Raw genomic sequence first — 57,671 nt, 5'->3', positions numbered from 1 at the left:
TGTACATATAAATCAACTCAAGCCCGTTTTCTTCGAGCAATTCTTTGATTTTTTCTTTCGGAATGGCACTGTAATAAAACTCCTCTCCCATCATCGGGTTGGTGTGTTCATCGTCAACATCGCCATGCGTAAAGAGCAAATAGCCACCCGAATGGAGCATTTGAGCTACTTTTGGGTAAATCAACTCTTGACTTTTTTTGGGAAAATGAAAGAACGAATCCCAAGCTAAAATGCCATCGAAGGTTTCTTGTGGCTGGAAATCAAAAAAATCGGAAACAACAAACCGAGCATTCGGAATTTGGTGCGAAAGAGCGATTTCTATCATTTTTTCGGCCACATCAATTCCCGTAACAAGAAGTTCTTTTTCGGCTAAAAAACGTGCTACTGGTACGCCAGTTCCACAACCTACATCCAAAACTTTTGCTTGTGGATGTAGCTTTTCGGCAAAATCAATAATGAGCTGACTAACAAACGATTCGTTGCGGTAGTCTGCCCAAATATTGGCTATTTTATTGTAGGAATCTCTATTCACTTTTCAGACTTTTTACGGGGTTCATCAAGGCCGCTTTTACAGCTTGATAACTCACTGTCAATAAGGCAATTATCACAGCTACGCAACCCGCCAGTGCGAAGATTTGCCAACCAATATCAATGCGATACTCAAAATCTGTAAGCCATTTATCCATTGCGTAATAGGCTATTGGTGAGGCGATTACGATAGCGATTGCCACCAAAATCAAAAACTCTTTTGATAGCAACATCACCAGACTCGGAATACTCGCACCCAACACTTTACGGATACCAATTTCTTTGGTACGTCGGGAAATCATCATGATAGCAATCGCAAATAAGCCCATGCACGAAAGTACAATTGCCAATACTGCCGCACTCATAATTATTTGCGAAAAACGCTCTTCTTTTTTATACTGATTGTTGGTATTTTCGTCTAAAAATGAGCCTTGAAACTCAGATTTTGGAGCAATTTCTTTGAAAGTTTTCGCCAATAAATCCATTGTTTCTTTTGGTGCAGCATTGGGTGCTATTTTTACGAATACATAATTATATCCAAAATCGTTTTGCAAGAAGAAGGTCATTGACTTGATTTTATTTTTAAGCGACTCGAAGTGATAATCTTTCACAACCCCCACGATTGTTCGACCTAAACTATCACCCAGTGGAATATTTTTGCCGATGGCAGCGGCTACCGTAGGCTTATTGAAACCCAACTCTTTGGCCATTGTTTCGTTAATGACTATACTGCGTGATTTATCAGAAGGAAATTCACGGGCAAAATCTCGACCAGTTTCCAAAGTCAAACCCAGCGTTTTTATATAATCATAATCAACATTTAAGCCATTCGTATGGTAGGTTTTTCCTTCCAATTCAAAACCATAACCCGACTGCGACATCGAATTATCTTTTCCTCTACCTACATTAATATCTGCCCCAGTTATACTGATAATTTGTGGTTGATTAGCCAATTTATTACGCATGAAATCAAGCACTTTGGTGCCTTGATTTCCATGCCCAACAGGAATACTTATCACTTGTGTTTCGTCGAAGCCCAAAGGTTTATTTCGCAAGAAATCTATCTGATTCCAGATAATTATCGTGCTGCTAATCAGCATAATAGCTATGCTAAACTGTACGATAATGAGTGTATTCCGTAGGCCGCCCGATTTGGTGTTTACTTTCAGTTTACCCTTCAAAACTTCAATGATATTAAACTTCGATACCACTAAAGCAGGATAACCACCCGCAATGAGCGTAATGCCCAGAAAACTGGTAATCAATACGAGAGCCGTAGCTGGATTTAATAAACTTTGCAATGAAATAGTGCTGCGGAAAAGGCTATTATAAGTCGGCATCGTAAGTGTTGCCAACAAGCTACCAATAACAAATCCGATGATACAAAGAATGAAGGCTTCACCCCAAAACTGCCCCAAAATCTGGTTTTTGACAGCTCCGAGTGCCTTACGCATCCCCACTTCCTTCGCTCTTTCAAGCGAACGGGCAATGGACAAATTAATGAAATTGATGCAGGCAATTAACACAACCAAAATACTGATAATCAACAACATATATGGATACATTTTATCCATCACCAACAAGCCTCCTGTGTGTTTCATAAAGTGTTCATCAAGTAAAGGCATAGTTCTGATACTATAAACCTCGGCACGCTCATCGGGTTTGCCACCTTCTTTTTTGATTTGGTCAATTGTACTTTTGTAGTATTTTTGTGTAAAAGGCTTTAGTTTTTTCTCGAAAGTTTCTTGGCTGATATTTTCGGCCAACTGAATATACAAATGATGATTTTGATTGTTCCATTCTTCTTTATTTTCTTGGTAAGAAGGATTGTTCTCAAAACGAATCATCATTTCACTTTCGATTGTCGAATTTTCGGGGGCATTTGCAATTACCCCTGCCACTATAAAAGCTTCTATTTTCTCACCAAAATTCAGATTTATTGTTTGTCCAAGCGGCTCACTGCTACCGAATAACTTTTCGGCAGTTGATTGATTGATTACGATACTTCGCAAATCGTTTAAAGCCGAATTTGGATTTCCTTTGAGCATTTCAAACGAAAACATTCTCAGAAAATCAGCATCAACATAATTGAGGGATTGGTCTAAGGTTTTATCGCCCTGCACCACCTGCACACCACTATCCATGATGCGAGAAATATGCTTGATTTCTGGCTTAAAATCGGCTTTCAAAGCTGGGGTCAATGGTGCGGGCATTGATGTACCCATGCGTGTGCCATCGGCCAGATTCAGTTTAAAAAATACCTTATAAAGATGCTCTTTGTTGGCTTGAAAATCATCGAACGAAAGTTCAAATCGGGCAGTCAGAAATAGCAACATCGCACTTCCAAATGCGACAGAAAGCCCCACGATATTAATGAGAGCGTAAGCCTTGTTTTTCCAGAGATTGCGGAATGCGATTTTGAAGTAATTTCTTAGCATAGCTTTTTCATAATTTTAATAATAATTCACTAATCTTATGCCAAATTTTTAAATAGCTAATAATCAAATAATTACAATTGATTAAATGCAGAAGACTGTCCGAAAATGGACATTTTTTGTACGACTTTGGACAAGTGCTGCATTAGATTTACATTCATTATATATGAGTTTTAGCGGTCAATTTTCAGATAATATCTCTATTTATTTAGGAGTTACGCAAATTTTTTGAAAGAAGGTCATGGCTGAAGCCAATTAAGGTATTTAATTTTCCAACCCCAGACTTAAGTCTGGGGTTAAGCCATAAAAAGTAACTTAGGCTTCAGCCTTGACGTACGTTTAATCATAAAAAGATATTAAAAGAATAATATTTTTAAACGTGTCAAAAATACACTATATTTGAATTTTCAACTTTTAATTATATTTTATGTCAATAAAATTCAAAAAAACGAATAAAGCATTTTATATGCTTTGCCTTATGCTATTTTCAACGGTTGTGATAGCTCAAGATGGCACTATTTACCCATTAGAAACACCCAAAGAACCCAACGCAATTCCGCTCGGAACTGGCGGCGTTGAAAATCAACCAGCCTCTGAAACTTGGTTTAAGCAATGGGGAGACCCTATGGCACGTAACATTACTAAGGCTACACTTACACCATTTTTACCAGCACCTGGCAAGGCTAATGGTGCGGCAGTAATAGTAGCTCCTGGTGGTGGATTTAGTTGGTTATCTTTGGGAAATGAAGGCTGGGAAGTAGCCGAAGCACTTGCAAAGCAAGGGTTTGCAGCTTTTGTTTTGAAATACAGACTAAACCCAACACCAGAAAAACTGGAAGATTTTACGGCATGGATGAATCGTCCTCGTACACCAGCTCCTGCTGCTGACGCAAAACCTGCTGCTACTCCACCAGCACCGCAGCGTAACCTAAACAACCAATTGGAAGATGCTGAAGCGGCTTATGCCATGATTCTTAAAAGAGCTGACGAATGGGGAGTTGATACCAAAAGAATTGGTATGATTGGTTTTTCTGCGGGTGCAGGATTAACCATGCACGCTACGCTGAATTCTAAAACTATGAAATTGGCATTTATTGGACCAATTTATGGTGGAATGGGGCCAGTGGAAGTACCCAAAAATGCACCACCGATGTTTAATGTGATAGCTTCCGACGATTTTCTTTTCAGAGGTCAGTTTGGCGTTATTGACTCATGGTTCAAAGCGGGTATTCCCGTAGAATTTCACCTTTATCAAAATGGTGGACATGGTTTTGGTCTCGGTAATCCAAATCGTACCAGCAATAAGTGGTTCGATGCATTTATCCATTGGTTAGACGTGAACAAATTCATGGTGAAGCAATAACACTAAACAGTTAAAATTTGGTAGGATTCAGAACAGATTCTACCAAATTTTAATTGTTGATGTTGCAGGTATCCAACATTAATTACATCACTCCGTCTTCAAACTCTTGATAGGATTCATGGATGCTGCCTTAATGGCCTGATAACTTACCGAAACGACCGTGATGATAACTGCTAAAAGCCCCACAACCACAAAATACCACCATTGAATATCAATTCGGAATTTGAAATCTTGCAACCATTGGCTCATCAGATAATAGGCCGTCGGGAAAGCAATGAGCATCGAAAATAAGACCAATTTGATAAAATCTTTCGATAATAAACCTGTAATATTGGCCATTGTCGCTCCTAAAACTTTACGGATTCCGATTTCTTTGATACGTTGCTCGGCCACAAATGTTGCCAGTCCGAAAATTCCCAGACACGAAATAAAAATAGCCAGTATTGACGAAATACGATAAAGCAAACCCAACTGTTGTTCGGCTTTGTAGAAATCTTTGAGTTTATCTTCGTAGAATGTTCCGCCAAAAACTACTTCTGGAAAAACTTCATTATACACTTTCTCGATTTTCTGCACACTTGCCGATAAATTTCCTGACGATAGTTTTACGCCTCCTCGCCAATAGAATTTCGGCCCGATGGTTGTCAATAATGGAGCGATTTCATCTCGGGCAGAGCCAACCTGAAAATCTCGTACCACAGCCACGATTGGGTAAGGGTCCCAACCTCCAACTCGAATATTTTTCCCGATAGCTTCTTCGGGGTTTTTCACGCCCAATTTGCGGAGAAGCGTTTCATTGACTACTATTTTGCGGAGTGTATCGGTACTGCTATATGGCTGACCAGCAATGACTTTTATACCATAAGTATTGAAATAGTCACCATCGGCAAATTTCAAGTTTACATTAAAATCGGCATCTTTTGGCGAATTATCATAAGAAAAATTTGACTGCCAGTTATTATCAGACGAAGGTTCGTCATTCGATAAACTTACCGATTGTACTTCGGGAATCTGCTTGAGTTTTTCTTTGAAAGTCTGAAAACGGTTTTTGTATTCGGTATCAGTGCCAAACGTAAAAACGCCCTCTTTTTTATAACCAGTTTCCATTTTATCAATGAATCGCATCTGCTCGAAGTTGACTAACGTACCCAGCATCATGATGATTGCGATAGAAAACTGAAAAACAATTAGCCCCTGACGAAGCGAAAGCCCTTTTGTCCAGCCCACTTTTACTTTTTGTCTGAAAGCATCTAAAGGCGTAAATGACGAAAGCACCAATGATGGATAAATACCCGAAAGCACATTGATAGCAACAAAAATGGCAAACACAAATACCCAAAGCATCGGCTCAGAAAATGGCTGGGCAGCCAATGGATACTCGAACATGGTATTTAGTAACGGCAAAGACAAACGAGCAATCAATAAACCAATGCTTATAGCAATACCCACCAAAACCATCGTTTCGGTCATGAATTGCTTGATTAGCTGACCATTGGCCGAACCAAGTGTTTTTCGTACGCCAACTTCTTTGGCTCGTTTGCTTGCAATGGCCGTGCTGATATTAATGAAATTGATACAGGCCATGAAGATTATCAGTAGGCCTATCAGAGCAATACCTAAGATTTTCTTTTTCGATACGATTCGGTCGCTGTAATTACTGTATCGTTCATCGTAGTGCATATTCGAAATGGCACTGAGCGTATGCGTCTTTTTATCATTATCTTTTCTTGCTTCCCAGTGTTTCTTCGTAAAAACCTCCAGTTGCTGATTGGCTTGTTGTTCGGTGTAGTTTTCGGGTAAAACCACAAACAAATTATCCATGCTGCTTGTACTTCCCCAATCATCGAATCTTCCGAAACCAAAATTGGCCGAGTTGCTTCGCTTACTTGCGTACGAAAATACCAAATTGGCAGGCAAGTCAGTATTGAGCGGAATATCTTCCAATACGCCTACTACTTTTACTACTGTATTATTATTGTACTTTAAATATTGCCCAACGGCATCTTCGTATCTATTGAAATACTTTTCGGCGTATTTTCTTGAAAGAACCACTACGTTTGGTTCGGTCAGTACCTTGGGCGAGCCAACGAGCCATTTAAAATCAAAAACCTCGAAAAACTCAGGCCCAGCACAAATCCCTTGGTTGTCTTCGGTGTATTTGGTGCTGTTGGTATTGTTGTTAGGGTCTTTGCCGAGTACCGTAATTTGTGGTTCAAGCGTACCACAAACAGGTACGATTTTCTCAAACTGCGGAATCTCTTGTTTGATGGCATCTATCATGGCCAATGATATACCAGAAGTATAATCAACGTTGCCATCATTCATTGTTACTTGTCGCACCACACGGTAAGTTCGCTTGGCTTTTGCATGAAAACCATCAAAACTTAGTTCGTAGTGAATCAGTGTAAACAACAAAACGGCAGCAGCAACGCCCATAGCCAAACCAATAATATTGATTCCGCTATAAATTTTGTTTTTGAGAAGATTTCGGAGGGCAATTTTAAAATAATTTCTTAGCATAGCTTTTTCATAATTTATTATTGATTATCTAATGCTGTGCCAAAATTGTAAAATATTGACTATAAACTAATTACAAACGATTTAGAAAGTAAAAATGTCCGAAAACGGACATTTGCAGTACGTGTTCGGACATCAGAAATAATCACTATCAAAAAAGATTTTCAGGAAATGATTTGTGTTTTAGAATATTTTTATTCTACATTTGTAGAATAAAATACACAAACATAGAATATGCAATTATCAAAGTCAGAAGAACAACTCATGGAATATATATGGCAGCACGAAGAAATTTTCATGAAAGACCTGCTGGAAATGCTCCCCGAGCCTAAGCCTGCCCAAACCACCGTTGCCACGCTGCTGAAAAGAATGCAAGAAAAAGGATTTGTGGGTTATAAAACCTTTGGCAATTCTCGGCAGTACTACCCAATCATCAAAAAAGATGATTATTTTTCAAAACACGTCAATGGAATGATTCAAAATTTTTTTGGCAATTCTGCCTTACAGTTTGCTTCTTTTTTTACGGCAAATACCAATTTGTCGGCCACCGAGTTGGAAGATTTAAAGAAAATGATTGATGAACAAATCAAACAACAACAACAATGACAACTTACTTAATCAAAACGGTACTTTGTTCGGGTATCTTTTTGGCACTCTATGTATGGCTATTCGAGAACGAAAAAATGCACCAATTCAAGCGATTTTATTTACTTGGAAGTTTGGTGGTTTCGTTTTTGATTCCATTGATTGAAGTCGAAACACAACGCAGTATTTTGCCCACACAAATCATTGAAAATACCCTACAAATACCTGCTATTCAACAAGTTGAAAGTAACTCAACAAACATACAACCAATTCAACCCGCTACTAACTACTTTACAAAAGAAAACATTTTTTTGGCTATCTATGTACTTATTTCGGCAGTAATGGCAATTCGTTTTTTTAGAAATTTGCTACTCATATTTTTCAGAAAAAACAACCGTCAATTCATTGAATATCAAGGCATTAGAATAGCTTTAACAAACGATATTCAAACACCACACAGCTTTTTTTCTACTATTTTTCTGAATAAAAACGCCTATGAAAACGGCGAAGTTGCAAGCGAAATAATTGAACACGAATTGGCTCATATTCGGCAAAAACATTCGCTTGATATTTTGTTTTTTGAATTGCTGTTTTCCTTATTTTGGTTTAATCCATTTCTATTTTTTTACGGAAAACTCATTCGGCTGAATCATGAATTTTTGGCCGATGAAGCAGTTCTGAATAAGTATCAAAACCGAACAAAGTACCAATATTTGCTGCTAAATACCATCGGTTTAAATCTATCTACGCCACTCACAAGTCAATTTAATTATTCATACACAAAAAAACGTTTCAAGATGATGAACATGCAACCAAACAAGAAAAAAGCTATTGTGCTACAAGTAGCTATTCTGCCATTTTTAGTGATTATGTCGTTGATGTTTGGCAAAATCAGTTTTGCTCAACAAGCCAAAATCGGGCCGAAGGCAACTATTCATAGCCCAACTGATGCTTCACAAGCTATTGTGAGTGAATATGAGAAACTTGTGAATAAATATGTGAAAATTACTGAAAAAGGCTTTTTTCGGATAGACCAACCCAGCGAAACAGATAGAGCAAGATTAGAGACTCTTTTCTTGAGTATGAGCAAAGAACAACAAGAAAAACAAAAGTATATAATGATGCCCCCACTGCCACCATTTGAAAAAAATTCACCTACGGAAGCAGAATTTGAAGCTTATAAAAATGCAAAAATCTATGGAGTTTGGTTGAATGATAAGAAAATCAAAAATTCAGAATTGGACAAATACCAAGCATATCAAATTTTTCATGTTTTTGTCAGTAAACTTTACCCCAATGCTCAAAAAACCATTGGTTATAAGTATAAATATCAAGTTGATATGATGACCGAAAAGCATTATGAAGCATATAGAAAAGAACGACTGGCTGATAAAAAATATATGCTGATGCCGAATGGAATTGCAATTAAAAAGAAGTGATACAGGAAATATTGAGTATAGATATTTTCTTACAATATCTATACTCAAACGGCTCAGTCTTCAAGAATTTCACAGGATTTATCTATGCACCTTTTGTTAACTAATTCTTGGTTTCTGATGCTTAGAAACTTACTATATTCTGAAAACACCTTTAAAATTATTCTTTTGAATCTTTGATTAATACCCAATAATCATTGGCTTTTTTGATGCGGCTTGGAATATCTTTTGTCCATAATTCCTTGACTTTAGGGCTATAATTCAAATAAAGTTTTTCATCTACGATTGTCCAAGCACTGGGGTCGGTTGGTGATTTATGATTTTCGCTGACACCATAAGCACAAAAACCTCCATACTGCGGTGCATACTTTTCTGGATTTGCCTTAAACAAAGCCAAATTTGTGTCAGAGCTAAACTGCCATTTCGCATCTTTCCAATCGAAACTAAGTGTTTCTTTTCCTTTTACTGGCATATTATCCGTAAAATAAGCTACGGGGTCATAGCCATTGATGGCGACACCATTTTTTTGAAAAATTGTTTTTTCTTGAGCAAAAATACTTCCCGAAATAAAAACAAAGAGAATAACAAACTGACTGATTTTATTTTTCATGTTGAAGAATTAAAAATGTTTTACATGCCACAAAGTTGAGGTTTCTGGATAAATCGAATTGTCGGCTTTATGACACTTTACTAATCATTTATCAAAAACATTTCAACAAAGGCATGAAGCAACCATCTTCATAATGAAAGAATAAAAAGTAAGTTTGGAATATGAGAAAGAAAACAGAGCAAATACTATTTCATGAGAATACATTTGCGACAGCCTTCTTATAATTTGTATTTATTCTGTTTTTAATGATTTCACAGGGTTCATCAAAGCAGCTTTTATTGACTGATAACTCACTGTTAGTAAGGCAATTGTAACAATAAAGATACCTGATAACACAAAAATCCACCATTCGATTTCGACTTTGAATGCAAAACTATTGAGCCATTGGTTCATAAAATAGTAGGCAATCGGCGAGGAAATAATGATTGCTACGAATACCAACTTTAGAAAATCCTTCGAGAGTAAAAATGTGATGCTCGAAACGCTTGCCCCAAGTACTTTTCGGATACCGATTTCTTTGGTTCGCTGCGAAACCGTCAAGTTTACCAAACCCATTAGGCCTAAACACGAAATAAAAATAGTGAGCAATGCAAACGAAATTATGATGTTTCGGGTGATTTCTTCTCGTTTGTAAAGTTTGGCCAGTTCGTCATCGTAAAATGAATATTCAAATACTTCGTTCGGATAAATTCTGCTCCAAATTTCCTTCAATTCCGCAAGAACTTCGCTCGAATACTTGTTTAATCTGATAGCGGCAAAACGGTATCTTGCTTTCAACGAAAAAATAACGGTTGGCTCAATGGGCGTGTATAAATCTGCATTGTTGAAATCTGCCACTACGCCAACAATCACGCCTGTGCCATCGGCATCGCCCACCAGTAAGCTTTTATTTAAGATTGATTCGGGTGTTTTTAAGCCTAAATCTTTGACCAATTTTCGATTGACCAAAATTTCTCTTATCGTGTCAGAAGCCACGGGTTTTCGGCCAGTTAGAAGTTTGATTTGATAGGTATCCAAATAGCTTTCATCCGCAATTTTCGACCTTGCCACAAACTTCTCCCAATCACGATTTTCAAATTTTATCGTGCCACCCGAACCACCTTTTTCGGCCGAAGGAGCTCTTCGAGCAAACGAAACACTTTCAACAAACGGTTTCTGGGTTATTTGATTTCTGAGGGTTTCAAGATTCTCAGTATTGGGTACTTGGACATGAATTATCAAATCTTTGGTACTACCGATGTCTTTGTTATGAAGAAACCGAATTTGCCAAACCACCAAAATAGCAACTGCCACCAAAACGATTGCAACACTAAACTGACTGACTACCAAGCCTTTTCGGAGCGAAAGTCCAGTTTTTGAACTTTTGGTAATTCCTTTGAGTACGTGAATGGGATTATAACCCGAAACAATCAACGAAGGGTAAAGTCCTGCAACGATTATCGTAAAAATGATAAGAATCGGCAGGAAAAACAACATTTGTGTATCAAAAAACTGTCGGAAAGTAATATTGATATTCAGCCAATTATTGACCAATGGTGTAGCCAAATAGGCGAAAATAACTGCAAAAAACACCGCCCAAAGCGTAATTAAAGATACTTCAATGATAAACTGCCAGATAATCTGAGCTTGCGAACTCCCCAGCGTTTTTCGGACTCCGATTTCTTTGAAACGTTTGAAAGATTGAGCCGTGGAAAGATTAATGAAGTTGATACATGCCACCACAAGCAATAAAATTCCGATGGCAGAAAATAGATAAATGTTTGATTTTGAGATTTTTCCACCAAAATCTAAATCAAAATGCACATCCGAAAGTTCTTGTAGCTGAAAGCGATAATATTTTGACATTTCGCCATAATATTTCTTTGAAAATGCGGGCAATTGTGCTTCAAAAGCAGCCTTTGACGTATTTTCTTTGAGTCTAATGTAAGTTTCTCTTTGCTTCATGAACCACGCCCACTCGGTAAAACTATCATCGTTTACAATGGTTTTGAGCGTGGGTAAGGAAACAAAAACTTCGGTTTTGAGGTCGGTAGTTTCGGGAATGTCTTTTAAGATGCCGGCAACTTTTACGGGCGTTGTGTTATTAATTATCAGCACTTTGTTTATTGGGTTTACCTCACCAAAATATTTCTTGGCATATTTTTCGGTCAAAATAACGGTGTTGGGGGTATTCAATGCGGCAGATTGCCCACTAAGCCATTGATAATCAAATACTTTGAAGTAATCTGCCCCAATAAAAGCAGCAACTTCTTTTTCGAGGAATTTGGTCGAAGAGCCACTATTTGATGGAATACTGAGCGTAAGTTCTTGCTGACCAAGATAGGCGACATTTTCGACACTTGAAAAATCGTTTTTTAGTGCTTCGTGTAAAATATACGGACTTCCTTTTTCGTGTTCTACACTTCCATCATCTAAGTGCAAATTCATCACCACTCGGTAGATATTTTCGGCATTATGATGGTGCGAATCGGTCAGTAAATGAAACTTTATCAACTGAAAAATAACAAGGCTACCGAAGATACCCAACGATAGACCCAACACATTGATAAAAGTATAAACCTTGTTTTTGGAAAGATTCCGAACGGCGATTTTGAAGTAATTTTTAAGCATTGGTGGTAAGATTTTAATTTCAGAACTAAAGATAATCTATAAAACCACCAATGCTTATTCACTTAACTTTATTTAACATTTATTCGGTCTTCAGACTCTTCACAGGGTTCATCAAAGCAGCTTTTATTGATTGATAACTTACTGTTAATAAAGCAATTGCAATGGCCATTATACCCGCCAGTGCAAAAAACCACCACTCGATTTCGATATGGTAGGCAAATTCTTGTAGCCATTTGTCGGTGGCCCACCATGCAATCGGGAAGGCAATGCCGTTGGCAATCAAGACCAATTTCAAGAAATCTTTTGAAAGTAGCGTTGCTAAGTTTACTACGCTTGCTCCCAGCACTTTTCTTACACCAATTTCTTTGATTCGTTGCTCGGCAGCATAGGTTGCCAAGCCAAAAAGGCCTAAACAAGCAATCAGAATTGTGGCCAAAGCCGCCCAAATGAGCATGGATTGGCGGCGGGCATCTTCGGCATAAAATAGGGCTAATTGTTGGTCGAGAAAATGGTATTCAAATAAGTTTTCGGGGTCAATTTTGGTCAGAATTTGCTCCATTTGCTTCAAGGTAGCATCTATATCTTTGGCTTCTACTCTTGACGTATAATAATCAATATTATGAATAGGGTTTTTCTGATAACCCAATACCAAAGGTGCAATTTTCTCTCTTAAAGTCTGAAAATGAAAGTCTTTTACGATTCCGATTACTCTCGCTCTGAATACTTGATTGTTGGACAGCGGTCGGAAATTTCCGCCCATTGCTCTCTCTGGAATTTCGAGCATTTGGTCAGATGGCTCACTAATATTCAGCATTTTAGCGGCAGTTTCATTAATAACAACCGAGGCCGAATCATTGATTCCTGCAAAGTTTTTGCCTTTCAACAATTCAGTTTCAAAGGTTTTTGAGAAACTTTCATCCACTCCCAAAAAGTAAGCGATTTTATGCACATCAATTCCGCCCATTGGCTTCACTTTTATGGTTGGAATATTCTTCCACTCGCCTGGCACTCGTGAGGTTGTCGATACATTTTTTACATTCGGAATTTTAGAAAATTCAGAAATAATGGCTGGGGCCGCTTGTCGGATTTTTCCACTATTGATATCAACCACCAGCAAAAGTTCTTTGTTGAAACCCAAATCTTTATTATTCACGAATCGCACTTGGAAAAACAGCACAATGGTAGCTACTATCATAACCACGGAAATCGTAAACTGAAAAATAACTAAGCCTTTTCGGAGTGAAAAATCTGATTTGTTCGGAATTTTTAGGCTTTTCAATAATAGAATCGGGCTAAAACGAGAAAGCATAAAGGCAGGATAAGTTCCTGACAATAAACCAGTTAGCAAAACCACTGAAAGAGTAGCGAGCCAAATCTGATAATTAGTAGAAAAGCCAAGTGAAAGTTCTTTATTCACAAAATCATTAAAGAAAGGCAATATCAAATTGACCAAAATGACCGATAAAACAAAAGAAATAAAGGTTACTAAAACCGATTCAGCTAAAAACTGGGTAATTAGTTGCCCTCTTACAGCTCCAACGGCTTTCTTAATGCCAATTTCTTTGCTACGATTGGAGGCTTTTGCCGTCGTGAGATTCATGTAGTTGATACACGCAATGAGCAACACAAAAAGTGCAATAATGGCAAAAATTTGGATATAAAACATCGAACCCGTACTTGCTGAGCTTGCGTTTGAATTGACGACTCGGTTGATAATATTCTCAGAATGCAAGTGCATATCTTTCAAGGCTTGTAGCGAAAATACCATCGAAGTACCTGTTTCGGGTTTAAAATTGGCTTCGAGAAGGCTCTTCATTTTAGGCGAAACACTTTCAGGATTGACGTTTTTCTTTAACATCGCAAAAACCATGTACGAATTAGACGACCAATCTCGATTAATATCGTTGACGTAGCTTGAATCAGACAAATAAGTGCTTTCAGAATTAAGCGAAGTAAAACTAAAACTCGAATTTCGAGGATGATTTTTAATAACCGCCTTTACCGTAAATGGCTGCTCCATGCCATCCCATTTGATGGTTTTTCCCGCAACTTTTGTACTTCCAAACAGCCGCATCGCTAAATCTTCCACAATAACCATCGAGCGAGGTTCTTTCAAAGCTGTTTTTGGGTTTCCATCAATGGCTTCAAAATCAAACATTTCCATCAACTCATTATTGACAACCGTTATATCCTCCAGAAACTTCTTCTGACCTGTCATGTTTCCGAGGTTATCTCGTCCAAATTGAGTTATTCGAGCCATTTTTTCGATTTCAGCAATGTTTTTTGGCGATTCTTCCGATAATTTATAGCTGATTGCGGCAGTGCTTCTATTTTCGGCAGGAGTTTTTCGGTGTTCGATTACCCGAAAAATACGGTCAGCGTTGTTGTGTTGCTGGTCGAAAGTAAGTTCATCGAACAAATAAAGTCCAATCAACAAAAAACAACTTAGTCCGAATGTCAAGCCCAAAACATTGAGCGTCGTATAAAGTTTGTTTCGCAGTAGATTGCGAAAAGCGATTTTAAAGTAATTGCGTATCATAATTTTGTGATTTGTGATTAGTTACTGGAAACTCGTGTTTTAATCCAATTTCCAGCAAAAATCTACTAATAACTATTTTCTATTCTGTTTTCAAAGATTTCACAGGATTCATCAATGCCGCTTTTATTGACTGATAACTCACTGTTAGTAAAGTAATTAGCAAAGCTCCAGCACCCGAAATTACAAAAATCCACCACGAAATTTCGGTTCGGTATGTATATTTTTGTAGCCAATTATTCATGAAATAGTAGGCGATTGGTGCAGCAACTAAGCAAGAAATGATAATCAAAACCACGAAATCTTTTGATAATAATTGCCACAAATTGGCTACCGAAGCTCCCAAAACTTTCCGAATGCCGATTTCTTTGGTGCGTTGTTCGGCTACGAAACTGGCAAGTCCGAAAAGACCGAGACAAGAGATAAAAATGGCGAGAATAGCAAAAAGGCTTATCAGGCTCGACATTCTTTTTTCTCTAAAAAACTTTTTATTGAAGTCTCTGTCGGCAAAAAGATAGTTAAAATTGCCAGCTGGGTCGTAGGTTTTCAAGACCTTTTCCATCTTGGCGATAGATTCAGCGGCACTTAGTTCGGGTTTTAGTTTGATGGTGATGAAAGGAGCATTGGCTTTTATCATTTCAAAAACGGTAGGGCGAACGGGGTCGAAAGGAGAATCCATGACGATATTTTTTACCACGCCCACAACTGTGAGCGGTTTTCCATCTTTTCTGATTACTTGATTGATTGGGTTTTTCAGCCCCATGAGTTTTACGGCTGCTTCATTCAAAATCACTGAACTGGTATCGCTCGAAAAAGCTCTTGAAAAATCTCGCCCCGCCATTACTTTCCAGTCGATAGTTTTTCCAAATTCGGGCGTTACTCTCAGCGTAACCAAATCTTCGGCGGTAGCGGTTTTGGTTGGCCATGTGTAATGGCTCGAATAATGCCAAGTTTCCGACATTGGGCTGTTGGTTTCGGCCATTTCTACGACCGCTCCCGAGTTGAGCAAATCTTGTCGCATGGCATAAAAATGCCCTCTTAATTCTTCATTATTCTTGCGTATTTGCACCAAACCTTTGGTATCGTAGCCCAATGGACGGCTTTTGGTAAACTGAATTTGTTTGTAGATAACGGTCGTTGAAATTATCAAAACGATAGAAATACTAAACTGAAAAATAACGAGTCCTTTTCTCGAAAATAACTCAAACGAGCTACTTTGCATTTTTCCTTTTAGTACTTTAATCGGCTGAAAAGAAGAAAGATATAATGCAGGGTAACTGCCCGCAAAAAGTATCAGAAGCCCTGAAAACAGCGTAATTGCCAACCAAAAAGCAGGATTTTTCCATGGAAAATCAATTTGTTTTTCGGCCAATTCGTTGAAAAACGGCAAGGCTATTTGAGCCAAAACCATTGCGAGCAAAGCACTTAAAAGTATCGTAAGCAGAGTTTCGGCATAAAATTGTCCGATAATCTGACCTCTGCCAGAACCAATGGCTTTTCTGACTCCGATTTCTTTGGCACGCTTTTCAGACCGTGCCGTACTCAGATTCATGAAATTGATGGCCGCCAAAAGTATCGTCAGAATGCCAATTAAGCCGAAAATCAAGATATTGTCTTTTCCAGTTGCAACAGGCAAGCCATTCTTGTATTCGGGATATAAATGCCAACTATCCATCGGATACAAAAACAAAGCGGGCTTTGATGGGTCTTGGGTAGCTTTATAGATTTCATCTTTTATCAAGGTCGATGCTTGCTCGGCCGACACATTTTTTGCCAATTTTACATATATCGGAAAAGAGTTTTCGTCCCAAAGTTTTTTGGCATCTAACCAGTCTTCTTTTTGTAAGTACGAATCCATCGACGAGTAAAACGATGTGCTGCGATACGTGGCATTTTGTGGTAAAGATTTGAACACACCCACAATTTTAAACGGTGTATTTTTATCCAAATGAACGGTCTGATTTATGGCATTTTTATTCTCAAAAAGAGCCTCTTTTGTTTTATCCGAAATCAATATTTCAAAAGGAGCTAAAGGAAATTTTGGTGAGCCTTCGAGAATTTTTAAATCCAGAATTTTTTCGCCGCCTGTTTCCATAAACAAGCCTCTTTTTGTGATGGTTTTATCGTTGACGGTCAGACTTTTTTCACCACCATAACTTGATGCTACGACTTCTTCAAAATAGTTCCCGTAAGATTCTCGCAATTTAGCAGCCAACGGAATTGACATGGATTGCTCGGTAATAATATTGCCATTGAAACTGCGGTTTTTCTGCAATAATGCTATTCGCTCATGTTCGGAATGGTATTTATCAAAACTTAGTTCGTCATAAATCCACAAACCGATGAGCATCGCCACGGTAATTCCTACGGCCAAACCACCGATGTTGATGAATGAATAAACTTTGTTTTTTACAAGATTTCGGAAGGCGATTTTGATGTAGTTTCGTATCATAAATTTGTGATTTGTGACTGGTTATTGGAAACTGGTGTTTTAAACCAATTTCCAATAAAAATTAACCAATAACTATTTTCTACTCCGTTTTCAAAGAGTTTACTGGATTCATCAATGCTGCTTTGATTGCTTGATAACTCACTGTTAATAAGCCAACTACGAGTAATCCGCCAACGGTTATCAAAAACATATCGACGCCCTGCGTAATGCGGTACGGGTAGTTTGATAAAAGCTGCTCGGCTACATAATAGGCTATCGGAGCTGCGATTACAAAAGCTATCAGAATCAGTTTCAGAAAGTCGAAAGAAAGTAAACCTACGATATTATTAACGCTCGCTCCCAAAACTTTTCTGACGCCAATTTCCTTAAAGCGTTTCTCGGTAGCCAGTGCCGAAAGTCCGAACAGACCAATACACGAAATAAAAATGGTTATCCACGCCGACCAGCCAATTATTTGCTTCATTTTTACTTCTTTTTCATAGTTTTTGGCATTGGTTTCGCTCAAAAACTCATATTCATAAGGTTTCGTTGGCATTGATTCTTTGAATTTTGCTTTGATATATGCCATCGTTTGTGGAATATTTTGCCCTGTTAGTCGAAGGTAAAAAGCTCCGTAGCCCCCTTGACTTGGGTCGGCCAAAAGCACTTGTGGACGCACTTTTTCGTAGAGTGAAGAATAATGATAATCTTTAACCACTCCCACAACTTGATAATTTTTCTTGTTATGGAAAGCCAGCGTTTGCCCTATCGGAGTTTTCCAACCTGCTTCTTTCACAAAAGCCTCATTCACAATAATAGCCGAAGCGGTATCGGACGGAAATTCCGATGAAAAATTTCGGCCTTGTGCCATTTTTAGTCCCATCAGGTCAATAAATCTTCCATCAACCAAATCCATAGCATGATTCATTTGTTTATCGCCGTTTACCGTCGATAGCGTAAACCAAAAACCTTGTTGGCGTGGAGCGGTCTTTACGATATTCGGATTTTTGAGGAGTTCGCTCATAAAAACATTGGCTTTCGAGTGGTCAGAGCCTCCTACGTTAATTATCATGATATTTTTATCGTCATAGCCCAAACTCTGATTCATGAAAAGATTTACTTGCTTAAATTGCACGATTGTCAGTAAAATGAAAAATGTAGCCAAGCCAAATTGCAGCACAGTGAGTGATTTTTGAAGGATATTTTTACCGCCAAATCGGAATCTTCCGTAGAGTGTCTCGACGGGCTTGAAACCCGATAATACCAATGCAGGGTAAAAACCCGTCATGAAAGCCGTACCGATAAATATACCGATGTAGAGTAAGATGAGTTTTATATCAAGCAAGTAACTGAAAGACAGTGCTTTATCAGATAGGGCATTGAACGTTGGTAAAGCCAAAACTACCAAAATAAGAGCCACCACAAATGCCAATAAACTCAAAAGAGCCGACTCGGTCAGGAACTGAATAATGAGTTGCTTGCGTTGGCTTCCCATTACTTTTCTTACACCAATTTCTTTGGCTCGTTTCATTGAGCGAGAGATGGCAATATTGACAAAATTGATACAAGCAATGAGCAAAATAAACAAAGCAATACCCGATAAAAAATACGAAAACAGTTTATTTCCTGAGTTCTTGATGCCATTTTGAGCTTGATAATCTTTACTCAAGTGCATGTCAAGAAATGGCTGTAATTTCCAGACAAGTTGGCTTTTGTAATTCCATTCTTTTGCTGCTTGTGCAATTTGTTCTTTGGCATCAGCGGCGTAGATTTTAGCAAATTTTTGTTCGATAGCCGCAAGATTCGCACCCGGCTTTATCGTGAAAAATGTATTCATGTAGAAATTAATCCACTGGTCATCTTGCTGTTTGTCGTGATGCAGCGGCATTAATAATTCAATCTGAATAGTTGAATTAATAGGCATTTTTTTGGTAACACCCGTAACTGTAAAATTTTGGAATCGGTTGTCGTAATCAATCGCCAAGGTTTTTCCGAGAGCTTTCTTTTTTCCAAAAAAACGCTCGGCAACCTCTTCTGAAATTACGATAGATTGAGGGTCGGATAATGCCTTGAATGGTGTACCTTCCACAAATTCGGCATCGAAAACACTAAAAAAACTACTATCTACTTTCGAGGCTTCTTGCGTAAAAATTTCATTATTGTGCTTGATATTGAAGCGTTCGCCTTGAATGCGTACTAAGTTTTCGATTTCGGGAACTTGACGTTTAAAAGTTGCCCCTTGCACCATGCCCGAAATACCCATTTTGTGTATTTCGCCCGATGGTGAAATTTCATCCGAAACCAAACGATAGATTTCGTGCTTTCGGCTTTGAAATTGGTCATAACTCAGCTCATCTTTTACATAAAGCGTTATGAGCAAGCACACCGCCAAGCCAAGACTCAGCCCCAGTATGTTGATAACTGAATAGAGTTTATTGCCAACTAAACTCCTAAATGCGATTTTGAAATAGTTTCGTATCATAATTTTTGTGTTTGTGATTGGTTACTGGGAAACTGGTTATTAGGAATGAGTATTTTGAACCAATTACCAATTTCCCAGTAACCAATCACTATTTTATTATTCACTTTTTAAAGACTCCACAGGATTCACTTTTGCTGCTCTCCACGACTGCGATAAAACTGTTAAGAAGCTAATTATCAACAAAGTAAAGACACTAAATAGCAATACCGCAGGACTTACAGAGACTCTTGAAACAAAGAATTCGAGCCAAAAACTATTGATAAAATAGGCCAATGGCGTAGCAATAACTACGGCAATGCCAATCAGAATAATGTAATTTTTCGATAATAACATAATTATCTGGAAAGCACCCGAACCCAAAACTTTGCGGATACCAATTTCTTTTCTGCGAGTTTCTGCCGTGTAAGTAGCCATTCCCAATAAGCCCAAACACGAAATAAAAACCGCTAAAAAAGCAATGAATCCTAAAACATTGGCAATGTTGCTAAACATTATATGAACAAGTAGTAGTTCTTGGTCGAAAAACTCATATTCAAATCTTGTCATAGGGTTTACTTTTTTCCATGACTCTTGAAGAAACTTGAGCGTTTCTCCTTGATTTTTTCCGTTGATTCTGATTGTAGCATAATTAAACTCTGCTTGACGATTGCGAAGCACCAATGGCTCAATATCTAACATGACATTCAAAAACTGAAAATCTTTTACTACGCCCACAATTTCGATGTTGCTTTTTCCTATCAAAACCTTCTGCCCAACTGCCTGTTGTGGAGTTCCGAGCTTAAAGTTTTTTACCATTTTTTCGTTAATAAGGGCATATTTTTCACCGTTTTCACTCGGAATTTCGGGGAGGTTTTTGCCCGCAACTAACTTCAAACCCCACACATCTAAACATTTGGCATCAATGTCAATAAAGGTAGTTTGCAAACTATCTTTTGGGTTATCGGCTTTCTTGATTACCGTGCCATTCTGAGTGCCAGTGGCGGGTAGATACATACACGCCGAAACCGCCGTAATGTCTTTATTCGTAGAGATTTCTTGAGCAAAACGCTTATAATTTTCTTGTTTGTATAAAGTTACGTTTACTACATTTTCTTTATTAAATCCGTAGTCAAAATTGAAAATATGGTCGGTTTGCAGATAGATAAGTGAGGTTGAAATAATAAAAATCAACGAAACCGAAAATTGTACGACCAATAAAGCCTTGCGTATGGTGAGGCGTTTGAAAATTTTCACTCCTCCGAAGTTTTTCAGAATCTGAATTGGATTAAAAGCCGAAATATAAACCGATGGTAAAACACCCGCAACAATGCCAACCACAATACTAAAACCAATGAAAAGCAGGTATAAAGAAATGTTTTGCGTGAAGGTGATATTTAGGTATTTATTGAAAGCTAAGTTTGTGAAAAGTGATTGCAAAACAAACAAGATGAAAATCGAAAACACCAACGAAACCAATGAAATCAGCACCGATTCAGCAATAAATTGTCCAAAAATTTGGCTTCGAGTAGCACCCGACACTTTTCGCACACCTACTTCTTTAGCACGAGTCAACGACCTTGCCACCGAAAGATTGGTATAATTCAAACAAGCCGACAACATGACAATCAAACACAAGATTCCCAAAACCCAAAGTACGACTTCAGGAACAGCCGTGTGAGTTTCGTTGCCGATAGGGTTGCTCGGTGTAATTTGGGTAAGAGCTTGAGCTTTAAAGGCATACTGATTGTATTCTCCTTTCGGAAAATATTTATCCGATACTTTATCTAAAATTTGTTGCAAATCGGCCTCTGTTTTTCCTTTTTGCATCAAAACGTAGGTATAATTCGACCAAACATTATTCCAATCATTGGGCGAATAATTCACGAGTGAATCTTTAGAAAGTGTGGGGAGCGTACTAAGCGAGGCCAATATTTTGAAGGGTAAATGCGTTTTACCTTCGTTTGGCTTCATCACACCAGTAATCGTAAAAAGGCCATATTCGGTTTCTCGATTTCCATTATCAACACCTGTCGGACTCAAATCTGTGTTTTTAAATTTTACAGTTTTCCCAACAGGATTTTCATTATAAAAAAGTTGAGAAGCAAGTTCTTGACTGATAACCAACGAACGAGGATTATCTAAAGCAGTCTTGGCATCGCCTTCAATGAGTTTGAAATCTAAGATTTTCAGTAAATTTCCATCGGCAAAATATCCTCCGCCCGAAGCTATCTTGTCGTTGTAGAAAATATCTCCGCCAATGTTTCTGGCCAAACTTGCCGAAGCCTCTATACCAGTATAGCTTTTCCGTAACTCTTCACCCAATGGTAAAGCCGATGAAGCCGTACCCTTAAAATCGTTGTTGTTTTTGCCCGTAGTTATAACCCGATAGATTCGGTCTTTATTTACATGAAATTGGTCGTAGCTTTTCTGGTCAGCTATGATTGATAAAATCAATAAACATACCGACATACTCACTGCCAATCCGATAACATTTATCGAACTGAATGTTTTGTTTTTGAGGAGGTTTCTCCAAGCGATTTTAAAGTAATTGCGTAACATAATTTTGTGATTTGTGACTGATTACTGGAAACTGGTATTTTAAACCAATTTCCAGTAACTAATCAATCAATTAACTATTTTCTATTCCGTTTTCAATGATTTAACAGGGTTCATCAAAGCAGCTTTTATTGCCTGGTAACTCACTGTTAATAAAGCAATTAACAAAGTAGCTATACCTGCTATCACAAAAACCCACAACGATATATCAGTCCTGAATGCAAAGTCTTTTAGCCAAGTATTCATGGCATAATACGCCAATGGTGACGCTATCACAAAGGCCAAACAAACCAATTTTAGAAAGTCTGTTGAAAGTAGTCGAACGATGCTCCAAATACTCGCTCCAAGCACTTTTCTGACACCGATTTCTTTGGTGCGTTGCTCGGCAATGTAGGTGATGAGTCCGAATAAACCCAAGCAAGCTATCAAGACCGTAAGCCCCGCAAAAATCAAAGAGATTTGACCAATCCGTTGTTCGGCTCGATACATTTCATCGAATGATTCGTTCATAAAATGGTAGTTAAAAGGCATTTCTGGAGCAAAAACCTTCCATTTCGCTTCTATTTGTTTTACAAGATTTTGTGGCTCTTCGGTATTTATTTTAAATGCCGTTGCCCACGCACTTCTGCCATAAAGGAAACACAAAGGCCCAACCGCCTCACGCATAGATGAGTAATGAAAATTCTTGACAATGCCTACAATAGTCAGAGCCCCAACATCATTCGGATTGCCATTATTGATGTATAGTTTTTTTCCGATTGGGTCGTCAAAGCCAATTAGTTTGGCTGCTTGTTCGTTCAGAATAATAGCCGAAGAGTCGGTGCTGAATGCTTTCGAGAAGTTTCTGCCTTTTGATACCTCCATATTGAGTGTCGGAATATAATCTTCGTCAATTTCCCAAGCTTGCATATTGAAGCTATTTTGGGTGTTAAAAACCGCCTCGGTCGAAAAAGTATTATCGCTTCTCGAAGAGTTGGCCACTGGTAGGAAACCAGCAAAAGTGGCATTTTTAACTCCCGCCATTTTCTTTACTTCTTCTTTAAAAACATTGTTGTTGTCTCGCAGCGACGAAGTTCCCGTTACAACCAAGATTTGGTCTTTCGAGAAACCTAAATTTTTATGTTGAATATAATTAAGTTGGCGGTAAATGATAAAAGTTGAAATAACTAAAACCAACGACGTAACAAACTGAAAGGTAACTAAGGTATTTCGGAAATTTGAACGGCGAAAATTAGCATTGAGTTTACTTTTTAAGACCTCAATCGGGCGAAATGATGATAAGAAAAAGGAAGGATAATAACCCGCTAAAACACCCACAACCAAAGGTAAAAGCACTAAAAACGGCAAATACTGCGGCTGAAAAAGCGATTGAGTAGTAAATTGTTTTCCTGCGATTTCATTAAAATACGGAATCAGCAAAATTGTAATTACTAACGATATTACAAAAGCCAAATAGCTCGTCAGCACCGACTCTGACATGAACTGCATGATAAGACTATTGCGTTGGGTTCCCATCACTTTACGAATGCCCACTTCTTTGGCACGATTGGCAGAGCGAGCCGTACTGAGATTCATGAAATTGATACACGCAATGAGCAATAAAAACAAAGCCACCACCGAAAAAATATAAACATATTGAATATCGCTGTTAGGGCTTATTTCATAAATTCGGTCAGATTTTAGGTGAATATCCAACAATGGTGTGAGTGAATATTTGAGATAATTGCCTCCTTTTCTAAAATCATCCATGTTTTTGATATCCATGAAAGTCTTCGCTTGTGGCAAAATGTATTTATCCACAACTACATCGAACTTCTTTTCAAATTGCTTATAATCAACACCTTCTCGGAGTTTGATATACGTATAAAAATTATGACTCAAGAAATTATCGAACTTATAATCGTTGATATTCTTAAACGGAAAAAACATATCAGTCTGAAAATGGGCGTTGGTGGGCATATCTTCATAAACCGCCGTGACTTTATATTCGACAGGATTTTGCAGACCTATTGTAAGCGTTTTGCCCAGAGCTGAGGCATTGCCAAAGTACTTTTGTGCGGCCGTTTGACTGATAATAAGAGTGTTAGGTTCGACTAAAACTTTCTTTGAATCTCCTTCCAGGATATTCAGTGGAAAAACATCTAAAAGCGTTGAGTCGGCATGAAGGCAATTATTTTCGACCAAAAACTCACTTCCTTTTTTGATAAATCGACGGCTATTATTGGAATAAAGACGAACGTACTGCTCGACTTCAGCATAATCTTTTTTGAGTGTAGCACCAAACGGGTCAGAACTCACGGCCATTCGTTGTTCAGCTCCACCAAACTTAATATCAGAATTTATCCGATAGATTCGTTCGGCATCTTTAAACTGTCGGTCGTAGCTGAGTTCGTCAACAACATAGAGGGTTATCAATAAAAAACAAGTAAGCCCAATAGCCAGACCAAAAATATTGATGAAGCTATACAGTTTGTTTTTGAGGAGATTTCTCCAAGCGATTTTTAAGTAATTGCGTATCATAATTTTGTGATTTATGATTAGTTAGTAGTTACTGGTTGAGTTTTTTCAGTAACCAACAACAAAATCAAACTCTTCTATTTGAGAAAGTGGCATTCGCCTACCTAAGCAAACTGCATCATTTCTTTTTGTCTGACCCAATCGTCTTTTTTCACGAAGGTGATTGGCACAAAGGTTTCGGTAGGAGAACCAATGTAATAGAGCGTCCAGTCTTGGTCGTAGTTTGAAAGCATCTGACGAATGCACTCCGCACGGTCGATGGTCGGAACTTCGCAATCGGCCCAATAAAAAAGTTCTACTTTATAATGTAGCTGTTGGCGTTCGCCATTGATGGTTACTTCAATTTCTACTTCTTGTTTGCCGTTTCCCATCGGAAGCGGAATTGCTATATGTGCCATAATTGAATAGGTTTAGATGGTTTCTTACAAATAATTATTCCGTTTTCAACGATTTCACTGGGTTCATTAAAGCCGCTTTTATGGCTTGGTAGCTCACTGTTAGTAGCGTTATGACCAGCGATAATAAGAGTACCAACAAAAACACTCCAAAGCCAATATCAATCTTATACTCTTTATAGTTTTCTAACCACTGACTCATGCCATAATAGGCTATTGGTGAGGCTATTAGGCAAGAAAAAACAACTAATTTTACAAAATCTTGTGATAATAATCCCCAAAGATTAGTAACCGATGCACCCAAGACTTTTCGGATACCTATTTCTTTGGTGCGTTGTTCGGCCATAAATGAAGCCAAGCCAAATAAGCCTAAACACGAAATAAAAATGGCGAGAATAGATACAATTAATGAGAGATTGCCGATGAGTTCTTCGTAATTAAATTTTTTAGAATATTCGGTATCGGCAAATTTATAATCGAAAGGATAACCTGGGTTATACTTATCGAAAATAGGCGTAATCTTGGCAATTGCTTCTGAAGCCGAAACGTTTGGATTGATTCGTATGCACAAAATATTGACCCAATCTTTGTCGAAAATGATTGTTAGAGGCGAAATAGCTTGAAAAGGCGACTCCATGTTGATATTTGGAATAACTCCGACGATTCTACGCTCTTGGCCATTCCATTTCACTAATTCTCCCACAGGATTTTTCAAGCCCATGCGTTTAACTGCGGCTTCATTCAAAATGACACCTATCGAATCGGTACTAAAATCTTTAGAAAAATCTCGTCCTTCTTTGAGTTTTATGCCCATCGTTTGGGTATAATCGTAAGTTGTAGCAATGGTATTAAAAATTGCTCCTTTGTCTTCGGGAGTTGAGTTTTTCCATTCCCAACCATTATTATTGCTCCATATTTGCGTAGGCGGTGAGTTTGATTTAGAAATCGAAGAAACCATTCCAGAAGCCAACAATTCATTGCGGAGCGGTTCAAAGTTTTTGGTCAAGCCTTGCGAAGCATCCACCGAAATAAGGCTTTTGCTATTAAATCCTATCGGACGATTTTTGCCATGTTGAACTTGCTGATAAATGATAATTGTACCTATCATTAGCACAATCGAAAAGGTAAATTGTATCACAACTAAGATTTTACGAGGCAAAGAAGCACTTTTGCCAACATGAACACCGCCTTTAAGAATTTTCACTGGATTGAACGAAGACAAATATAAGGCAGGGTAACTTCCTGCTAAAAGCCCTGTAAATAGCGTAAAAACAAGTATAATTCCCCAAAAAATTGGATTCCCAAATTGCAGCGTTATCAATTTTTCGGTGAGTGTATTGAACGATGGTAGTGATATAAGCACGATAATCAATGCTAAGATTAGGGCAAAAAATGCAATCAGAAGCGACTCGCTCAAAAACTGCCCGATGAGCTGCTCTCGTGCCGAACCAACAGCTTTACGAACTCCTACTTCTTTCGCTCTTTTTTCAGAACGAGCAGTGCTGAGATTCATGAAATTGATGCAAGCAATGACCAAAACGAAAATACCAAAAATCCCAAAAAGCTTTACATATTTAATGAAACCGCCTGAATTTTGTCCATTTTCAAATTCATTATACAAACGCCATTTTGCCATTGGATGAATAAAAACCTCTGGTTTTATGGTATTTTCCATCAATTTATCACCAACAAAATGACTCAGAACTATATTTTTAACTTTCGCATTGGTTTTTTCAGGCGTCACCCCCTCTTTTAGTTGTACATAAGCCTGAAAAGAGTTATTTCCCCATTCGGTTGAGGTGCGTTTGATATAGTCAGGATTTTGTTTTTCCTGCAATGCCCAAGGCAATAAATAATCGAATTGTAAAGTGGCGTTTTTAGGTTGTTTTTCAACGATGGCGGTTACTTTTAAATCCACCGAGTTCCCCATTCTGAGGGTTTTACCAATGGGGTCTTGTTTTCCAAAGATTGCTTGGGCGGTTTCATCTGTCAACACAATTGAATAAGGTTCTTTTAATGGATTTTTATCCCCACTCAATACTTTCAACGAAAACATATCAATGGCTTCTTCGCCAATATAATGTCCGTTTTTAAGAAATTTCTGATTACCCACTACCAATGAGCGGTTGCCGCCCCAATCGCACATCACAACTGACTGAAAATCAGGATATTTATTTTTCAATTCTTCACCTATCGGATAAGGCAATGCCTGTTGCGAACCACGATGTCCATCAAAAGTTTGGTTCATCCTGACTTGATAAATGGTTTCATAGTTTTTGTGGTGCTTATTGGCAGAAAATTCATCAAAAATCCACAGACCAATCAGCATAGCCACGGCCATGCCTACCGAAAGCCCGAAAATATTGATGAATGAGTAAACCTTGTTTTTTTGAAGGTTTCGGAAGGCGATTTTTAGGTAATTGCGTATCATAATTTTGTATTGGTGATTGGTGATTGGTTACTGGAAACTGGTTATTGGCACGGGGATACTATTCACCAATTACCAGTTCCCCAGTAACGAATAACTATTTTATTATTCCGATTTCAACGATTTCACGGGGTTCATCATGGCTGCTTTTATGGACTGATAACTTACTGTAAATAAGGTAATTAGCAACGTACCAACGCCCGAAGCTACGAAGACCCACCAGCTAATTTCCGTTCTGTACGTATATTTTTGTAGCCAATTATTCATGCAATAGTAAGCGATTGGTGCAGCGATAAGGCAAGAGATTATGACCAAAAGCACAAAATCTTTTGAAAGCATTTGGCAAAGGTTAGCAACAGAAGCACCCAATACTTTTCGAATACCAATTTCTTTGGTGCGTTGCTCAGCCACGAAACTTGCTAAGCCAAAAAGCCCCAAACATGAAATAAAAATGGCTAAAACCGTGAAAAGAGTTGCCAATTTTCCAATTCGTTGTTCGGCTTTGAATTTTTGTCCGTATTCTTCGCTTGTAAATTTGACCTGAAACGGAGCAGATGGCACTAATTTTTTCTGAATTGATTCGATTTTTGCCAATGCCTCATTTGCTGATAAATTTGGTTTGATTTTTATTAGCATTTGTCCTACATCATTTGGATTTTTGACATACCAATAAAACCCCATTTTTACAGGCTCAAACGGCGAGTCGGCCACTACATCTTCTACTACTCCAATTATTTGTCGGCGTTGTTTCGTGTCATCATTGGTTATATATTCGCCAATTGGATTTTTCAAACCAAGATATTTTGCGGCCGATTCATTGATAATTACGGCAGCAGTATCGGTGCTAAAATCAGTCGAATAATCTCTTCCTTGTTTGAGTTTCCATTGAATAGTCTTACCATAATCTTCGTTTATCCATGTTACCGAAAACGACGACTCCGACTCAGGTTTTTTCCCTTTCCAAGTAAATCCATTCCAATTGTCCCAAATTGCGTTTACAGGGCTACTCGAAAAAGCCACTTTGTCTGCCACCCCGTTTCTAAGAATCTCTTCTTTCATTATCAATTTGTTATTATTGAAATTGGGGTCGTCCATCGGAATTCTTATTAAACTCTCTTTATTATAGCCAATGGGGCGATTTTGTGCATGTTGAATTTGTTGATAAACGATGATTGTACCTATGACTAAAATTATTGATACCGTAAATTGCACTACTACTAATACTTTACGTGGCAACGAAGCATATTTACCCAGTCGGATTGTGCCTTTAAGCACTTTTATAGGCTCGAATGACGACAAGTAAAATGCTGGGTAAATGCCTGATAATAAAGAGGTTGCCAGTAAAAATACCAAGCAAATTAACCAAAAATAAAGGTTTGATATTGGCAATTGGATATTCTTATCGGTTAGCTCATTGAATGGTGCAATAGAAAGCAAAACCAAGACAATTGTAATGATAAAAGCAAAGAAAACAACCAAAAACGACTCGCTCAAAAATTGATTGACCAGTTGAGATTTTACAGAACCAATGGCTTTTCGGATTCCTACTTCTTTGGCTCGTTTTTCGCTACGAGCAGTGCTTAGGTTCATAAAATTGATACACGCCAACAACAATACAAATAGCCCAACAATAGCAAAAAGCCACACGAAAGTTATTCGTCCACCAGACGGGTATCCATCTTTGTACTCAGAGTAGAGATACCAGTTTTTCATTGGGTTTAAGTAAAGAATTGCTTGGTATTTTTGGGCAAGTTCTTTGAGATTATCAGGGCCATCTTTGAAATAAAAATCCTTGATAGCCGCATTTGCTTGGTCGATACTTACGTTATCGTTGGTTTGTACAAAAAGCCTTTGAGAACTGTTTTGCCAATTGGTTTCGTTGGCTTTAATGTCTGGAAAGGTTGCTTTGATATTCTCAAAATTTCCGATGAATTGTACATCGCCCAAAAATGAATTTTTGGCAATATCTTCATAGACTCCTGTAATTTTAGAGTTTATCTTATTATTTAGCTTGACTGTTTGTCCAATAGGGTCTTTTTCGCCAAAAAGTGCTTTCGAGGTCGATTCCGAAATAACGATTCCTTGTGGGTCGTTTAGGCTTTCTTTGTTTCCTTTGAGCATTTTCACCGAAAACATATCAAGCACACCATTATCGAAAAACTGTCCACTTTTCACAAAGTTGTTCTCACCAATTTTTATCGAATAATTGCCCGCCCATTGCAGCAAGATTACATGCTTGAAAATATGTCCGTATTTTTCACGCAATACCGTTGCCACTGGTTGTGGCATGGTGGTTGCATAATCAGCTTTTTTTTCTAATGGCTCAATTACGTGGTTATGTACGTGTCCAATTCGGTCATAGTTTTGGGTGTTACGGTTATAACTTACTTCATCATACACCCAAAGCCCAATGAGCATCGCCACAGCCATACCTACGGCAAGCCCACCAATATTGATAAATGAGTAAACCTTGTTTTTTTGAAGGTTTCTGAATGCGATTTTTAGGTAATTGCGTATCATAATTTTGTGATTTAATATATTTACCAAAACGCTTATTTCTTGAAGTGATTTTGTTCACAAACTGCCAGTAACTTAATGATGTTTATAATTACGTATTTAATTATCAGTTACTTTCTATAATTTCAACAATCTTGTTGATAGAATCTTTGTGTCCGTTAAATATATTTTGTTTATTAAAAACTGTCATTTTGATGTCAGGTTCAACACCAGTTACTTCATAATATTTACCATTGGGCATAATCAAACGTTGGTTAGATAAAGTACAATAAAAATTACCAATAGACTTGCCAAGCATACTTGATAAAATTCCTAAAGTATTAGTTCCAACAAGTTTTACGTTAGAATTCGCTTTCATAGTCATGGCAAAACCTTCTGCTTGGCTGCGGCTTATGTCAGTCATCAATATATAAACTGGCTTGGTAAACCTCACTTTATTGGAAGGTTGAATATATACTTTGGATTCGTTATAAAACATGCCTCCGAAGTAAACTTGACTGATATAAGCAAATAAAGGCTTTTCTGTAAAATAACTTGCCAACGTCAGACTTGATGCGTCGTAGCCTCCAAAGTTGAAACTGATATCTATAATTATGGCTTTTTTATTTTGTAAATTTTTAATTATATTTTCCATGTGATAGTTTACCGAATCAATTTGTTGCTTTCTTGAATGGCTCTTTGTTACAAAACCATCAAATGAATGAATATTGATATATCCTATGTTATTATTCAGGCTACCCCATTCTAATTTTCCGTTTGCGACCTTATGTCCTTTTCCGTGCAATAAACTATCTGAAATATTTTTATAATTTGTATTAAAAAATAAGTTGAAATAGTCATCTAACTTCTTAATATTTGATTGACTTCTAAAAACTTCCGACACTATTTCAGCAGAAGGTGTGATGCGATATTGCATAGTTTGTCCTGTAACATCAATCACTTTTGTGTGTTGGTCTTTTGTTCGTGTAACAATCTGTCCAAAAACATGAAATAATTCGCTTTCTGTCGTTTTATCTGAAATTTGGCTCTCAAATTCGGCCTTAATGCTATCCCAATTAATACCCCTCTCTTTGCTGAAGGCATAGTTTTCCGAATAGGTTTCTATAAAAAGATTAAATAATTTTTTCGGTTCTAATTTTTGCATTTGAGAAAAACTTAAATGATTGTCAGGTAAATTTTTTATGCGAACATAGTCTCGTTTTATTTGTAATACTGAAGATTTATCTCCATAATCTGTACTAAATATACTTAGCGTATCATTATTTAAGATAAATCTCGCTTTAGAATTTAGAAGACCTTCTATATAGTCGTTCTTTTCTTTATAACAGAAATTCTTGGTATAACTGTACAGCAAAATACTATCTGAGGTGGCATCTAAAATATAACCATTTCCGATAGATTTCCAGTAGCCTTTAAGAATTGGATTGACAGTCTCATTTTCCCTTAGAAAGCGGTTGCCTAATTTGTTTTGACTGGTTTGCCTCAGTCTGTTACCTGAGCAGCTATTCAAATAGACTGTAGCTATAAAAGACAATAAAAAAATGTAAACTTTCATAATAAAATATTTCATAAAATGGACGAGAAATCACTCCGTTTTCAACGATTTCACAGGGTTCATTACCGCTGCTTTGATGGCCTGAAAACTTACCGTTAGGAGGGTAACTATCAAGGCTCCGAGGCCAGTTACTGCAAATATCCACCACGAAATATCGGTGCGATAAGTGTATTTCTGAGTCCAGCTACTCATAAAGAAGTAAGCGACTGGCGAAGCAATGCAGAAAGAAACAAGCACCAAAACCACAAAATCTTTCGATAGCAATGTCCAAATATTGGTAATGGTTGCACCCAGCACTTTTCTTACACCGATTTCTTTGGTGCGTTGTTCGGCCACAAAACTTGCCAATCCAAACAATCCAAGGCACGAGATAAAAATGGCCAAAATGGCAAAAAATGTGGCGAGTTTGCCTACTCTTTCTTCGTTACCAAACTTTTTGGCGTAGTCTTCGTCCACAAATTTGTATTCAAAAGGCTGTGCAGGATTATATTTTCTGAATACTTCTTCTACTTTGCTGAGCGATTCGCTGGCAGGTCGGTCGGGGCTAAGTTTTATAATAACCACATTGCCTTCGTCTTGACCTAAATGAAACAATGAAGCACGAGATGGCTCATAAGGCGACTGCACAATCATATTTTTGATAACTCCTATGACTTTATAAGCCTTTCCGTTCCATTTTACGGTTTCGTCAATAGCTGCCATCGGATTTTTGAAACCCATGTATTTGGCAGCGGCTTCATTCAAGACAAAAGCCAAAGAATCGGAAGTATATTGTCGTGAAAAATCTCGGCCTGCCACAAATTGCCAGCCGATAGTTTTGCCGTATTCGTGCGAAACAGGGTTATTCGGAAAATCAACGGCCAAATTTGGGTCTTTGCCTTTCCAATCAAAGCCACCATTGCTATTCCAATGCTCAGTGAGTGGACTGCCCGACTCGGCAATATCTACTATCGCACCCGATTTTTGTAGTTCGTATCTTACTACATCAAAGTGTTTATGAATATCAGTCGTTTGCATTTCAATATTTATCAGACCGTCTCGGGTATAACCCACAGGACGACTTTTGGCAAACTGCACTTGTCGAAAAACTACGATTGTGCCGATGATGAGAGTTACCGAAACTGTAAACTGAACTACCACCAAAACTTTGCGAGGAATAGAGGCAAAACGCCCCACACGAAAAGTGCCTTTAAGCACCTTAACGGGTTGAAAAGAAGATAGATAAAGAGCTGGATAGCTGCCCGCAATTAAGCCTGTGAGAATACTAAAAACGACTCCGAGCAACCAAAAATACGGATTTGTCCATAAAATACTCATTTTCTTATCGGCCAACTCATTGAAAAATGGTAGGATGAGCAATACCAAGCCGATAGAAAGCACAAAAGCAAGGCTAACCACTAAAAGCGACTCGCTGAAAAACTGACTAATAAGTTGTCCACGCACCGAACCAATGGCTTTGCGAATGCCTACTTCTTTTGCACGTTTTTCGCTGCGTGCCGTACTCAAATTCATAAAATTGATACAAGCCAAAAGCAATACAAAAACCCCAATAATGCCAAAAAGCCACACAAATTCAATGCGACCGCCTGTATTTATGCCATTTTTAAATTCGCCATGCAAATGCCAATTTGCCATCGGATGCAAGAAAACTTCGGGCTTATATCTTGCTTCCTCTTTGTTCAGTTTATTAAGTTTGACATTTTTTATTTTAGCCGAAACCTTATTCATATCGGCATTGGGGGCAATCTGAGCGAAGGTTTGTGTGAAATTACTTCCCCACGGATTTTCCATTTTTTTAACCCAATCGTTGGTAATCAGATACAATTCCCACGGCATCAGATAAGACACATTTTTTAGAGTAGAGTTATAAGGAATATCTTCATAAACGCCTGTCACTTTTACATCGGTTTTGTTGTCAATTCGCATGACTTTATTCATGGGGTCGGTATCGCCAAAATAGGCTTTTGCCACCGACTCCGACAACAAAATTGAGTAGGGTTCTTTCAAACCATCACGAGTACCTTTGAGCATTTTCAACGAAAGCATTTCGGTTACTTTTGGCTCAAAATAACTGCCGTTTTTAGTGAATTTCTTCTCGCCAGCCGTCAAAATATGGCTTGAATTCCAAGAAGATTGCAACACATACGTAAAGTCACTGCCATAGGTATTCCGAATTTCTTCGGCCATCACTGCGGGATTCGACATCTGCGTTTCTTTCTTGCCATTATACAAATTATGCTGCATTACTTGGGCAATGCGGTCATAGTTTTCGTAATGTTTATCAAACGAAATTTCATCATACATCCAGAGGCCTATGAGCATGGCAACCGACATACCAGTAGCCAAACCAAAAATGTTGATAAACGAGTAAACCTTGTTCTTAACAAGGTTACGGAGGGCAACTTTGAAATAATTTTTTATCATAGCTTTTTCATAATTTTAAAGGTTTTAGGAATTAGGGCATAGGATTTGGTTACTTTTCCCTAAATCCTACCTCCTAATTCCTTATATCACTCCGTTTTCAAACTCTTCACTGGGTTCATTAATGCAGCTTTAATGGCCTGGAAACTCACTGTCAGTAAAGCAATGAGCAAAGAAACAAAACCTGCTCCAGCAAATACCCACCAGCGAATTTCGACTGTATATGCAAAATTTTGCAGCCAATTACTCATTAGAATTACGGCCATCGGAATGGCTATTACAGAAGCAATCAAGACCAATTTTATGAAATCTTTATTCAACAAAAAGAATATTGAACCAATGCTCGCTCCCAATATTTTTCTGATGCCTATTTCTTTGACTCGTTGCTGTGCAGTAAAAGCAGCCAAACCAAATAAGCCAAGACAAGCCAGTAAAACAGAAATAATGGCAAAGGATAGCGAAAGTACTCCTTGTTTTTGCTCTGATTCGTATTGTCGAGCAAAATTTTGGTCTAAGAAATTTATTTCAATTGGGTTTAATTTGTCAAATTCTCGAAAGGTCTTTTGAATGTAAGCCAATGCTTCTTTGGTTTTTGAGGTATTTATTCTCACATAAAGATTGTCTTCCATAGATGCTTGCGTAGGCATTACCAACACCATCGGTTCTACTCTATGTTGCAACGAATACGTATGAAAATCTTTGAATACACCAATGATTCGTCGTTCGGCAATCGCTCCTTCTCTATTTATTTTTACTTGAATTCTTTTTCCGATGGGGTTTGTATAAGCCAATTCTTTCATTAAAGTCTCATTGATAAGGGCCGCATCGGTCACATCGCTTGGCTTATTTTCTGAGAAATTACTGCCTAATTTCATTTGTATGTCCATCGTAGGCACAAAAGAAGGATTAACCGTAAGTTCTTGCACTACTTTTGAATTGGTAGAAATAGAACCATCTGTTTTTTCAAAAAAGTAAGGAGTTTGACCTAAATTATTATTGCCAATCGGATTTCCCGCAGCAGCTACATTCTCTATCAATGAGTTTTTCATCAATTGGTCTTTCAGAGAGCCAATATTTGAACGCAAACTTCTATCATCAATATGTATTGTTATTACTTGTTTTCGATTAAATCCAAGGTCTTTATCGGCTGAAAATTGTAATTGTTGGTAAATAATCCAGGCTCCAGCAATTAAAATAATGGTTGCGGCAAACTGAAAAACTACCAATGATTTTCTAAAAATCACACTTTGATTTAAACTTCCTGTCAGGCCTTTTAATGCCAAAATGGTTCTGAATCGAGCAAGAAAAAAAGCGGGGTAGCTCCCACTAAGAAAACCAATAAACAAGCTGAATAGAGCAAAAATGCCTATGGAAGAAAGAATACCAAATCTATTTAATTCTAAAGATTTGCCTGCAAACTGATTGAAGTACGGAAGCAAACCAGCCACTAAAAAGACTGAAATAACTGAAGCGATGATGCTAAAACTAAGCGATTCAACAATAAATAAGCCAATTAAATCGCTTTGTGTAGAGCCAATGGCCTTACGAACACCAACTTCACGAATTCTCATCCCAGCTCTGGCTGTTGCCAAATTCATGTAATTAATGATGGCAATAATCAATATCAAACCTGCCAATGCCATAAATAGATACATGCGATTGATGGTATTATTGGCACTTATCTCGTATTGCAAATCGGAATGCAAGTGAATATCTCGTAAAGGCTGTAATTCCATTTTGTAAGAAACTACCTTCATTTCTTTCAAAATCGTTTTTTGAGCAAATTGTGGAAGCTTTGCCTCAAGCACATTTTTATCTACACCATTATCAAGGAGCAAATAGGTATATAAATTTGAATCTTGCCAGCCTGCCGTAAAACCCGTAGGCAATGCACGCAAGCCTTCAAACTGTAAATGTGAATTGTTGGGAATATCCTGAATTACACCAGTAATTTTATTGGTTTCTGTTTTATCAAAATAAATGGTTTGGTTCAGGGCTTTTTGTGCATTACCAAATATTTTTTTCGCTAATGTTTCAGTAATAACAATTGTATTAGGTTCTGCAAGTGCCGTTTTTGGACTCCCTACTAAAAATGGAAATGTAAATACATCGAATACATTTTTATCTGTAAAAAATATATTTCCTGCTTTAATGGTTTTGTTTTCAAAAGTGATAACACCACCACCTTCGGGAGCAAATCTAACCGCCTCTTTTATCTCTGGAAATTCGGCTTTGAGTGCTGGTGCAAAAGCCGCCGAAGTGACGGCATGATGAGCTTGCCCTTCTGACCATTCGGCATGATGCACCAATCTTACAATATTATCCGCCTTTGTATGATAATTATCAAAACTCATTTCATCAATTACATATAATGAAATTAAGCAAAATACGGCAATACCTACGGCGAGTCCACCAATATTGATGAAAGAATAAACCTTGTTTTTGACAAGATTTCGGAAGGCGATTTTGATGTAGTTACGTAGCATTATTTTGAGGTTTTAGGTTTTTGGAAATAGGTTTTAGGGTTTGTTTTAGTATTTATCTTAAAAAAACGGCAATTAGATACTATTAAGATTGGTTATACAATCCCAAAACCTAACCCCTAAAACCTACTTCCTAAAACCTCGTAAACTATACATGAAAATTCTCAGTAACTACCTTACCATCAAATAAATTGATGATTCGGTGCGAGAAACCTGCATCGTAAGGCGAGTGCGTTACCATCACGATGGTTGTGCCTTCGTTGTTGAGTTCTTGTAAAAGTTTCATTACCTCTTCGCCATTGGTTGAGTCGAGATTTCCCGTAGGCTCATCGGCCAAAATCATTTTTGGTTTCGCTACTACCGCACGAGCAATGGCTACACGCTGCTGCTGTCCACCCGAAAGTTGTTGCGGGAAGTGATTGCGGCGGTGCATCATATTCATGCGTTCGAGGGCCAATTCTACTTTTTGTTTACGCTCGTCGGCAGGAGTTTTTAGGTAAAGTAATGGTAGTTCTACATTTTCGTAAACCGTTAGCTCGTCAATCAGATTGAAGCTCTGAAAAACAAATCCGATTGAGCCTTTACGAAGCGAAGCACGCTGACGCTCCGACATGTTTGCCACTTCATTTCCATAAAAATCGTAGCTTCCACCCGATGGATTATCGAGCAAGCCCAAGATATTAAGTAATGTAGATTTTCCACAACCCGATGGCCCCATGATAGCTACAAATTCGCCATCTTTGATTTCCATCGTAATGCCATTCAAGGCTGTTGTTTCTACTTCTTCGGTAGTGAAGATTTTCTGAAGGTTGGTTGTTTTTATCATTTTATCTTGCTGTTAGCGGTTAGCTATTAGCTTTTAGCTTTTTTGTGTAGTTTTGAAAATATCATATTTACGAACTAAATGCTAAGTGCTAATTGCAAATCATTTTTACCAATTATGTTATGAAAAATTTTAAAGAATTGAGAATATGGCAACGAAGCCATCAACTTGTTTTAGATATTTATTTGATAACTAAATCATTCCCAAAAGAGGAAGTTTATGGCCTTACAAGTCAAATTAGACGTTCTTGTGCATCAATTCCAACTAATATTGCGGAAGGATGTGGTAGAAACTCCGATGCAGAATTAAAAAGGTTTTTAACAATTGTTATGGGTTCGGCATCGGAATTAGAATACCAATTGATACTCTCTAATGACTTGGGTTATATTCAAACTGATAATTATGAAAAATTGAACAATGAACTCATTGAGATTAGAAAAATGTTAAACACTTTTATTCATAAACTGGGGAAATAGCTTTTTTGCTGTTAGTAATTAGCGTTTAGCTGTTAGCATTTATTTTTTGTGCAATATACTAACTATCAATTAATTACATAAAAATAGATAGGCAATTGATAATGAATATACTTGCCTAAAAGCTAATCGCTAACAGCTAATTGCTAAAAGCTAAGAACCTCATTATCCCCAAAATTCTCGTACGAACTTGTAATTACTTGTTCGCCTACTTGTAAGCCTTCTAAGACCTCAAAAAATTCTGGATTTTTACGGCCTAATGTTATCTTGCGTTTCGATGCTTTTTTGCCTGATTTGTCCACAACATAGACCCAATTTCCGCCCGTGTCAGAGAAAAATCCGCCTACTGGAATCAAAACTGCTTTTGTTGCTTTGCCCAATTCTAAACGAATCGGTGATGATTGTCCACGCTTGATGCCTTCGGGAACACCTTTAGCAAAAACCATATCTACTTGGAAACGACCGTTGCGTACTTCGGGATAAATCTTTGTGATTTCTAAGTCGAAATTTTTACCGTTAAACTCAAACGAACCGCCCAAGCCAGCAAAAATTCTCGAAATATAATGCTCGTCAATGTCCACTCGCATCTTGAAACCATTCAAATCATCAATTTGTCCGATGTTTTGCCCTTGATTAATGTTTGAACCAACTTCTACATCAATGCTTGAAAGCAAACCACCAACTGGAGCTTTTACCACCAAGTTTTCGAGGGTTTCACGCCATAATTGCACGTTTTTTTGCGTTCTTTCGAGCGTTCCTTCGAGTTGTTTTATCTGCATTGCAGCATTTTCTTCTTGGTATTTCGATGATTCGAGTGTGATTTCACGTTGTTTTACGAGTTTTTCATAATCACGTTTCGACTTCATAAAATCCGACTCAGCAATCACTTTATCATTATTAAGCTTTTTATTTCTATCGTATAAATCTTTGGCTTGGTCAATCTGAAAATCGAGGTCATTGAGTGTTTGGCGAATCGTAAATTTCTCCACTTTTAAACGTTGACGAGTATTTTGTAGGTCATTTACCAATCGACTCGCTTCAGTTTCTGACTGCAAGAAATTAAGTTTGAGGTTTTGGTTTTCGAGTTTCAAAATTACTTGTCCCTGTTTCACCATATTTCCACCATCGACCACTTTTTCTTTCACATATCCACCCACAATGGCATCGAGTCTGATGGTTTTTAAAGGTAAAACTACGCCTGTAACGACGATGAATTCATCAAAATCGCCTTGAGTTACGGTCGAAACCGTTAGTTTATCTTTTTCAACATTGAGTTTTGAACGTTTATCGGCAAAGGCAAATTGCCACACCAAAAAAACGGCCAATAATGCACCTCCGCCAATCATTGCAATTCGCTGTGTGTTCCAAAACTTTTTCTGTATCTGTCTGTCCATCGTACTAAATGCTATTGTCTTTTCTAATTCATTTTTCTCAAATTTATTCCAAAGCTGTGCCAAAAAGACAATTTGCTGATTATCAATAACTTACAAAAATACTAAGACTTCAATCTGTCCATTTTCGGACATTCTTTGTACGCAGTCGGACGATTTCTGAATATCTTCAAATTGCATCAAAAACTTTTAAATTATACACAAACAACTAATAATCAAACGATTACAAAAAAGCTTTGGAAGAAGAATTTGTAGCGGAATAATTTTTGTCATAGATTCGCTAAAAGAAAAAGCTAAAAGAAAATGTCGAAACTCCTGATAATTGATGATGATGTTGATGTGCTAAGTGCCGCTAAGTTATTCTTGAAACGCCATTTCACGCAAGTGGATATTGAGAAAAACCCCGAACGCATTCCGTTTTTGATTACCAATGGCGGCTACGATGTGGTTTTGCTTGATATGAATTTTACTCGTGATGTAAATACGGGCAAAGAAGGCTTCGAGTGGCTCGACCGCATTTTGGACATTGACCCACGAATTTCGGTGGTGCTTTTTACGGCTTATGGCGATGTAGAAATGGCCGTGCGAGCTATAAAAATGGGAGCAGTTGATTTTGTTTTGAAACCGTGGGAAAACACCAAGCTACTCGAAACCATGCAGTCGGCCTATGAAATGCGATTGCAAAAAACAGGTAAGGGTGAAGAAAAGAAAAAGCCAATCAGCAAAGTAGAAATCATTGGCAGTAGCCCCGCAATGCTCAAAATCTTTGAAACCATTGAGCGAGTAGCAGCCACCGACGCAAATATTTTGATTTTAGGAGAAAATGGAACTGGTAAAGACTTGATAGCGAGGTCATTACACGAAAAATCGAATCGTACTGAAATGGCCTTTGTACATTCAGATTTGGGTGCAATTTCGGAGACTTTGTTTGAAAGTGAGCTTTTCGGACACGTAAAAGGAGCATTTACCGATGCCCGTGAAGACCGAACAGGAAGATTTGAAGAAGCCAACGGCGGTACGATTTTCTTAGACGAAATCGGGAATATTCCGCTACCGTTACAAGCCAAATTATTGAACGTGTTACAAAACCGAAGTGTAACAAAAGTTGGCTCAAACAAGCCCAAAAACATTGATATTCGCTTGATTTGTGCCACCAACGAGCCAATCTACGACCGAGTTGCTCAACGCACATTCCGCCAAGATTTACTTTATAGAATCAATACCATTGAAATAAAACTTCCACCCTTGCGTGAACGCCCCGAAGATATTTTGCCACTGGCCGAGCATTTCTTGAAGATTTACCGCAAAAAATATAATCGACCTGTGAGTAGTATCAGTGCGGCTTTGGGTAAGCAATTGCAGCGTTATAATTGGGCAGGAAATGTGCGTGAACTCCAACACGCAGTTGAGCGTGCAGTGATACTTTCGCAAGGAAATGCCCTACAACCCGAAGATTTTTTCTTCGAAACAAGGCAAGAAACAGCACCTTCATTCGACCAAACTTATCAATTGGAAGAAGTAGAGAAGATGTTGATTATCAAGACATTAAAGAAGTTCAACGGCAACATCACCGATGCCGCCCGAGAAATGGGACTTACTCGACAGGCTCTTTACAGGAGAGTGGAGAAGTATGGGATTTGATGTTTGTAACTTCTTAGTACGACTATTTATTGATGAAAATCAAACTTCAGCCTATCAACAAAAAAGGGCATTTGCTTCAAAACAAATGCCCTTTACTATATATCTCATGCGAGAAATTATCTCGTAATCTCCAAAATTTCTACTTCAACAATACCTGCTGGTGCTTGAATTTCGGCAATTTCACCGAGTTTTTTACCAAATAGACCCTTCCCAAATGGCGAGTTGATTGAAATTTTACCCAATTTCAAATCAGCTTCTTCTTCAGCTACCAATGTATATGACATCATAGCTCCATTTTTTTTGTTTTTGATTTTTACTTTTGATAACAACGAAACCTTCGATGTATCAATCGTTGATTCATCCAAAATACGTGCATTTGCCACAATCTCTTCAAGCTTCGAGATTTCCATTTCCATCAAACCTTGTGCATCTTTGGCAGCATCGTATTCGGCATTTTCCGACAAATCTCCTTTGTCACGAGCTTCCGCAATTTGGGCAGCAATCGCCGAGCGACCTTTAAATTTTAGTTCGTGAAGTTTATTTTTTAGGTTATTAAAACCTTCTTCTGTGTAATATTGAATTTTTGACATAACATTATTAAATTTAAAAACCCCTAATGCTTAGGGGTGAGACAAAAAAAAACGGCGAAAATTTCGACCGTCCCTGAGTAAAATTGACTTTTTATTCCAGAAACTACGTTATTTTCGAGTGAAACAAGACTTTATTTGTTCGTTTTCTTTTCATTTGCTTATTTTGAATAACAAAGGTACAAAGTTTTTTTAAAAATCAAGAGATTTTTAAAGCCACATTATTTATAACGAAAATCTAATGAAAATAGTTTTTATGGGTACGCCCGATTTTGCGGTAGCGAGTTTGAAAGCATTGGTAGAAAGCGGAAAAGAAGTAGTGGCCGTAATTACAGCTCCCGATAAACCTTCGGGACGAGGCTTGGTCATGAACGAGACTCCCGTAAAGAAATATGCCGTTTCGCAAGGCATTCCTGTCTTACAACCTGAGAAACTGAAAAATCCTGAGTTTTTAGAAGAATTACGCAGTTATCAAGCTGATTTACAAATAGTTGTGGCATTCAGAATGTTGCCTGAATTGGTTTGGAATATGCCACGCCTCGGTACTTTCAATTTGCATGGTTCGCTTTTACCACAATATCGTGGAGCTGCTCCAATCAATTGGGCGGTAATCAACGGAGAAACCGAAACAGGAGTGACAACATTTTTCTTACAGCACGAAATTGATACTGGAAATGTGATTTTTACCGAAAAAACGCCAATTCTTTCCGAAGATAATGCGGGAAGGATTCATGATAAATTGATGGAAATCGGAGCGGGTTTAGTCGTAAAAACCGTAGAAGCAATTGAGGCTGGAGACTATCCGCAAATTCCGCAAGATATGAGTGCTGAACTAAAATCTGCACCTAAAATTTTTAAAGAAACTTGCCAAATTGATTGGAATTCATCGGCCGAAAGAATCCATAATTTCGTACGTGGACTTTCACCCTACCCTGCCGCTTGGACTACGCTAAATGACAAAACTTGCAAAATCTACAAAACTGAAATTGGAGAAACTGCCAATGATTCGGCAGAAATAGGGAGTTTCAAAACCGATGGAAAAACTTACCTTGATTTTAAAAGTGCTGATAAATGGATAAAAATCAAAGAACTCCAACTCGAAGGCAAAAAACGCATGGGAGTTGAGGAGTTTTTGAGAGGTTTTAGAGCGTAATTTATAATTAGATACTGGTTATTAGAGAATTAGTTATAAGTTTATTTTATGGATAAACCTTATAATTTTTATAGTTAATTCTTACATCCCAACGTTTTCTTACCGAACTTTGCAATCAGAAATTACGTAAATCATGTAGGACAAGTTTGAAACTTGTCAAATAACAATAATTGTAAAATTAGAACGAAACATGCTTATCAGTCGCCCACGTAGAAATAGAAAAAGTGCCGCCATCAGAGATTTGGTACAAGAGACCACCCTTTCAGTCAATGATTTTATCTTTCCGATGTTTGTGATGGAAGGTTCGGGTATCAAAAGCGAGATAAAATCAATGCCCAATATTTATCGCTTTTCGATTGATACTTTGTTAGAGGAAATCAAAGAGGTTTCTGATTTAGGAATCAAATCAATCTGCCTTTTTCCTAATTATCCTGAAGCAAAAAAAGATAAATACGCCACCGAAAGCCATAATTCAGAAACGCTTTATTTAAAAGCATTGAGTGAAATCAAAGACAAATTCCCGCACATTGCTCTCATGACCGACGTAGCAATGGACCCATACAGCAGCGATGGCCACGATGGACTTGTTGAAAATGGAGAAATTTTGAACGACGAAACACTCGACATTTTGGGCAAAATGGCTCTCGCACAAGCCCGTGCAGGAGCAGATATCATCGGGCCGTCGGACATGATGGATGGACGCATTGGTTATATCAGAGAAATACTTGATGATGAAGGCTTTACGAATGTAAGTATTATGTCGTATTCGGTAAAATATGCGAGTGCATTCTACGGTCCATTCCGTGATGCACTTGATTCTGCTCCAAAATTTGGCGATAAGAAAACCTATCAGATGAATCCAGCTAATGTGCGTGAAGCCCTTATCGAAGGTCAGCTTGATGTAGCCGAAGGTGCAGATTTCTTGATGGTAAAACCTGCGTTTTCGTACCTTGACGTTATCAAAACAATGGCCGATAACTTTGATTTGCCGATTGCTGCCTATAATGTTTCGGGCGAATATGCGATGATAAAAGCCGCTGCTCAAAATGGTTGGCTCGACGGCGACAAAGCCATGCTCGAAATGCTATTGAGCATCAAACGTGCAGGTGCAAAAATCATCTTGAGCTACTTTGCGAAAGAGTTTGCCATTCTGAAAAACCACTAAAAATTAGCTGTTTCGACAATATTTTGTTAAGTTTGAATATAAAATGATTTGAAATATGGTCTTATCAAACGAAATACAATCAGTTCCAAAAACCTTAGCAGAATTTCTACTTTGGGAACCAAATGATGGTTTCAAATACGAATGGAATGATGGTGAGTTAATAAAATTTGAAGGTATGAACAAGAAACAGGTTTATATTTATGATGTTTTAGCGAAGCTTTTTAGTAGAAAAGGACTATTTGAATCAGGTTCGTTAGTTGCAGAATATGATACTATGCTTTCGGGTATCCAAATGAGAAGACCTGACATTGCCTATTTGACAAATGAACAAATTCAATTAACAAAGAAAAATCAAGATGTAATTCCCAAGTTCGTCATTGAAATCATATCGGAAACTGACCAGTTTTATAAAATCGAAGATAAAATCACTGAGTACTTCAAAGCAGGCGTGAAGGTTATTTGGAATATCGTCCCCGAACATAAATTGGTTTACATTTACACTTCTCGCAAAACTGTAAGGATTTGTAGTGATAATGATATTTGTTCTGCCGAACCAGTTCTACCTGATTTTGCGATTGCAGTAAATGATATTTTTACCGAAGAATAAACTTCTATTAATTTTCAAACAGATTACATTATTAGCTCAAAATTTTTGGTAAAAACTGAAGATTTTGAGCTAAATTTTATACCAAAACTCCTCCATGTCACAAACCATACTAATACTAAACGCCCTTGTAGTAAACGAAGGAAAAATTACGCCCGCTGATGTTTTCATCAAAGATGGCTTTATTGAGCAAATAGGCAATAATCTTTCTCACCTCAAAACCAAAAAGGTGATTGATGCCACTGGCAAATATCTTTTACCAGGTGTGATAGACGACCAAGTACATTTTCGTGAGCCTGGCCTAACGCACAAGGCAACCATCGCTACCGAGGCCCGTGCGGCCGTAGCGGGTGGAACTACAAGTTTCATGGAAATGCCAAACACAGTGCCAAATGCCCTCACGCAAGCACTTTTGGAAGATAAATACCAGATAGCGGCTCAATCATCTATAGCCAATTACTCATTTTTTATGGGAGCATCGAATGATAATTATGATGAAGCCATGAAAACTGACATCAAGAATGTTTGTGGTTTGAAAATTTTCATGGGAAGTTCAACTGGAAATATGTTGGTTGATGATAAGAGTGTTCTGACACAAATATTCTCAAATTTCCCTTCATTAATTGCTACGCACTGCGAAGATGAAGCCACTGTAAAAGCCAATTTGGCAAAATATAAAGAGCAATATGGCGAAAACTTACCGCATGACATTCATGCGATAATCCGCAACGAAGAAGCATGTTATAAATCGTCGGCAATGGCGGTAGAATTAGCCAAAAAACACGGTACAAGATTGCATATTCTACATATCTCTACGGCTGATGAGATTTCTCTTTTCAGTAATGTTTTATACACGAAAGAAAAGCCTAAAAATATAACTTCTGAAGTTTGTGTGCATCATCTTTGGTTCGATGCTGATGACTATAAAACGTTAGGAAATCAAATCAAATGTAACCCAGCCATCAAACACGGACACCGTGAAAAATTGCTTCAAGCATTGCTCGACGACCATTTTGATGTAGTTGCAACCGACCACGCACCGCATACTTGGGAAGAAAAACAGCAATCATATTGGCAAGCTCCTTCGGGACTTCCATTAGTGCAACATTCTCTCAATGTAATGCTGGAGTTTCATAAACAAGGAAAAATTTCGCTCGAAAAGATTGCTCAGAAAATGGCTCACTCGGTAGCTGACTGTTTTGAAATCGACCGCCGAGGATATATCCGTGAAGGCTATTGGGCAGATTTAGTTTTGGTTGATTTGAGTGAAAAAACTCTTGTCACAAAAGATAGTCTTTACGCTAAATGTGGCTGGTCGCCATTTGAAGGAACTGAGTTTGGTTCAAAAATCACGCACACGATTGTATCTGGTAACGTAGCTTTTGCCAATGGCAAATTTGATGAAATTAATAAAGGTCAACGATTAGCATTTAACCGATAATTCATTCTTATTTTCTACATAAAAGAATCCCTCTGCAATGTTTTGTAGAGGGATTTTTATTTAAAACAACTCACGAAATAATTAAAATTTTAATAAAATTAGTACTATTTATTTTCGATTATTTTACTAATTTTAAGCATGAACAGACGGAATTTCATCGCAACAACCCTAACTGGTACTATTTTAGCAAAAACTGATTTTCTTTTTGCCAAACCTCTTGCCAGCCCTTCGATCAGTGTTTTTTCAAAGACACTTCACTGGATTGAAGACTACCAAACTTTGGCCAATACCATTGCAGAAATGGGCTTCGATGGCATCGACCTAACGGTGCGTCCTGACGGTCATGTGCTACCCGAAAAAGTCGAAGCTGATTTACCAAAATTTGTTCAAGCCTCTAAAAAAGCCAACATTAAAATTCCGATGATGACCACCAGTATCTTGCAAGCTGATGCCTTATCGGAGCGTGTACTAAAAACCGCCAGTGGCTTAGGAGTTGAACACTATCGCATGGGCTGGTATCACCTTGATATGCAAAAAGACATCATGCAACAAGTCGAGACTTTTGGTCAGCAAATGAAGGGATTAGATGTTTTGAACAAGAAATTTAAAATTTCGGGCGAATACCAAAATCATGGCGGACAAAACCTTGGGGCAGCCGTTTGGGATTTATTTCCTATTTTCAAAAGTATCAATTCACCACTCATAGGCTGCCAGTACGACGTCAATCATGCTACTGCCGAAAGTGGTGCAAACTGGGAAACTGGTTTTAGGTTGATTGCTCCGTACATCAAATCTTTAGCAATCAAAGACTTCAAATATATTTTGCAAGATGGCAAGCTCAAAAAAGTTGGTTGTCCGTTAGGAGAAGGTATCGTTGATTGGAAAAAATTCTTGGCATTAGTGAAGCAATACAACATTAACGTACCGATAACCATGCACTTTGAATACGATTTAGGCGGAGCCGAAAACGGCCTAAGAACAATCAAAATGGACAAAAAAGAGATTCTTTCTGCCATGAAAAGAGATTTAGCATTGCTAAAAACTTGGCTGCCGTAACACAATTTTCTAAATTGTGTAATTCTACAAAACATTAAATTATTAAAATGATTAAAATTGATTACAACCTTCAACCCACAGATTTAAGCTCAAAACTAAAAAGATTTTGGGAGCTTTCTGGACAAAAAATCCAATCAATTGAGCAAAATTACGATGTTTCAAAGGGTTCGCCAGTTTTTACACGAAAAGGCGAATACACAACTCGTGGTTGGACAGAATGGACACAAGGCTTTCAGTACGGCTCAGCAATTTTGCAATTCGATGCCACTGGCGAACAAGATTTTCTTGAAATTGGACGAAAAAATACGCTCAACGTAATGGCTCCGCACGTGAGCCACATAGGCGTACACGACCACGGCTTTAATAACGTAAGCACCTACGGCAACTTACTACGCTTGATGCGTGAAGGAAAAATACCTTTCAACGAATGGGAGAAAAACTTTTACGAATTGGCTCTTAAAATTTCGGGAGCAATACAAGCAAGCCGCTGGACTTCAATTAAAAATGGCGGCTACATTCACTCTTTCAATGGAGCTCATTCACTCTTTGTTGATACCATTCGCTCGTGCCGTGCTTTGGTGGTGAGCCATCGTTTAGGCCATGTTTTTCAAGGAGAAGGTGACGTAAAAATCAATATGCTTGACCGTGCATTACAGCACATCAAAGCCACAGCCGACTATTCGGTTTTTTATGGCGAAGGACGAGATTCGTATGATATTTGGGGTAGAACCGCACACGAAAGTGTATTTAATATAAAGGATGGAAATTTCCGTTGCCCAAACTCACAACAAGGCTACACGGGTTTCTCAACTTGGACTCGTGGACTGGCTTGGGCGATGTGTGGTTTTCCCGAAGAATTGGAGTTTCTCGAAACTCTCGAAGATACCGAACTCGAAGCCTTTGGTGGCCGAGCAAGCATCGAAAAATACATGCTGAAAGCTGCCCAAGCAACTTGCGATTTTTATATCGAACACACACCAATCGACGGCATTCCTTACTGGGATACTGGAGCTCCAAACTTACATAAATTAGGCGATTATCTCAGCAAAAAAGCTAATCCTTACAATGATTTTGAACCTGTTGATGCTTCGGCGGCGGCTATTGGTTCGCAAGGTTTACTGCGTCTGGGCAGATATTTAATGAGAAAAGGCGATACCGAAACTGGCCGAAAATACTGGCAAGCGGGGCTAACAGTGCTTAATTCACTTTTAGAAGAGCCTTATTTGAGTACAAATGAAAATCATCAAGGTTTGTTGCTACACTCCATTTATCACCAGCCAAACGGTTGGGATTATGTACCCGAAGGCAGCAAAATTGCTAATGGCGAGTCAAGCATGTGGGGCGATTATCATTTCAGAGAAGTAGCTCTTTATGTGCAGAAACTCATCAATCAAGAGCCTTATTATGCTTTTTATAATTGTTTAGAAAAATGATATACATAACCACGGAGTTTCACAAAGTTCATCACTGAGTAGCACAGATTAAAAACTTCGTGAAACTCTGTGTCAAAACTCAGTGAACTCCGTGGTTAAAATAAAAATAGAAGATGGCAGAAAAATTTAAACCAAAATATACTCGAGTAGCCCAACTCAAAACCGCTCAAGATTTAAGAAATTATCTTTCGACAAGCAATGTAACACTTGATTTTGATGATGAATTAATCACAGGCGAAGCATCACCATTCAAAAAAAATATTACCCTAAAATCGGGAAAAAAAATTGGCAATGCTCTCTCAATTTTACCAATGGAAGGCTGGGACGGCACAGCTGATGGCCGACCAAGTGAATTTACCAAACGCCGTTGGGAAAACTTTGCCATCAGCGGAGCAAAACTCTTGTGGGGTTGTGAGGCAGTAGCTGTTACACATGAAGGTCGAGCAAATCCTCGTCAATTGGTGATGAATGAAGCTAACTTTTCGGAGTACGAGAATCTTTACAAACTTGTCATTGATAAGCACACCGAAAAATTTGGCTCGGCCGATGATTTATTGGTTGGACTACAACTCACTCATTCGGGGCGTTTCTGCAAGCCAAACGATAATACCAAGTTTGAATCTAAAATTTTATACAATCACCCAAAACTCGACAAGAAATTTCATCTAAGCGAAAATCATCCTTTGATGACTGACGATGAAATTGATGCTTTAGTGGAAGACTTCGTAAAAGCGGCAGTTTTGGCTCAAAAGGCAGGTTTTCACTTTGTGGATATTAAACATTGTCATGGTTATTTAGGACACGAATTTTTAAGTGCTTACGACCGTGAAGGAAAATACGGTGGAAGTTTCGAGAATCGTACTCGTTTTTTAAGAAATATTGTTGAAGGTATCAAAAAAGCGGCCCCAGGTTTAGAAATGGGAATCCGCCTAAGTGCCATTGATTTTGTACCGTTTAAGAAAAGTGCAACAGGTGAAGGTGTACCCGATTTAACGCCTAATCAAGCTTATAAATACGCTTTCGGCTGCGATGATTCTGGAATAAACATTGATTTAGAAGAACCAAAAGCATTTTTGGAATTGGCTCAGAGTTTGGGTATTCAATTAATATGCATTACGGTTTCAAGTCCTTATTACAATCCTCACGTTACTCGCCCTGCACTCTTTCCGCCGTCAGATGGTTATCAGCCACCCGAAGAACCACTGGAAGGTGTAGCTCGGATGATTGATGTGGCCGAAGGATTGAAAAAAGCATTTCCAGAAATGGTAATTGTGGGTTCGGGCTATTCTTACTTGCAAGAATGGCTTCCAAATGTTGCCCATAATGTACTGAGAAATGGCAAAGCGGACTTTGTCGGCTTTGGCCGTATGGTGCTTTCGTACCCAACCATGCCCGATGATATGCTAAACGACCGCCCAACGCAACGCAAATTGCTGTGTCGTACTTTCTCTGATTGCACAACTGCTCCACGCAATGGTTTATATTCAGGTTGTTTTCCTCTCGACCCAATTTATAAAAACCATCCGCACGCCGAACTACTCAAAACCATCAAAGACGGAATATGAAAAGAGTAGCGTTCGTAACAGGCGGAAGTCGTGGAATAGGCTTAGGAATTGCCCAACATTTAGCTCAAAATGGTTTCAACTTAGCTATCAATGGTGTTAGAGACGAGCAATCGGTTGAAGAAGTTTTAGAGTTTTTACGGATTCTCGGAGCAGAAGTAATTTATTGTCAAGGCGATATTGCTTCAAAAGAAGCACGTATCCAAATGCTTGATAAAATCAAAGTTCATTTCGGCAGATTAGATGTTTTGGTCAATAATGCGGGCGTTGCTCCTAAAGAACGTAATGACATTTTAGCCGCCACCGAAGAAAGTTTCGATTATGTAATTTCGACTAACTTAAAAGGTACTTACTTTTTAACCCAAGCTGCCGCCAATTGGATGATTGAGCAAAAAAATAATGACTCAGACTTTACAGCATCAATCATAACTGTATCCTCTATTTCGGCCACAGTTGCATCGGTCAATCGAGGAGAATATTGCGTATCGAAAGCAGGTTTGGGCATGATGACTCAACTTTTTGCGGCAAGGCTCGGCGAGTTTAATATTCCAGTTTACGAAGTAAGGCCCGGTGTAATAAAAACCGATATGACCGAAGGCGTAACGGCCAAATATGATAAACTCATTGCCGAAGGCCTCACGGTTCAAAACCGTTGGGGATTTCCCGAAGATATTGGCAAAGCCGTGGCGGCCATCGCCAAAGGAGATTTCTCCTACTCCACTGGTCAAGTTTTTATGATTGATGGTGGTTTGACGATAAGTAGATTATAGAATCTGCTTCAGTTGACATCAACCAAACCGTTATAGTTAGAAAATTGATAATCAAACATAATTCACTTTTTAGCTTATTGTATATCTGTCTCGTAGAGACTAAATATCGGTAGAAAATAAAGAACCAAATACAAAAGTGTGCCGTAGGTACGCAACAGTTACGTACCTACGGCACGTTAAAATTGTTTCTCTCTTCTTTCTACCAATATAAAGTGCCTAATGGCACATTTTGTAAAATTAATTGCAATTTTCTCAAGAATATTAGCAGCAATTACATCATGAAAAAAAACATTTTTCTCTTCATCTTAATACAAATATCTTTAGTTTCTTATGCAAGGAAGAAGGAAAAAGTAGCTGTTTTTTCTAAACCATTAGACTCACTTTCTATTGCCAAAGGTCAAATATTATTTACTCAAAATTGTACCAGTTGTCATCAAATTAAAACAGATGGTATTGGACCAAAATTATCGGGTATTACAAGTATTACTTCGCCAGCGTGGGTCAAGAAATTTGTCAAAAACTCTCAAGATGTAATTGCAGCGGGAGATGAACGAGGCACATTGTTATTTCTGAAATACAAAAAGGCAATTATGCCATCATACAGCCATTTGCCAGAAGCCGAACTTGATGCCATTATAGATTATTTGGCCACAACAAAACCCATCAAAAATAATCTCAAGAAAGATTATGGCGAAGGTATTAAAAATCCAATTCCAGAGCCAATAGAAGTTTCAAATCTCGTTGTTGATGTAAAGCAATTTTCGCAATTCCCTATATCAAGTGAAGGTGGAAAATATCCGTTCACCCGTATAACAAAATTGGCTCCTCAGCCAATTACTGGACAAATTTTTGTAAATGATTTGAGAGGCAAATTATATAAAATGGAAGGTAACAATCCTGTAGTTTACATGGATTTTGCCCAATTAATGCCCAATTTTATTCATCAGCCAGGTTTGGCTTCGGGCTTGGGAAGCTTCGCTTTTCATCCAGATTTTTTGAATAATGGTTTACTTTATACCACTCACAGTGAGAAAACAAGTTCAGCAAAAGCCGATTTTGCTTATTCTGATTCGATAAAAGTTGCTTTACAATGGGTGCTTACCGAATGGAAAATTGAAAATCCTGCGTTGGGAGTCTTCTCTGGAAAACCTCGTGAAATGATGCGAGTAAATGTTGTTTCGGTAATTCACGGTGTGCAGGAAATTGTCTTTAATCCAATAGCTAAAAAAGGCGATACCGATTATGGACTTCTATACATCGGAATTGGCGATGGTGGAGCGGCCGAAAACGGTTACTCTTTCTTGACAAACAAAGAAGAGCGAATTTGGGGTAAAATTTTACGCATAGACCCAGCGGGCAGAAATAGTAAAAATGGCAAATATGGTATTCCTGCCACAAATCCCTACGTAAAATCAACCAATAAAAAGGCTTTGAAAGAAATATTTGCCAGTGGTTTCCGAAACCCACACCGAATTATGTGGACGAGCAAAGGCGATATGCTGACTGTAAATATTGGCCATGCGAATATCGAATCTTTATACAAAATCGAGGCAGGGAGAAACTACGGTTGGCCGACTCGAGAAGGAAAATTTGTGATTCATACTGATGGAGATATGAACCAAGTTTATCCACTACCAGCTAATGATAAAACCTATAATATAACTTATCCAGTAGCCACTTTCGACCACGATGAAGCGAAAGCCATTACAGGTGGCTACGAATATACTGGCAATTTAGTACCAGGATTAAAAGGAAAATATTTATTCGGTGATATTCCAACAGGAAGATTGTTTTATTTAGATGTAGCCAACCTCAAACAAGGACAAACAGCAAAAATAAAAGAGTGGAAACTCACGCTCAATGGTAAGTCTGAAACGCTCAGAAATTTATGTGGTAATGATAGAATTGACTTGCATTTTGGCATTGATGCTCAAGGCGAAATGTATATCATGACCAAAGCTGATGGAAAAGTTTATCAGATTATTGGAGCAAAAGAGTAGCACAAGTTTCTAACTTGTGCGGCAGCAAATTGGATTTTCGGGAGTTCTATGTTTTCTAAATTTCATACGAACAAGTTAGAAACTTGTTCTACAATATCTCTATTCAACCTCAAACGATTCAGCAAATAATGAAAAAATTTACTCGCCGAGATATGCTTAAGGCAACCGTTCCGAGTTCGCTCGCTATGATGGCCATTCCTACCATCATTCCCTCTACTGCATTCGGTGCTAATGACCGAATGCGAGTGGCCGTTATTGGCATTAATGGCCGTGGCAAAGACCACATTTCAGGTTTTATGAAACAAGATAATGTCGATGTTGCCACCCTCTGCGATGTCGATAATGTTGTATTGAAAGCTGGAGCAAAAGCTTTTGAAGAAAAATATAGCAAAAAAGTAAATATCGAAGCAGATTTACGCAAGGTATATGAAGATAAAAGCATAGATGCCGTGAGCATTGCCACACCCAATCATTGGCACGCTTTGGCGGCCATTTGGGCGTGTCAAGCAGGGAAAGATGTGTATGTAGAAAAACCCGCCTGCCACAATATTTTTGAAGGCAGAAAATTAGTTGAAGCTGCCACAAAATACAACCGAATCGTGCAGCACGGTGTACAGTTACGTAGTTCGGTGGCGATGCAAGAAGCCATCAAACATTTGCGAGATGGACTCATCGGAAAAGTGTATATGGCTCGTGGAACAGTCTATAAATGGCGACCAGATATTGGCGATTTAGGAAAATCTCCCGTTCCCGAAGGCCTCAACTGGGATTTGTGGCAAGGCCCTGCCCAAGCGAGAGAATTCAGCAAGAACTATGTGCATTACAATTGGCACTGGTTTTGGGAATATGGTAATGGCGATGTTGGTAATCAAGGTGTTCACGAAACAGACCTCTGCATGTGGGGTTTGGATGTAGGTTTACCAGAAACCATTACTTCAGCAGGTGGAAAATACCTTTGGAACGACTGCAAAGAAACACCCGAAGTGCTAAGTACAACCTACAACTACCCAAAACAAGGAAAAGTGATTCAGATGGAAGTGCGTCCGTGGATGACCAACAAAGAAGATGGCGTTGAAGTAGGCAATATTTTCTACGGAGATAAAGGCTATATGGTTATCAATGGCTATAACGATTATAAAACCTTTCTCGGAAAAGAGCGTACTCCAGGTCCTGCTCGGAATGCAGGTGGCGACCACTACAAAAACTTTGTTGAGGCCGTGCGAGCAAAAGATAAATCGCTACTTAACGGACCAATAGAAACAGGACATTTAGCAGCAAGTATCGCTCATTTAGGTAATATTTCTTATCGTTTGGGAAGAACACTGCACTTCGACCCAAGCAAAGAAACTTTCATCGGAGATAAAGAAGCCAACGCCATGCTTACTCGTAAGTATCGAGCACCTTATGTTGTGCCAGATAAGGTTTAATTTGTCGTAAAATTCCATAAAAAAGCCCTAAAACATTTAGTTTGTAGGGCTTTTTAGTAACAGACAAGTTAGAAACTTGTCCTACTTTATATCGTATAATTCTTCACTGTATCTATAAAACATTTTACTTTCTCAGGGTCGGTATCAGGATAAACACCGTGACCAAGATTCGCAATATATTTTTGTCCACCGAAGTTTTTAATCATCTTTTTGGTGTGTTTTTCAATTTCTTTGAAAGAACTATACAAAACACACGGGTCGAGATTTCCTTGTAAAGTTTTGTGAGGAATCATTCGACGAGACTCCGTAATGTCCATGTTCCAGTCAAGACCCACCACATCACAATTCAGTTTCGACATTTCTTTTCTTGCAAAAAATGCTCCTTTAGCAAATACCGTTACTGGCACTTCGCTAATAGCATCGCAGATTTGAGCAATGTAAGGCAACGAAAACTTACGGTATTGGTCGGGTGAAAGGATTCCTGCCCAAGAATCAAAAATCTGCACTAAATCTGCTCCATGTTTGGCTTGAGCTTTCAAATAAGCGATTGTAGTATCCGTAATTTTTTGAAGCAACGCATGAGCTAATTCTGGCTCAGAATACAACATTTTCTTGGCAATTGAGAAGGTTTTTGAGCCTTTTCCTTCAACCATATAGCAGAAAATAGTAAATGGAGCTCCCGCAAAACCTAATAATGGTACACGCCCATTTAGTTCTTTCTTTACAATATCAATCGCTTTCAATACATAAGCCAACTCGTTTTCGGGGTTACTTATACGTAAAGCATCAATATCTTTTTTACTTTGAATAACTTTCGGAAAAATTGGACCTTTAGATTCTACCATTTCATAAGGTAAACCCATCGCTTCTGGCACAACCAAAATATCTGAAAATATGATTGCAGCATCAGTTCCCAAAATATCTACTGGCTGAATTGTTACTTCGGCAGCCATCTCAGGAGTTGTGGCCAATTTTATAAAACTTCCTGCTTTTTCTCTTACAGCACGGTACTCAGGTAGGATACGTCCAGCTTGACGCATCATCCAGACAGGTACTCGCTCCACACGCTCGCCCTTGGCGGCACGTAATATTAAATCATTTTGTAATTTCATTCTACAAAGATACAATTCAGCCTATTTTATTGCTATAATTAGTTACGGAATTTTGCAGAAAACGGTTTTAGCACGATTAAAAAGATTTGTAAGATAAGCGGAGATTAACGAAACAAAATGCCACAAAAAAAGGCTACTTACGTGAAGTAGCCTCAAGCGGTATGTGTTTTGTTGTTTTGGGTAATCGGGAATTACTTTTTAGTAACTCTTACAGCAATACGTCGGTTTTGGGCTTTACCTTCTTCGGTATCATTTGATGCTACTGGAAACTGTGAACCATAACCTTCGGGGTCTAAACGCTTGGCATCAATGCCCATCGCCACGAGAGCCTTTACAACGCTCGTAGCACGGTCAGCCGAAAGTTTTTGGTTTACCGCTTCTTTGCCTACATTATCGGTATATCCACCAATTTTTAGGTCAATCGGATATGCTTTCAAAATTTCAGCAATGTTGCGTACTTCTTGCATAGATGTCGAGTCAATCACAGCACTTCCTGTCTCGAATCTTAAGTCACGGAAATTAAACCAAGTGGTTTTATCAACTGGTTTAGATTTATCTTCAATAAAACTAATCAATTCATTTTCAATACTTTCTTCTCCAAAATTCAATTCTATACCTGTCGAAAGCGTTTTCTTCAATGAACCAATTACTTCTGTTGCTGCACTATCAATATTAGCTACTGCTTCTGTTGTCGTATCTTCTACAACTACTGTATCCACATTCCTACAACTTTTCCAATAATATATAGCACCTAACAATAAACCTGCTAATAGCAACAACGGAAGCCATGATTTTGGTTTTTTGTCATTAGTTTGTTGTTTAAAGTTATTAACCACTGTTGACTTCGGGTTTCCTGAAAAATCACCTAAATCTTCGATATTCAATATGCTACCAATTCCAGTAGGTAAAGCTGCTTTTACTGCATTTTTTTGGCTCATTAATAAACTTGCTAAGCCAGATGTACTTAAACCTTGTGTTATTACTTTTTTACCTAAAACATTCATCAAAATCGGAGCAACTAAACCTAAAAGAGATGAAGCCGAACCTGTTTTAATACTCGATGTATTTGAAATGAAACTACTCAATGCACCGAGTTTATCGCCAAAAATGCTTCCTAAAAAACCGCTTCCTAAAGAGGCAAGAGTTGATGTACTTTTTATGTCGTCTAATAATCCACCGAGATTATTAAGCACACCACCATCATATCCGCCTGTACGGATAGTACTCAGCAAATCCGATACTCCTTGAGTAGTAGAGGCATTTTGCATAACACCACCCAGAATAGCTGGCAAAGCACTCTCAATAGCAGAATACGTATTTTCTGTTGATTCACCAAGAAAGCTACTAATCTTTGATACGATTGAAGAAGTAAACTGTTCTTTAACTAAACCTAATAAATCCATTTTGTATGTGATTATCTAAAATTTCGTGGTAATATCATTCAGACTGCTTTATGAGAAAAAGTAACAAAGTGTAGAAGAAATTATTTTTCTTAGCAAAAAAGCCCCAGTAATGGGGCTTTTTTGCTAAGAAAAATATGTGGTAAAGTCAATTAAAAACTTTTTATCACATCGGAAACAATCTCAACACAATCCCACATCTGAGGTTCGGTCATAACCAATGGCGGAGCAAGGCGAATTTTATTGCCATGCGTTGGTTTTGCTAATAGTCCATTGTCTTTAAATTTCATACAAATATCCCAAGCCAAGTCAGAGTCTTCGTGCGAATCCACCACGATTGCGTTCAACAATCCACGTCCACGTACTTGTGTTACGATATTTGTTTCATTTACCAATTTATTCATTTCTGCACGGAAAATTTTGCCCAAATAATCGGCATTTTCAGCCAGTTTTTCATCTTTCACAACCTCCAATGCTTCCATCGCAACTGCACAAGCGAGTGGATTTCCACCATAAGTTGAGCCATGTTCACCAGGTTTGATAGTCAACATAATTTCATCATCAGCTAAAACTGCCGATACTGGCAATACTCCACCCGAAAGGGCCTTTCCGAGAATAACGATATCAGGTCGAACATCTACATGATTGATAGCCAGCAATTTACCAGTTCTGGCTATGCCTGTCTGAATCTCATCGGCAATAAATAATACATTACTGGCCTTGCACAAACGGTAGGCTTCTCTTAAATATTCATCATCTGGAACAACTACCCCAGCCTCGCCCTGAATCGGCTCGAAAATAAAACCAGCTACGTAAGGGTCATTAATGAGTGCTTCTTCGAGAGCTTCAATATTATTATACGGAACTGTCTCAAAACCTGTCATGTATGGTCCAAACTCCTTGCGTGCCGTTGGGTCGGTTGATGCCGAAACTACTGAAAGTGTACGACCATGAAAATTTCCTCCCGCAAAAATTATTTTAGCTTTATTTTCTGGAATTCCTTTTACTTGATAACCCCATTTACGGCATAATTTCAAAGCAGTTTCTACTGCCTCAACGCCCGTATTCATCGGCAAAACTCTATCATAACCAAAATAATTGGTGATATATTCTTCATAACGCCCCAACATTGAGCTATAAAAAGCTCTTGAAGTAAGCGTCAATTTCTGCGATTGCTCAATGAGTGCATTGATGATACGAGGATGGCAATGCCCTTGGTTAACGGCCGAATAAGCCGAAAGAAAATCAT

At 38.2% G+C, this 57,671-nt stretch carries 37 protein-coding genes (2 of these 37 running past the window's edge); 15 read left to right on the top strand and 22 right to left on the bottom strand.

Annotated elements, in window-relative coordinates; translation table 11 throughout:
• Together ABR854_RS07105 and ABR854_RS07100 are read right to left on the bottom strand one after the other, a co-directional pair.
• Positions 1-532 carry the 5' portion of a class I SAM-dependent methyltransferase gene (locus ABR854_RS07105; RefSeq protein WP_350264694.1) on the bottom strand. It extends 59 nt beyond the left edge of the window, so 532 of the gene's 591 nt are visible here — the first part of the coding sequence; its start codon is at positions 530-532; its stop codon lies off the left edge, out of view.
• Positions 525-2,966 carry an ABC transporter permease gene (locus ABR854_RS07100; RefSeq protein ID WP_350264693.1) on the bottom strand — a complete coding sequence of 814 codons (2,442 nt, stop codon included), beginning with the start codon at positions 2,964-2,966 and terminating at the stop codon, positions 525-527. The genes ABR854_RS07105 and ABR854_RS07100 overlap by 8 nt, the downstream gene beginning before the upstream one ends.
• Before the next feature lie 463 nt (positions 2,967-3,429).
• Here ABR854_RS07100 and ABR854_RS07095 point away from each other — a divergent pair, with 463 nt between their 5' ends.
• Positions 3,430-4,326 carry an alpha/beta hydrolase gene (locus ABR854_RS07095; RefSeq protein ID WP_502881184.1) on the top strand — a complete coding sequence of 299 codons (897 nt, stop codon included), beginning with the start codon at positions 3,430-3,432 and terminating at the stop codon, positions 4,324-4,326.
• Positions 4,327-4,413: 87 nt separating this feature from the next.
• Here ABR854_RS07095 and ABR854_RS07090 read toward each other — a convergent pair whose 3' ends face one another.
• On the bottom strand, positions 4,414-6,846 hold the full coding sequence (locus tag ABR854_RS07090; protein WP_350264691.1) for an ABC transporter permease: 2,433 nt from the start codon (positions 6,844-6,846) through the stop codon (positions 4,414-4,416).
• A gap of 231 nt (positions 6,847-7,077) precedes the next feature.
• Between ABR854_RS07090 and ABR854_RS07085 the strand changes: the two genes are divergently transcribed.
• Entirely contained in the window at positions 7,078-7,449 is a 372-nt protein-coding gene (locus ABR854_RS07085) for a BlaI/MecI/CopY family transcriptional regulator (protein ID WP_350264690.1), read from the top strand.
• Complete coding sequence (locus ABR854_RS07080) at positions 7,446-8,867, top strand: M56 family metallopeptidase (protein ID WP_350264689.1); 1,422 nt, start codon at positions 7,446-7,448, stop codon at positions 8,865-8,867. Before ABR854_RS07085 ends, ABR854_RS07080 begins: the two co-directional genes overlap by 4 nt.
• 157 nt (positions 8,868-9,024) lie before the next feature.
• Here ABR854_RS07080 and ABR854_RS07075 read toward each other — a convergent pair whose 3' ends face one another.
• From ABR854_RS07075 to ABR854_RS07010, 14 genes are all read right to left on the bottom strand, one after another.
• Entirely contained in the window at positions 9,025-9,474 is a 450-nt protein-coding gene (locus ABR854_RS07075; protein WP_350264688.1) for a YHS domain-containing (seleno)protein, read from the bottom strand.
• A gap of 231 nt (positions 9,475-9,705) precedes the next feature.
• Positions 9,706-12,084 (bottom strand): ABC transporter permease, encoded by a 2,379-nt coding sequence (locus ABR854_RS07070; protein WP_350264687.1) that lies wholly within the window; start codon positions 12,082-12,084, stop codon positions 9,706-9,708.
• A 79-nt stretch (positions 12,085-12,163) separates the two neighbouring features.
• Complete coding sequence (locus ABR854_RS07065) at positions 12,164-14,623, bottom strand: ABC transporter permease (RefSeq protein WP_350264686.1); 2,460 nt, start codon at positions 14,621-14,623, stop codon at positions 12,164-12,166.
• Between the two features lie 79 nt (positions 14,624-14,702).
• Positions 14,703-17,072 carry an ABC transporter permease gene (locus ABR854_RS07060; RefSeq protein WP_350264685.1) on the bottom strand — a complete coding sequence of 790 codons (2,370 nt, stop codon included), beginning with the start codon at positions 17,070-17,072 and terminating at the stop codon, positions 14,703-14,705.
• A 79-nt stretch (positions 17,073-17,151) separates the two neighbouring features.
• Positions 17,152-19,533 carry an ABC transporter permease gene (locus tag ABR854_RS07055; RefSeq protein WP_350264684.1) on the bottom strand — a complete coding sequence of 794 codons (2,382 nt, stop codon included), beginning with the start codon at positions 19,531-19,533 and terminating at the stop codon, positions 17,152-17,154.
• A gap of 96 nt (positions 19,534-19,629) precedes the next feature.
• Positions 19,630-22,071 carry an ABC transporter permease gene (locus ABR854_RS07050; RefSeq protein ID WP_350264683.1) on the bottom strand — a complete coding sequence of 814 codons (2,442 nt, stop codon included), beginning with the start codon at positions 22,069-22,071 and terminating at the stop codon, positions 19,630-19,632.
• An 81-nt stretch (positions 22,072-22,152) separates the two neighbouring features.
• A complete protein-coding gene (locus ABR854_RS07045; protein ID WP_350264682.1) occupies positions 22,153-24,588 on the bottom strand; it encodes an ABC transporter permease in 2,436 nt (811 codons plus the stop codon).
• A gap of 101 nt (positions 24,589-24,689) precedes the next feature.
• Complete coding sequence (locus ABR854_RS07040) at positions 24,690-24,983, bottom strand: hypothetical protein (protein ID WP_350264681.1); 294 nt, start codon at positions 24,981-24,983, stop codon at positions 24,690-24,692.
• Between the two features lie 34 nt (positions 24,984-25,017).
• On the bottom strand, positions 25,018-27,411 hold the full coding sequence (locus ABR854_RS07035) for an ABC transporter permease (RefSeq protein ID WP_350264679.1): 2,394 nt from the start codon (positions 27,409-27,411) through the stop codon (positions 25,018-25,020).
• A gap of 102 nt (positions 27,412-27,513) precedes the next feature.
• The gene (locus ABR854_RS07030; protein WP_350264678.1) at positions 27,514-29,928 is read right to left on the bottom strand and encodes an ABC transporter permease; all 2,415 of its coding nucleotides are present in this window, start codon (positions 29,926-29,928) and stop codon (positions 27,514-27,516) included.
• Positions 29,929-30,031: 103 nt separating this feature from the next.
• Positions 30,032-31,480, bottom strand: coding sequence for a S41 family peptidase (locus ABR854_RS07025; RefSeq protein WP_350264677.1), 1,449 nt, complete (start codon positions 31,478-31,480; stop codon positions 30,032-30,034).
• 30 nt (positions 31,481-31,510) lie between these two features.
• Positions 31,511-33,904 (bottom strand): ABC transporter permease, encoded by a 2,394-nt coding sequence (locus ABR854_RS07020; protein ID WP_350264676.1) that lies wholly within the window; start codon positions 33,902-33,904, stop codon positions 31,511-31,513.
• An 86-nt stretch (positions 33,905-33,990) separates the two neighbouring features.
• Entirely contained in the window at positions 33,991-36,387 is a 2,397-nt protein-coding gene (locus ABR854_RS07015; protein WP_350264675.1) for an ABC transporter permease, read from the bottom strand.
• 145 nt (positions 36,388-36,532) lie between these two features.
• Positions 36,533-37,210 carry an ABC transporter ATP-binding protein gene (locus ABR854_RS07010; RefSeq protein ID WP_350264674.1) on the bottom strand — a complete coding sequence of 226 codons (678 nt, stop codon included), beginning with the start codon at positions 37,208-37,210 and terminating at the stop codon, positions 36,533-36,535.
• A 119-nt stretch (positions 37,211-37,329) separates the two neighbouring features.
• Between ABR854_RS07010 and ABR854_RS07005 the strand changes: the two genes are divergently transcribed.
• Complete coding sequence (locus tag ABR854_RS07005; protein ID WP_350264673.1) at positions 37,330-37,683, top strand: four helix bundle protein; 354 nt, start codon at positions 37,330-37,332, stop codon at positions 37,681-37,683.
• 143 nt (positions 37,684-37,826) lie between these two features.
• Here ABR854_RS07005 and ABR854_RS07000 read toward each other — a convergent pair whose 3' ends face one another.
• Positions 37,827-39,074: an efflux RND transporter periplasmic adaptor subunit gene (locus ABR854_RS07000; RefSeq protein WP_350264672.1), complete on the bottom strand. Its 1,248-nt coding sequence runs from the start codon at positions 39,072-39,074 to the stop codon at positions 37,827-37,829.
• Between the two features lie 300 nt (positions 39,075-39,374).
• On the opposite strand from ABR854_RS07000, the gene ABR854_RS06995 reads away from it, so the two are divergent.
• A complete protein-coding gene (locus tag ABR854_RS06995) occupies positions 39,375-40,712 on the top strand; it encodes a sigma-54-dependent transcriptional regulator (protein ID WP_350264671.1) in 1,338 nt (445 codons plus the stop codon).
• A 116-nt stretch (positions 40,713-40,828) separates the two neighbouring features.
• Here ABR854_RS06995 and greA read toward each other — a convergent pair whose 3' ends face one another.
• Positions 40,829-41,302 carry a transcription elongation factor GreA gene (gene greA, locus ABR854_RS06990; RefSeq protein WP_350264670.1) on the bottom strand — a complete coding sequence of 158 codons (474 nt, stop codon included), beginning with the start codon at positions 41,300-41,302 and terminating at the stop codon, positions 40,829-40,831.
• A gap of 238 nt (positions 41,303-41,540) precedes the next feature.
• Between greA and fmt the strand changes: the two genes are divergently transcribed.
• From fmt to ABR854_RS06940, 10 genes are all read left to right on the top strand, one after another.
• On the top strand, positions 41,541-42,452 hold the full coding sequence (gene fmt / locus ABR854_RS06985) for a methionyl-tRNA formyltransferase (protein WP_350264669.1): 912 nt from the start codon (positions 41,541-41,543) through the stop codon (positions 42,450-42,452).
• A gap of 190 nt (positions 42,453-42,642) precedes the next feature.
• On the top strand, positions 42,643-43,617 hold the full coding sequence (hemB, locus tag ABR854_RS06980) for a porphobilinogen synthase (protein WP_350264668.1): 975 nt from the start codon (positions 42,643-42,645) through the stop codon (positions 43,615-43,617).
• Between the two features lie 55 nt (positions 43,618-43,672).
• Positions 43,673-44,224, top strand: coding sequence for a Uma2 family endonuclease (locus ABR854_RS06975; protein ID WP_350264667.1), 552 nt, complete (start codon positions 43,673-43,675; stop codon positions 44,222-44,224).
• 94 nt (positions 44,225-44,318) lie between these two features.
• On the top strand, positions 44,319-45,662 hold the full coding sequence (locus ABR854_RS06970; protein ID WP_350264666.1) for a dihydroorotase: 1,344 nt from the start codon (positions 44,319-44,321) through the stop codon (positions 45,660-45,662).
• A 138-nt stretch (positions 45,663-45,800) separates the two neighbouring features.
• The gene (locus ABR854_RS06965) at positions 45,801-46,718 is read left to right on the top strand and encodes a sugar phosphate isomerase/epimerase family protein (protein WP_350264665.1); all 918 of its coding nucleotides are present in this window, start codon (positions 45,801-45,803) and stop codon (positions 46,716-46,718) included.
• Between the two features lie 47 nt (positions 46,719-46,765).
• Positions 46,766-48,151: a glycosyl hydrolase gene (locus tag ABR854_RS06960; protein ID WP_350264664.1), complete on the top strand. Its 1,386-nt coding sequence runs from the start codon at positions 46,766-46,768 to the stop codon at positions 48,149-48,151.
• A gap of 113 nt (positions 48,152-48,264) precedes the next feature.
• Positions 48,265-49,716 (top strand): oxidoreductase, encoded by a 1,452-nt coding sequence (locus tag ABR854_RS06955; RefSeq protein WP_350264663.1) that lies wholly within the window; start codon positions 48,265-48,267, stop codon positions 49,714-49,716.
• On the top strand, positions 49,713-50,483 hold the full coding sequence (locus tag ABR854_RS06950; protein ID WP_350264662.1) for a 3-ketoacyl-ACP reductase: 771 nt from the start codon (positions 49,713-49,715) through the stop codon (positions 50,481-50,483). Before ABR854_RS06955 ends, ABR854_RS06950 begins: the two co-directional genes overlap by 4 nt.
• A 278-nt stretch (positions 50,484-50,761) precedes the next feature.
• Entirely contained in the window at positions 50,762-52,483 is a 1,722-nt protein-coding gene (locus ABR854_RS06945; protein WP_350264661.1) for a PQQ-dependent sugar dehydrogenase, read from the top strand.
• A gap of 128 nt (positions 52,484-52,611) precedes the next feature.
• Positions 52,612-53,910, top strand: coding sequence for a Gfo/Idh/MocA family protein (locus tag ABR854_RS06940; RefSeq protein WP_350264660.1), 1,299 nt, complete (start codon positions 52,612-52,614; stop codon positions 53,908-53,910).
• A gap of 86 nt (positions 53,911-53,996) precedes the next feature.
• On the opposite strand, the gene hemE is transcribed toward ABR854_RS06940, so the two are convergent.
• From hemE to rocD, 3 genes are all read right to left on the bottom strand, one after another.
• A complete protein-coding gene (hemE, locus tag ABR854_RS06935; protein WP_350264659.1) occupies positions 53,997-55,022 on the bottom strand; it encodes a uroporphyrinogen decarboxylase in 1,026 nt (341 codons plus the stop codon).
• A 191-nt stretch (positions 55,023-55,213) separates the two neighbouring features.
• A complete protein-coding gene (locus ABR854_RS06930) occupies positions 55,214-56,425 on the bottom strand; it encodes a DUF937 domain-containing protein (RefSeq protein WP_350264658.1) in 1,212 nt (403 codons plus the stop codon).
• A 149-nt stretch (positions 56,426-56,574) separates the two neighbouring features.
• Positions 56,575-57,671, bottom strand: partial view of an ornithine--oxo-acid transaminase gene (gene rocD / locus ABR854_RS06925; RefSeq protein WP_350264657.1) — the 3' portion only. It continues 139 nt past the right edge of the window; 1,097 of the gene's 1,236 nt are visible here — the last part of the coding sequence; its start codon lies off the right edge, out of view — the gene reads right to left on this strand; it ends in the stop codon at positions 56,575-56,577.

Source organism: Emticicia sp. W12TSBA100-4 (assembly GCF_040253585.1).
GTDB lineage: Bacteria > Bacteroidota > Bacteroidia > Cytophagales > Spirosomataceae > Emticicia.
This window is presented reverse-complemented; position numbering and strand designations above follow the sequence as displayed.

Coding starts and splice junctions, on each gene's coding strand:
- ABR854_RS07015 (WP_350264675.1), bottom strand. CDS start 36,387: ATGCTACGTAACTACATCAAAATCGCCTTCCGAAATCTTGTCAAAAAC.
- ABR854_RS06995 (WP_350264671.1), top strand. CDS start 39,375: ATGTCGAAACTCCTGATAATTGATGATGATGTTGATGTGCTAAGTGCC.
- ABR854_RS07060 (WP_350264685.1), bottom strand. CDS start 17,072: ATGATACGAAACTACATCAAAATCGCCTTCCGAAATCTTGTAAAAAAC.
- ABR854_RS06940 (WP_350264660.1), top strand. CDS start 52,612: ATGAAAAAATTTACTCGCCGAGATATGCTTAAGGCAACCGTTCCGAGT.
- ABR854_RS07030 (WP_350264678.1), bottom strand. CDS start 29,928: ATGATACGCAATTACCTAAAAATCGCATTCAGAAACCTTCAAAAAAAC.
- ABR854_RS07020 (WP_350264676.1), bottom strand. CDS start 33,904: ATGATAAAAAATTATTTCAAAGTTGCCCTCCGTAACCTTGTTAAGAAC.
- ABR854_RS07075 (WP_350264688.1), bottom strand. CDS start 9,474: ATGAAAAATAAAATCAGTCAGTTTGTTATTCTCTTTGTTTTTATTTCG.
- ABR854_RS07055 (WP_350264684.1), bottom strand. CDS start 19,533: ATGATACGAAACTATTTCAAAATCGCATTTAGGAGTTTAGTTGGCAAT.
- ABR854_RS06970 (WP_350264666.1), top strand. CDS start 44,319: ATGTCACAAACCATACTAATACTAAACGCCCTTGTAGTAAACGAAGGA.
- ABR854_RS06930 (WP_350264658.1), bottom strand. CDS start 56,425: ATGGATTTATTAGGTTTAGTTAAAGAACAGTTTACTTCTTCAATCGTA.
- ABR854_RS06950 (WP_350264662.1), top strand. CDS start 49,713: ATGAAAAGAGTAGCGTTCGTAACAGGCGGAAGTCGTGGAATAGGCTTA.
- ABR854_RS06945 (WP_350264661.1), top strand. CDS start 50,762: ATGAAAAAAAACATTTTTCTCTTCATCTTAATACAAATATCTTTAGTT.
- ABR854_RS07010 (WP_350264674.1), bottom strand. CDS start 37,210: ATGATAAAAACAACCAACCTTCAGAAAATCTTCACTACCGAAGAAGTA.
- ABR854_RS07035 (WP_350264679.1), bottom strand. CDS start 27,411: ATGATACGCAATTACCTAAAAATCGCCTTCCGAAACCTTCAAAAAAAC.
- ABR854_RS07050 (WP_350264683.1), bottom strand. CDS start 22,071: ATGTTACGCAATTACTTTAAAATCGCTTGGAGAAACCTCCTCAAAAAC.
- ABR854_RS07070 (WP_350264687.1), bottom strand. CDS start 12,084: ATGCTTAAAAATTACTTCAAAATCGCCGTTCGGAATCTTTCCAAAAAC.
- ABR854_RS07090 (WP_350264691.1), bottom strand. CDS start 6,846: ATGCTAAGAAATTATTTTAAAATTGCCCTCCGAAATCTTCTCAAAAAC.
- ABR854_RS07080 (WP_350264689.1), top strand. CDS start 7,446: ATGACAACTTACTTAATCAAAACGGTACTTTGTTCGGGTATCTTTTTG.
- greA (WP_350264670.1), bottom strand. CDS start 41,302: ATGTCAAAAATTCAATATTACACAGAAGAAGGTTTTAATAACCTAAAA.
- ABR854_RS07095 (WP_502881184.1), top strand. CDS start 3,430: ATGCTTTGCCTTATGCTATTTTCAACGGTTGTGATAGCTCAAGATGGC.
- ABR854_RS06975 (WP_350264667.1), top strand. CDS start 43,673: ATGGTCTTATCAAACGAAATACAATCAGTTCCAAAAACCTTAGCAGAA.
- ABR854_RS07065 (WP_350264686.1), bottom strand. CDS start 14,623: ATGATACGCAATTACTTTAAAATCGCTTTTCGCAATCTACTGCGAAAC.
- ABR854_RS06965 (WP_350264665.1), top strand. CDS start 45,801: ATGAACAGACGGAATTTCATCGCAACAACCCTAACTGGTACTATTTTA.
- ABR854_RS07040 (WP_350264681.1), bottom strand. CDS start 24,983: ATGGCACATATAGCAATTCCGCTTCCGATGGGAAACGGCAAACAAGAA.
- ABR854_RS07005 (WP_350264673.1), top strand. CDS start 37,330: ATGAAAAATTTTAAAGAATTGAGAATATGGCAACGAAGCCATCAACTT.
- ABR854_RS07085 (WP_350264690.1), top strand. CDS start 7,078: ATGCAATTATCAAAGTCAGAAGAACAACTCATGGAATATATATGGCAG.
- hemB (WP_350264668.1), top strand. CDS start 42,643: ATGCTTATCAGTCGCCCACGTAGAAATAGAAAAAGTGCCGCCATCAGA.
- ABR854_RS07025 (WP_350264677.1), bottom strand. CDS start 31,480: ATGAAAGTTTACATTTTTTTATTGTCTTTTATAGCTACAGTCTATTTG.
- hemE (WP_350264659.1), bottom strand. CDS start 55,022: ATGAAATTACAAAATGATTTAATATTACGTGCCGCCAAGGGCGAGCGT.
- ABR854_RS07000 (WP_350264672.1), bottom strand. CDS start 39,074: ATGGACAGACAGATACAGAAAAAGTTTTGGAACACACAGCGAATTGCA.
- ABR854_RS07100 (WP_350264693.1), bottom strand. CDS start 2,966: ATGCTAAGAAATTACTTCAAAATCGCATTCCGCAATCTCTGGAAAAAC.
- ABR854_RS07045 (WP_350264682.1), bottom strand. CDS start 24,588: ATGATACGCAATTACTTAAAAATCGCTTGGAGAAATCTCCTCAAAAAC.
- ABR854_RS06955 (WP_350264663.1), top strand. CDS start 48,265: ATGGCAGAAAAATTTAAACCAAAATATACTCGAGTAGCCCAACTCAAA.
- fmt (WP_350264669.1), top strand. CDS start 41,541: ATGAAAATAGTTTTTATGGGTACGCCCGATTTTGCGGTAGCGAGTTTG.
- ABR854_RS06960 (WP_350264664.1), top strand. CDS start 46,766: ATGATTAAAATTGATTACAACCTTCAACCCACAGATTTAAGCTCAAAA.